The organism is Chryseobacterium piscicola (genome assembly GCF_900156685.1).
Taxonomy (GTDB): Bacteria; Bacteroidota; Bacteroidia; order Flavobacteriales; family Weeksellaceae; genus Chryseobacterium; species Chryseobacterium piscicola.
Genome location: NZ_FTOJ01000008.1, coordinates 57,672 through 115,342, shown reverse-complemented (window position 1 = coordinate 115,342; position 57,671 = coordinate 57,672). Strand labels below are relative to the sequence as shown.

Below are 57,671 nucleotides of genomic sequence, written 5' to 3'. Positions count from 1 at the left end.
CACCTTTAATTAAACCATGATCCAGAAGCATTTCTAGTTCATGCAAAAAGCTGAATGTTCTTGCAGAAGAAATCTCTTCTTTGAATTCTGAAATATTTTTAAGAGTAGCATTTTGAGTTCCTAAAACTTTAGTTCCAAAATCTACCATTGTTGTCACTTCATAAGTATCTGAAGGAATAATTGTAATTTCTGAACCTGTAGCAGGATCGCTGTAGCTTAAAACTTCTTTCACTACCAAATATTCTCTGGCCGTTTTTTGCTCTACGATACCTACACTTTCGATAGCTTCAACGAAAAACTTTGAAGAACCGTCTAAAATTGGAGGTTCTGAAGCATCCATTTCCAGATAAGCATTATCAATATCGCAGCCCACTAAGGCAGCCAAAAGATGTTCGCAAGTGTTTATTTTCACACCCAACTTTTCAAGAGTTGTACCTCTTTCCGTTGCAACAACGTAGTTTACATCCGCTTCCACTTGAGGATGACCCTCCAGATCTGTTCTTACAAATACAAAACCTGTATTTTCTTTAGCAGGTTTAATGGTCAGTTTTACTTCTCTGCCGGTATGAAGGCCAATTCCGGAAAGAGTAACTTCTTCCAGAAGTGTTTTTTGCATATCACTCATTAGTAAGATCTTTTGAGGTATTCTCAAGATTATTAATTCTTTTTGCCAATTCTGGCAATTTTCTAAAATGTACGTAACTTCTTAAATAGTCGTTGTAGGCAATTGCTGGGGAACCGTAAATGGTTTCTTTATCATTTACACTAGAGTTTACACCACTTTGTGCTTGAATCTTTACCTGACTTCCGATTTTTATATGTCCTACAATGCCTACTTGGCCACCAATTTGATTCCAGTCACCAATTGTGGTAGAACCAGCAATCCCAGTTTGTGAAGCTATCACATTATTCTGGCCAATTTTCACATTGTGTGCAATTTGAATAAGATTGTCTATTTTGGTTCCTTTGCCAATAGTTGTAGAACCAATGGTTGCACGATCTATACTACAGTTGGAGCCAATTTCTACATCATCTTCAATAATTACATTTCCCAGCTGAGGTATTTTTTTAAATCCTTCTGCAGTAGGCTGAAAACCAAAACCATCACCCCCAATTACAGTATTAGAATGAATGATGCAATTATCACCAATGATACAGTAATCATAGATTCTTGCGCCACTATCTATTTTACAGTTTTTCCCTATTTTCACACCTTTACCGATGTAAACCTGAGGGTAAACCTGGGTTCCATCTCCTATTTTTGCTTTTTCAGAAATATAGGTAAATGCACCCACGTAAACATTTTCACCTAAAACAGCGGTTTCATGTATCGATGAGCCATCTTCTACGCCTTCTTTTCTTCCTCTCATTTCTTGATATAAATTCATCAAAACCTGAAAAGAAAGATAGGCATCTTTCACAACAATAAGAGTGGGTTTGTATGATTGATTGGTTATCAACTGTTCTGAAACGATGATAACCGAGCAGTTTGAACTGTCGAGATAAGTAGAAAAACGATCCTGGGCAATGAATGACAAATGCCCGGATTCTCCGTTCTCTATAGGCGAAACACCTGTAATAAGGGCGTTCTCATCACCAATGACTTTTCCGTCGATAAAACTTGCAATCTGCGAAGCTGTAAATTCCATATTCTGCAAAGATAAGAATTTCTGTAATTCGCAAACATAATTTGAAATTTTGATATTAAATTTTAATGATATTTCTGAATTTCACCCCAAAATCTCTCTTGGAAAAGTAAGGATAAATCTTTCTGTCTTTGTATTAAGCATGCCCGATAGCAACTGATCTTGAGATTGATCCAAACGAATTTTTTGCCCATTTTTCTGTAAAAGATATATTGGCTGTTTTTCTATATCGTAAGGTAAAAGTTTTCTTTTAATCTCGTGAACTAGAAGATGGCCGTTGTCTATTCCAAAAAAATCATTGGCGTATTGTATTTTATCATCAACAAATTGTTTGTCAAATGATTGCGAAGAAATAATTGTTTTAGGAAGGTTTCTTTCAATTACACATTTGCAAAAATAGCTCAACACGAAATCATCAGAATCTCGCCAAAGCTTCATTGCCTGAATAATATCATTATCGTCTAATTGTGTAAATCTAAAAACATCTTCATCCGTAGCGCCATCATTTTCGCGATAAAGAAAATATCTTAAATTTTCTGTTGCTGGAAGATCTTCACCCTGAGAAACTAGAAATTTAGCTCTTTCAAGAATTTTCACCAATAGAAATTCTGCTAACGCTGAAGTTTTGTGATAATATACCTGCCAATACATAAACATTCTTGCCGTAAGAAAATTTTCTATGGAATAAATTCCTTTTGCATCGATAACCAACTCGCCTTCTTCACAAACATTCATCATTGAAACAATTCTTTCGGCATTGATGTTCCCTTCGGAAACTCCGGTAAAAAAGCTGTCTCTCTTAAGATAATCCAAACGGTCAACATCCAGTTGTGAGCTGATGAGCTGATTAAAAAACTTTCTTTGGTATTTTCCCTGAAACATTTCCAGAGCAAGTGTAAGTTCACCATTAAACTCATCATTTAAACGATTCATCAATAATAAAGAAAGATTTTCGTGATGCCAATCATCCATCAGCATATTTTCTAAAGCATGCGAAAACGGGCCATGACCTATATCGTGCATCAAAATAGCCAGCATTGCCGCTTTTTCTTCTTCAACAGAAATAGAAATTCCTTTCTGCTTTAGAGTTTCCAAAGCGGTAAACATCAGATGCATTGCCCCTAAAGCATGATGAAATCTTGTGTGTGTCGCTCCGGGGAAAATTAAATTCAAAAGTCCGGTCTGCCCAATCCGTCTCAAACGCTGAAAATAAGGATGTTCTATGACATCAAAAAGAATTTCGTGTGGAATTTTTATAAATCCGTGAACGGGATCGTTGATGATTTTGAGCTTGTTGATGTTCATTTAGAAAGATGATTAATACTACAAAATTAGATAAATTTAGTTTAACACATTTTTAATTTTAATTGGGAAAAACTTCTGAAAATGTAAATCTACTTTTGAGGAATTAAAACTATTAATTGTAATGAAAAGATTTTTACTTCTTCTTGTACTTGTTTTCGCAGGAACTCAACAAAATTTTGCTCAGGAAAAACTTTCTGAAACTCAAAAACTAGAGGCTTTGGCTAAAGTCTGGGGATTTTTGAAATACTATCATCCAAATGTCTCTAAAGGTACATTTGACTGGGATCAACAGTTGATCGATAAGATAAACCAATCTGAAAAAGTAGAAAACAGAATTCAATTCAATACATTGATTTCGGAATGGATCGACAGCCTCGGAAAAGTCGACCGCTGCAAAAAATGCAGTAAGAAAGATGACAGAAAATATTTTCTCAAAAATTTTGATCTTAGCTGGACGGACGACAGAGTGGTTTTTGACCAAAAAGTTATAGAAAAATTAAATTTCATTGAACAAAACCGTAACCAGACCAGCGATTTTTATTACACTGCAAAAAGAGACAGCGATGGCTATTTCGGCGTGCAAAATGAAAAGATGATCACTGAAAAGTTTCCTGAAAAACAGGTGAGACTTCTGGAACTATTCCGTTACTGGAATACGGTTGAGTATTTCTTTCCCTACAAATATCAGACAGATCAAAAATGGAATGATGTTTTAAAAGAAATGATTGCTAAGTTTACCGAAGTAAAAGACCGGAAAGAATACCTTTTGACCATGGCAGAACTTGCTGCAAAAACAAATGATAACCATGTGCACTTCATGGCCGTCCGAAGACACATCTATTACGGAGATTACCAAATCCCTGCGGCAACAAAATATGTAGAAAAACAGTTGATCGTCACAGATCTTTATTTCACAAAAACGCCTTACACAAGTGGTCTCCAAAAATTTGACATCATTAAAAAAATCGATGGAAAAACACCTGAAGAAATTCAAAAATTTTATTCGAAATATGTACCTGCCTCTAACGAATGGACTTTTCTTGGAAAAATAACCGACAATTATTTATATTCATTTAAAGACAAAATAAATTTAGAAATTATCCGAAACAATCAACCTATAAAATTGGTTGTAGATGCTTTAGAATTTAAAAATATAGACTATCCTAAAAGTGAAGAAAAAGAAAAATGGAAACTGCTGGACAATAATACAGGATACGTAAACATTGGAGCATTGAAAGTGGAAGATGTAAAAAAAATGTTTGAAAAATTGGGTAATACCGAAGCTCTTATTTTTGATATGAGAAACTATCCCAATAAAACGACTGGAGAAATTGCTAAATATCTCCTTCCTTCAAAAAGCGATTATTATATTTGGATGTCTCATGACATCACCTATCCCGGGAAGTTCTATGAAAAAACGGCAAGTGTGGGACAAAACAATTCAGATTTTTATAAAGGAAAAGTGATTGCGCTGGTGAATGATGTGACGCAAAGTCAGGCAGAAACATTAACCATGATGCTGAAACAACATCCAAATACCAAAGTTATTGGCAGCAACACCGCAGGAGCCAACGGAAATATTGTACGTTTGAACATCAACAACATTCATACAGCGTATTCAGGTCTTGGAGCATTTTATCCTGACGGAAGAGAAACCCAACGAATAGGAATTCTTCCTGACATTATTGTAAAACCGACAGTTAACGGCATTCAAAATGATAAAGATGAAGTTTTGGAACGGGCTTTACAATATATTAAAACCGGAAAATAAACTAAAAAACACATTTTTCCGTTGTACCTATTTTATAACAATTTGTGATAACTTTATGCAATTCTTAAGGATGTTTTGGCGTAATTTTGGAACTAGTACCACAGTTCAAAAACATTGAACTCTCAATTATAAACTTTGAATTTTATATATGTCTGATAAAATATTATGGATCGATGATGAAATAGATCTTCTAAAACCTCATATCGTATTTTTAGAAAAGAAAGGCTATCATGTGACGCCTGTAAACAATGTAAATGAGGCTTTGGAGCTGATGGATTCTGAAAAGTTTGCTTTGACATTGATTGACGAAAACATGCCAGGAATTTCTGGCCTGGAAGCCATACCAATGATTAAGGAAAAAGACAGCAGCCTTAAAATAGTGATGGTAACCAAAAGTGAGGAAGAACACATCATGGAAGAAGCTATTGGATCTCAGATTGCTGATTATATTTTGAAACCCGTAAACCCGAATCAAATTTTGCTTTCCTTGAAAAAAAATCTTCAAGAGGATAATTTGGTTGAGCAAAAGACAATTCTGCAATATCAACAAGAATTCAGAAGCTTATCTCTGGAATTGTCTTACCTTAAAACCTACCAAGATTGGGCAGATTACTACAAGAAAATTGTGAATTGGGAATTGAAATTTGATAAAGTAGCAGACAATGAATTTGCGGATCTTTTGCAATCTCAAAAAGAAGAAGCCAATATTCAGTTTGCGAAATTTATAGAAAGAAATTACGAAGATTGGCTTACCGAGAGCGATAAACCTATGATGAGCCATACTTTATTTAAAGACAAAGTGAAGCCAGAAGTTGAGAAAGATAAAGTTCTTCTTCTGATGGTAGATAACTTAAGGTATGACCAATGGAAGGTGATAGAGCCGCTTTTTACTAAATTTTACAACAAAGTTTCAGAGGATTATTATTACAGCATTTTACCTACAGCAACTCAATATGCTAGAAATTCTTTTTTTGCAGGCTTAATGCCTTCTGAAATCGAAAAAAGATTTCCAGAAAAATGGTTTAATGATAATGAAGATGGTAACAAAAACGAATTTGAAAGAGATTTTCTTGAAGATCAGATGAAAAGACTTGGTTTGAGTTCTAAATCTATGAAATATCTGAAGATTCTAAATGCCGATTTTGAGAAAAAAATCTATGACGATTTTAATCAGCATAAAAACAATGATCTTTTGGTTATCGTTTACAACTTTATCGACATTCTTTCTCATGCCAAAACAGACAATCATATTGTAGATCAATTAATTAGAGATGACAAAACTTTTAGATCATTAACTTATAACTGGTTTGAAAACTCTTCCCTAATAAAAATTATAAAACTAGCTGCAGAAAGCGGATTCAAATTGGTGATTACTACTGACCATGGAACTGTTTATGTAAAAAAACCAAGCCGTGTAGTGGGCGACAGAGAAACGTCTACCAACATAAGATATAAAACCGGAAAAAGCTTAACTTATGAAGCCAGCGATGTTTGGGCTGTTACAAATCCAGAAAAATTATTCTTACCGAAAGGAAATTTAAGTTCAAAATATATTTTCGCAAAAAATAACATTTTCTTGGCCTATCCTAAGAATTACAATCATTTTGTGAACTATTATAAAGAAACATATCAGCATGGTGGGATTTCTTTGGAAGAATGCATTATTCCAATTAGTATCCTGGAACCTAAGTAGGTGATGACTTCTGGCGTATAAACTCACTCCAATTTTTTTTGAGTTCGATGTTGGAAAGTTAAATAATTTTTAAAATATTGAGTTCGGGGCGGAAAAAATTAGATTTTCTGTCCCGAACTTTTTCTTTTAATTACAAAAACATAAAAATCGTTTTCCTTTCGTATTTTTGGGCAAAATAAAAATTTTGAGATTAATTACATACAATGTTAACGGAATCAGGGCTGCATTTACCAAAGACTTTTTAGGATGGCTGAAAACTGCAGATCCGGACATCATTTGCATCCAAGAAAGTAAAGCAGGGAATGACCAAATTGATATTGAAAGCCTAGAGCAGATTGGCTATAAAAGTTCTTGGCATTCGGCTCAAAAAAAAGGATACAGCGGCGTGGGAATTGCTTCTAAAATGCAACCAAAACATATTGAGTATGGTTGTGGAATAGAAAGCTATGATAATGAAGGAAGAGTAATAAGAGCAGATTTTGAAGGTTTTTCTGTAATTTCAGTGTACGTTCCGTCGGCTTCAAATATTGAAAGGCTTGAATTTAAAATGCAATTTTGCCACGATTTTTTGATCTACATTAAAGAACTTAGGAAAACAATTCCTAATCTTATTATTTCTGGGGATTTTAATATTTGTCATCAGGCTATTGATATTCATAATCCTGTGGGTTTAAAAAACACATCAGGTTTTCTACCAATGGAAAGAGAGTGGATGACTGATTTCATTAATGAATGTGAATTGATTGATAGTTTCAGGCACTTTAATAGTGAACCAGACCAGTACACATGGTGGAGCTACAGGCAAAACTCCAGAGCCAATAACAAAGGCTGGAGATTAGATTATAATTTCGCTTCTTATACTATGAAAGAAAAACTATCGAGAGCGGTTATTTTAAAAGAAGCGGTACATTCCGATCACTGCCCGGCGATGCTGGAATTTGAAATATAAGTAAAATAAAAAAGCCAACTTCACAGTTGGCTTTTGCTATAATCATTCGATTACTTCGTATTCGATAGGGATTTTGCCACTTGCAAGATCTCCAATTTCGTCAAACGCTGCTTTAGACATATCTAATGCTCTTGAAGAATGGTAGGGACCTCTGTCGTTTATTTTTACCACTACTTCTTTTCCATTGTTCAGATTGGTTACTTTTACCATGGTTCCGAATGGAAGCGTTCTGTTTGCCGCAGTCAATTTGTCATTATCAAATATCTCTCCGCTGGCTGTTTTTTTACCATTAAACTTATCGTGGTAAAACGATGCATAACTTGTTTTCTTGGCATCTGAAGTATTTTCTGTAAAAGAATAATTACCAAATGCAGAAATCATCATTATGATTACAAGAGTAAATCTTTTCATCATGTTGAAATTTTTTGGGTTATTGACTTGGCAAAAATATATTCAAAATTATTGTTGACCTATTTTTACTCTTAACGGATGTTAAATAAAACCAAATAAAAAGTTAAAACACCTCGAAAATCAGCATTATAGCAAGTTTAAACAACGTTTGTTAAAAAGAGTTAAAAAGAATAACGAAAGGTTAAATTAATTAACAAAACATTGCATAACTTCTAAGTATTTTAATTAAAAATGGATTATTAATCAGCATTTTAAGCATTTTAGACATAAAAAAAACCAACACTGAAAAAGCATTGGTTTGTATAATAAAAACTAATTTAATTTTAAATTAAATCTCCGTAAAGATCAAACTCTTCAGCTGAAGTGATTTTTACTTGTGCAAAATCTCCAATAGAGATATAAGTATTTTCTGCAGATACCAAAACAGTATTATCAACATCCGGAGAGTCATACTCTGTTCTTCCAACGAAATAATTCCCTTCTTTTCTATCAAAAACACATTTGAAGGTCATTCCTATTTTCTCTTGATTTTTCTCCCATGAAATTTGCGATTGTAGTTCCATTATTTCTTCTACTCTTGCTTCTTTCACTTCTTGAGGCACATCATCTTCCAAAACATACGCACCGGTATTTTCTTCGTGAGAATAGGTAAAACATCCCAGACGATCGAATCTCTGCTCACGTACCCAATCTTTCAATTCCTGAAATATTTCTTCGGTTTCACCTGGGTAACCAACAATTAAAGTAGTTCTAATTGCCATATCCGGCACTTTTTCTCTGAATTTATCTAAAAGCGTATTTGTTTTTTCATGGCTTGTCCCTCTCTTCATTGATTTTAGAAGATCTGAATTGATATGCTGCAAAGGAATATCAATATAATTGCAAACCTTAGGTTCTTCTCTAATAATATCAAGAACGTCTTCAGGGAAACCACTTGGGAAAGCATAATGAAGTCTTATCCACTCAATCCCTTCTACTTTTACGAGTTCTTTTAAGAGTTCGCCCAAAGCTCTTTTTTTGTAAATATCTAAACCATAATACGTTAAATCTTGAGCAATAAGAATTAATTCTTTCGTTCCTTTTTTGGCAAGTTTTGAAGCTTCTAAAACTAATTTTTCTATAGTAGTAGAAACGTGACCGCCTCTCATTAGCGGAATCGCACAGAACGAACAAGGTCTGTCACAACCTTCTGAAATTTTTAGATAAGCGTAGTGTTTTGGAGTAGTCGTCATTCTTTCGCCCACCAATTCATGCTTGTAATCTGCACCTAAATGCTTCAGCAAAATCGGCAGATCTCTGGTACCGAAATATTGGTCTACATCCGGAATTTCTCTTATTAAATCTGGTTTGTATCTTTCTGAAAGACATCCTGTAACAAAAACTTTCTCTACCTCTCCTCTATTTTTCGCATCTACATATTCTAGAATTGTATTGATAGATTCTTCTTTGGCATTATCAATAAAACCACATGTATTGATTACCACGATGTCACCACGGTCTTCGTGCACCACTTCTTTCCCATTAGCCTGTAGCTGGCTCATAAGAACTTCAGAATCATACACATTCTTGGAACACCCGAGAGTTACGATATTGATTTTTTTCTTGCCTGTTGATTTTGTACGCATCTTTCTATTTTTCAGGGTGCAAAGATACAAAATAATAAAAAGGCTGGCTAAAAAAAACAAAACCACCTTTAAAAAGATGGTTTTGGGTATTTTGCTGAAATAAACTATTAATAATTTTTTTCACTAAATAATGGTGCATTTTTATCTTTTTCTGAAAGTACAGCTTCCTCTGAACTTATTTTCCAGTCGATACGCAATTCTGGGTCATCAAATTTCACGGCTCCTTCAGATTCTTTATTGTAGAAATTATCACACTTATAAGCGAAAACTGCGGTCTCACTCAAAACAGAAAAACCGTGACCGAAACCTCTCGGAACATATAATTGCAGCTTATTTTCTGCGGTAAGCTCAATCCCGAACCATTTTCCGAAAGTTGGAGAATCTTCTCTAAGGTCTACTGCCACGTCCCACACTTTTCCTTCCAGACAAGAAACCAGTTTTGCCTGTGCGTGTTCTCCTTTTTGTAAATGCAAACCTCGCAAAACTCCATAAGTTGATTTTGAAATATTGTCTTGTACAAAATGTCCGTTCATCCCCGTGAGTTCTTGAAATTTAGCTTCATTATATTTTTCAAAGAAATAACCTCTGTCATCTTCGAAAATGGTAGGCTCTATAATGTAGCAATCTTTGAGCGGAGTTTCTTTTATCTTCATTGCGTTAATTTTAATGGCTATTTAATGTAAAAACAACCTTTATGGTTTTAAAAAGGATTAAAAAATCTAGTTTTAAATTATAATTTTTGATGTAATACAGATCGTATTCTAGTTTTTTAAGATTTTCTTTTGGTGTAGCTTTTGGCAAATGTACTTGTGCCCAACCGCTGATACCTGGTTTTACGAGATGTCTCAGATCAAAATAAGCATTGTCTTTTACAGATTCTACCACAAATTTTTCTCTTTCAGGTCGTGGTCCAATTAAGCTCATGGAACCATTGAGTACATTAAAAATCTGTGGAAGTTCGTCTATTTTAGTTTTTCTGAGAAATTTTCCTACTTTCAGAAGTCGATGATCGTTTTTTGTAGTGAAAGTACCGTCATGAAGTTTTGTCATTGTTCTCAATTTAAAAATCTTGAACGGAACAGAGTTTTTGCCCACCCTCATCTGAGAAAAGAATACATTTCCAGGAGATGTTACAAAAATAAGCAAAGCCCCAAAAGCTATTAGTGGTAATGTTAGAGGCAATAAAAGCAAACTGACAACGATATCAAAAATGCGTTTAAAAAAAATATCTTCCTCATCAAGACCAATGCTGAAGACATTATCTGCAAGATATTCGTTTGATGAAAATTTCACCAAAGGAATTCTTTTGCTTACAACTTCATAAAAATTTTGTGCATCGTATATTTTTACTCCTTTTATTTTCAAATCGATGATTTCGTTGGTCACCTTTTCGGAGATATGATTAACGTTGGTGGTGTCAATAATCACATTTTTTATTTTTAGTTTAACGATATAATCTGAAATATTTCTAGTCTCCACATTGGTATCAAAAAAAATCACCTTATTAGCCTTCAGAAAATCGGTTTCTTTGAGGATTTTGTAAGAAATATCGCTGACATTTACAATAAGATATCTTTTAGGAAAGTTGGTTAACTTAGAAACTTTCATTTTTTAGCTATAAAAGAATACAATTCTCTATATTTATTATACATTACCTCTACATTAAATAGGTCTTCAAATATTTTTCTTGACTGTTTTGCAAATTTGTCATAAATATTTTGATTACTTAGCATAAAAGTAATGGTTTTTTGAATTTCTTGCAAGTCATTATTAAAAACCAATGCTCCGTTGCCATCTATAAGTTCAGAATTTCCGCCAACATTGGATGCAATTATTGGTTTTGAAAAACACAAAGCCTCAATAAGAGACATCGGAAGACCCTCATAATTAGAAAACAAGACTGCAATATCAGCATTTTTATAATATTTGGAGGCATCTTTTTTTTCTCCCAAAAGAATTACATTTTTAGGTCTATTTTTTTCTTCAGTTTTATTTCCAATCCATACAAAAAGTATGTTTTCTTCAATCATTCTTTCTGCAAGAGCACAAAAAACATCAAATCTTTTTGGTGGAGCGAGTCTTGATATGCTTAAAACTATTTTGGTATTTTGGTCTTTTTTTAAATCAGAAAACAAATCATCTTTTGAAACAAAATTGTTTTTAGCAAAATCTTTTATGCCGTTTTGAATCACGTGAACGTTTTTTGTAATGCCTTCTAACTTTAGATTTTCAACATCATAATTGCTGACTCCAACGATGGCTTTGCATCTCGATTTCAAAATTTTCTCTAATGGCAAAAACTTGCGGTAACGAAGTCTGATAGAATCAAAACCATGAATGGTGTAGATAATTTTGGCTGCAGGGAAAACCAATCTTCCTAAAATTCCTATTTTGGAAGAATGGAGATGAATTACATCTGGTTTTATCTTATTTCTGAGTAAAAACAGCTCTCTTAATACCAAAATATCATCAAAACCTACGGAATGTTTTAATTTTTTGATCTTTATCTGATGTATTTCGGGATTTAAAACTTCCCACATTTCTCCATGCTCGGAAGACGCTACAAAAACCTCATCGCCGTCTTGCAAGGATCTTTCTGCAAGATTGATAACGACAGATTGCGCACCGCCCAGTTCTGCAAGCGTAATGACGTGCAAAATTCTCATTCCGGCAGTATTTTTACATGATGAAGGCTTTTCACATTGGTTTCAAAATCTTTTTTCTGATTCAGATTTTCAATTATTATACCCGAAAACTCAATCTCAATACTATGTTTATTGGGTGTAAACCAATAGGGAGATTGATTTTGTTTCCATTTGGCATTTTTTATTTTGATGATGCCTTGTGCATCATAAGGTTGATTATCGGTATTGAGGGAAGTTAGCAAACCATGTCTGGAAGCTTCATCTGTATGATTTTCTATCGTAATATCTGTAGTTTTCACGTCTGATGCACTTTGCCTGTTGAACGCATTGAGATTAATAGAAATTCCTGCTGCAAGGTTGTGGTAGGTATAAATATTTTTAAGATAAATATTTTTAAGAATATCTTTTTCCCAGCTTGGTTCGATATCAATTCCACATTGAGGATCGTGGCCGTAAGTATTAGAAATCAGGATATTTTTCAGAACCACATTTTTGGCTGAAGTTACAGAAATACCGTTTCGCCTCACTTTATTCACCCAACCACCATCTACCACTATATTTTCTGAAAAAATACCGTCTTCTGACCCAATGAAAATACCGTCTCCAAAAGTATCTGAAATTTTAGCATTGGTGATGGTTACATTTTTAGAATTTAGGATGGCAATTCCTGAAGACCATTGCCCGGTTTGAGTTTTTGATTTAGAATATCTGCTTCCAACAATCACAGCATTAATGATTTCAACATTTTGTGCGTTGTAGATTTTCACTACATCAGAAAATCTTCCGTTGGCAGATCCTGTAAACTGAATGGATGAGTTTTTTCTAAAAATAATCTTTTTATCTGAACCTATTTTTAAACCTTTAGAGTTGATAAAAAGTTTAAAATCCGGAAGAATAACTATTTTATTTTTATCAATTATTTTCTGTACAGCTGCTGTATGATCTGTTGAATTTCTGAATTTTTTGTCTGTAGGAAATAGGTTGGCCGTTTTTCCGAGATTAAAGTTTGATGGTTTTAAGTACTGATTTACAAGTGAAGCCGGAACATTTTGGACTGAAAACTCCTGAGCATTAAAATTTAAACTCATCAAAAAAAATCCTACAACAAGAATCAAAATAGATTTAATTTTAATTTTCATGATTTATAAACTGACTAAAATGTTGTTTCGGAAGTTTGCATTGATTTCTTTTTTGAGTAAGCACTGTCTCTTTGCCGAAAATATAAAAAATTAAATATACAAAACTTGCGATGAAGTAACGAAGACAAAATTTCAGGTAAGTGAGAGACAAAAAATTCTTTTTGAGAAGATAAAAAACACCCGGAAAACCTTGAAAATACTTTTTATAATATTGGCTTCCTATTTCTCTATAGAAAAGAAGCGGTTCTCCTAAAGTTCGGAAAACATAGCGCCCTTTCGTACGCATCCAAAGCTCCGCATCTTCTACTCTAACAGCATTTTCATCATAAAGATTTTCTCTGAACCAAGAGGTTTTTGCAATAATAGTAGGATGTATAAATGGCATCATTTCTCCAAAAAAATCCAGTGAAACATCATATCGTTTTCCTACCACAAAACTGTTCTCATCTATCGAGTAAGCATTTGTTCCCAAAACGTCTATTTCAGGTTTTAATTGTAAAACGGCAAGCTGCCTTTCTAGTTTTTGTGGATGCATAATATCGTCACTATCCATTCTCATCAAATACTCTGTCTTCACATTTTGGGCAATACTGTTTAGGCGCACAGACAATTTAAGATTTTTGCCGTCGGAAAATATTTTCACTCTTTCATCTGAAGAAAATTTCTCACAAATCGCAATAGAAGAATCTACCGAACCGTCATCTACAAGCCAGAGTTCAAAATCTTGGAAAGTCTGCGAAAGTACAGATCGTATTGCTTCTTCCAGATATTTTTCTGCATTATAGATTGGGATTGCGATGGTAACCTTTGCCATTAGCTCACACTGTTATAGATTGAAAAGAATACAAAAATAAAGATAAGAAAAGCCAAAGTTCCCATGCTGTATTTTGCTGTTTTGTTGATACTGAAAAGTGGAGCAAGCAAAAACGGAATGACAATCCACGACATCATACCCCATCTGTCTGAAAACGGAATCTGAAACATCAGAAAAAACACCACACTCATTGCCATATAGTATTTCAGTAAAATCTGATAGCTTTCGTTCCCATACTTTAAAATTTTAGCATTAATAAAAGAAAAAATACCTAAAAATATTGTGTTGAAAATTGCAAACTGCGTTTTGAAACCCACTGCATAATCTTCATTATTAGAATTATTAATGTAATATTCTGCTTTTTGACTGTCTATGAGAAAGAAAAAATTCAGAAAAAAGCCCAACGAAAGTATACTACCTCCAAGAGCTGAAATCATCAATACCAAGAAATAAAGTATATAATAATAGGTTATTTTAATTTTTTTAAAGAAAACTATCAGACCAAATAGCAATAGAATAACTGCTGTTGTGATGTGAAAACCGATTCCCAATACTAAAGGAATAATCCAATTTTTATATTTGGAAGGATTTTTAAAATACAGACTTATTGCGAGAAGAAAAAAAGCAAGTGAAACACCTTGCCTCACAATATTGATACCCAAATTTTCGAAAAAATAAAAGCTTATAAAACTAAAGGAAATAAGAAAAACATTGAATTTTATTTTTTTTGATAATATGAGAACTGATGAAAATATCAATCCGTTAAACAAAAAACTTAGAACTAAAAGAAAAATGTGGTAATTATCTGTAACCCGACCTACTAAAACAAGAAGAAAATCATAGAAAAACTGAAAACCAAAATCAACTTTGTTGTAATATTCAAATTGATATTTTACCATAGTGGTATCTGTACCCACTTCCTCATTTCTAAGACCAAAAAGCAAGCTGATTGCTATAAACAAAACAACTGATAAAGCTGTGGATATAGCGTTGTAATGCTTTTTTTTGATGTCTACATACATGGAGAAAATAATCGCCATTACAGCAAAAATCACATAAACGGCGTAAAATTTTAGTTTAAACTCCTCCATCCAACTTTAGCTCAAAGCATTCTAAATAACCATTATGATTTGCTAAACCACGATTTTATTTTACCAAAAAAAGTATCATCTACATCATGATTATAGCCATATCCTTTCTGGTTTCCGTAACCAAAATTTTCTGCGGTAACGTCATTCAGTACGATGTTTACTTTGTTCAGTTTCTTTTCAGATACGGTATGATCGGCGTATTCTATATAGCTTCTTTCTGTTTTGCCAGAACGCATGATGTAAAGACTTACGTCTGCTAATTTTGCGATGATGTAGGTATCTGTTACCGGCATCAGCGGTGCAGAATCTATTAAAATATAATCGTAGAGTTCTTTTGCCTTCTCAATCAAAATCTTGTATCTGCCATTATCTAAAAGCTCAACAGGATTTGGCGGTATAATTCCGGAGTAAATAAAATCACAATGCTCATTCATCTGGCTTGGGTGGATGATTTGCTGGATGTCGTCAACCGCGCCGTACAAAAACTCGGTAAGGCCTTTGGCAGATTTCATTTCAGGTCTGTATCTCTGCAATTGCGGATTTCTGATGTCTGAACCAATTAACAATATTTTCCTCCCTTTTTTAGCAAAACTTAAAGCCAGATTGATTGATACCAATGTTTTACCTTCTCCTTTCACACTAGAAGTGATCAAAATAACATGGTTTTTCTTTTCTAAAGGCAATTGTAGATTGATATTGGTAGCCAAAATCCTGAAAGATTCTGCCAATGGAGAAACATCATTTTGCTGAATCAAATTGTCTTTCTGCGATTTCAGATGCGGAATCTCTGCTATTACCGGAAGCGAAGTAAGTTTTTCTATACTTTTTTTATCTGATATTCTGGTATTGAAGAAAAGACGTAAGAAAATAATTAAAAAAGGAATTCCCAATCCTAAAAAAATGGCTGAGCCCAAAGCTATCATTTTCTTTGGAGCAACAGGCTTCTTCTTTTTATAGGCAACATCCAAAACTCTGGCTTTATTAGAAGACATGGCAAGCATGATTGCTGTTTCTTCTCGTTTTTTAAGTAAAACAAGATACAATTCTTCTTTTATCTGCTGTTGTCTTTCAATGTTTCTGAAAATACGCTCCTGTGCCGGAACTTTTCTCATTCCAGAATTGCTTTTGCTTTCTAGAGAAGAAATACTTTTGATAACCGACTGAATGTTTGCTCGGTTTTTATCTAAACTTTCTTTGATGGCAATTTTCTGTTTTCTAATCTCTTCATTCAGCGTTTTTACCAATGGATGCTCTGAAGTAGAGTTTTCTAAAAGGCGGTTACGCTGAGTTACCAATTGGTTATAAGATGCAATATTACTAGAAGATTCACCATCTTTCTCCCCACTCAGTTCATTAGTTGGAAGAATTTCGTTGAAGCCTTTACTATTAATATACCCAGAATACATGTTATTGATTTCCAACTGAGTATAAAGCTCAAGTCTTTTCTTTTCAGCCTCGGCATTGGTTTGCAATTCAATACCCGCTTGTGTAGGAATATCTACAAGGTCATTTGCGGTTTTAAAATCCTGCTTTTGTTTTTCTACATCACCCAATTCTCTAGAAATAAGTTTTACACGATCATCAATAAATTCTTTGGTTTTTTCGGATTCTAAATTCTTTTCGTCTATAGCTTCTAGGTTATATTGTGTAACCAAAGTATTGAGGAGGTCTTTCGCTTTTGATACATTAGGATATTGTACTGAAAGATCAATTACTGTAGCATCTTTATTGCTTAGTTTTATCTTAAGAAGTTCTTGCAGCTCATCAATCAAACTTATTTTATCAGTGTAAGTAAAATAAAGATGACTGACATTGTATTTCTTAGTCAAAATGGGATTAAAGGTTTTATTTTTCAGAAACATAATATTGGCAAACGGAAGACTTACCGTTTTGTTGAACTGCGTTTTTACAGGTGCCGAAAATTCTTCTGAAGTAAGTATAATTTCATTTCCTTTGATGCTGATATCAATTCGTTCTTTTGGAAGATCATTGAGAGGCTTTTCGTTGATCACCTGTATTTTAATTGGAGACTCTTCTTTATAAAGTTCCTTTTTGTAAAAGTCACCTTCTGCATAAATAGGGCATTGCAGAGGTAATTCATCTACCAGTTGACTTAGCAGTTTCTTGGAAGCTAAAACTTCCATTTCATTTTCTACGGTATTAGAGTTGAATCCCGTTAATCCAGCTAGACCTTCCATACCAGGAATAGCATCCGCAGGATTACCCGATTTTTTGGCATCTTTAATTAAAATTTTCGTGACAACTTCATACACCGGAGCAGTAGTTTTAATGTAAACTAAAGCCAGCAAAATCATTAGAAAAATACTGACAGCAAACCAATACCATTTTCTTTGGTAAGGTTTTATAATTTCCTGTAGAGAGTCTTCGTTTTTAAATTCAGTCATCAAATCTTACCCCTTTTTATTTTCGGTCAACGAATATAGAGATTTTAAAAATAAAAAACCAATTGCCTAGACAATTGGTAAAAGTTTAGATGATTTTTCAATTTATATATAACGAAATCTCTAATTTTTATTTTAACTTTTAAAGCTAGCTCTATTCAAATTGTTATAAAAGTCAATAATGCTATATTTGCTGAATTCAACAAGTAAATCATACCTAAAATGAATAGAATTCTTCACGTGGTCGGCAGAATGAATAGAGCTGGAGCAGAAACCATGATTATGAATATTTACAGAAATATCGACAGGGAAAAAGTACAGTTTGATTTTCTATATTTTACAGAAGAAAAGACGGCTTTTGATAACGAAATTGAAAAACTGGGAGGCAAAATATATCGACTGAAAAACTCAAATGGAATCTCTAACATTTTTCGTTTGAAAAAATTACTGAAAAAACATCCCGAAATAAATGGCATTCATTGTCATACACTTTTAAGTAGCTCGTTTTATCTATTATCTGCGTACACTGCAAATCTTACACTCAGAATCATACACAGCCATAATACAAAAAGTCGCAGTGAAAGCAATATCGTCTATAATATTTATGAAAAACTGGCTAAAATAGCAATTAACAGGTATGCAACACATTTTTTGAGTTGTGGTAATCTCGCTTCAAAATATTTATATCCTTACAAGAAAGAGTCTGAGATCACAATGATTCCCAATGCAATTGAAGTTGAGAAGTTTTACAATGCAAGTCAGTTTCAGGGAGATTATTTGAGGAAACTTTATTCTATCTCTAGAGAATCAATTATTTTATTGCAGGTGGGCAGATTTTTGCCTGTAAAGAATCACTCTTTTTCAGTAGATCTGGCAAAACAACTGCTTTTACACAAAATACCTTTTAAAATGTTTTTTGCAGGTACTGGCGAACTCGAACAAGAAATTGAAAAAAAAGCAATAAAAGAAGGTCTTGAAAAAAATATTATATTTTTAGGAGATAGAACAGATATTGAATATTTAATGGCTGGTGCAGATATAATGCTAATGCCCTCATTATTTGAAGGTTTTCCGTTGGTATTAGTAGAAGCGCAATCTGCAGGATTACATTCTATTGTTTCCGAAAATGTTTCAAAAGAAGTAGATCTTGAAGTTGGCCTATTAAGTTTTGAAAAATTAAATATTCCTGATTGGCTAGTTAATATCCAAAATTATAAGGATTTGAAAAAATTAAATAACGAAGAAAGATTAGAAAAGATAAAAAATAAAGGATTTGATATAATGAAGTCTATTGAAAAAATTTTAAAAATTTACGAATCATAAAATCTTTCTATTTTGTAAACAATGTTTTCCGAAAAATCATCAACATTAGAAAAAAACATACAGCGTAAGTAACAAAAAAAGCAAAAGTACTGCCTTGCAATCCCATTAAATTTATAAGTATACAACTTAAAACTACATACAAAACAGCGGCAAAAATCTCCATAAAAATAAATGCTTTTGTCATCACTTTCGAAATCATCAAATAGGAAAAGACCATCGAGATTACTTTAAAGAAATCTCCTGTGAGTTGCCAAAAAAACAACTCTTCCATCGGATAAAACTCTTCACTGTAAAGAATATCAATAATCAGGTATCTGGTAAAATAAATCACAGTACACATTGTCAAAAATAGTGGAGCTAAGAATTTTAATCCGTCAATAATTTCTTTTCTGATAGCAAAACGATCTGTAATTGCCGAGAGTTTAGGCAAAAAATAGGTTCCCAATGTAATTTGTATCATTAAAAGATAACCATCTGATATTCTAATTAAACCCTGCCAAATCCCCGCACTATCAAGATTCATCTCCTTTGTGATGTAATTTCTAATGATAATTTGTGATATGGGCATTGCGGAAGAGCTTACAATTGCCATTACCGAGAAATGACTTAAATTTTTAAGCGTTTTAAAATCTGGTTTTAGAAATGAAAAACTGATGTTTCTGAGTGCTTTTTTCCAGACCAAAAGCAGCGCCACAAAAAAAACCGCAAACTGAGTAACTACCAAAGCGTACAAAGCACCAAAAATTTGATAATAATAAATCAACACAATGGTAATTGCTAGCGTAAAAACACTGCTTAGTGCATTGATTATTGTGAACTTTTTGATATACCCAAGACCATTGAGAAAAGCAAGAAGTATAGTATTTAGTGAATAAAAAATAATCCCTATACCCAAAAGGTAAATAACAAATTTGTATTTAACATCGTGAAAAATAGTCTTACTCCAATGCTCAGCGAAAACAATGAGTACAAGTGATATAATGAATGAGCAAACTACAGAAACAAAAATAGAAGTATCGTACAAAATCTTAGATTTTCTCCTGTCATTTTTGTATTCTGCGGTGTATTTTACAATTCCCGAAGTTACAGATCCGTTGGCAAGACTCAGCATTACAGCCATAAAATTGGTAAGAGATCCCACCAAAGCAATACCTGCCGGACCCGCAAATGCTGAAATCACTTTCGCCGAAATAAATCCTGCAGAAATCTTCACAAAAGCACTGATGCCGGAGAAAATGGTGGTGCTTACAAGTTTCATGAAGTGGTATTTCTATCGATTTTTAAAAGTACAAATAATGTTTTCCAAATTATTTTAAGATCATTCTTTAGAGAAAGATTTTTGTAATAATCGAGATTCATTTTTACCTTATCTGGGAAAAGTACTTCATCATTATATTGCAAAGGATGGTCTTGGTTTGCCAAAATCTCGTCTTCATTTCGGTATTTAATCCCAGCTTCGCTGATGAGACCTGGCTTTAGATTTAAGATAAGACGTTGTTCTCCTTCTAAAACATCATAATAACCCTTGATATCTGGTCTTGCACCAATAATTGACATATCGCCTTTCAAAATATTAAAAATCTGAGGTAGCTCATCTAATTTTGTTTTTCTAAGCCATCTGCCAAATTGAGATTTATTCAACGTTTTAGAATGGTAGGTTTTAAATTTATAAATCGTGAAAGTTGTACCGAATCTCCCCACCCTATCCTGAGTGAAAACCCCCGGAAAACCAGTATCTACCGATGCAAGAACAAAAAGAACGATAAAAATTGGAAGAAAAATAATAACAGCTACAGAAGCAATTCCGTAATCTATTACCAATTTCCAGATGGGGTATTTTTTCACAAAAAGACAATCTTTGTAGCAAAGATAATAAAATACCTAATAGGCATCGGCAATCACAAAAACAATAAAAAAAACAAGTAGATGATACAAATCTGCAAAATAAATCTTACCCAGTTTTTGTTTACCGAGAAAATTTCAATACTTTAGCCTTATGAAAGCAAACGCACAACATTATTATTACTTCTCTGAAATAGTTTTCGGATAAGGATTTTTGTGCTTCAACATAACAGAACCTCGTCCGCAAGACGGGGTTTTTCATTTTAAATAAATTTAGAGATAATGAAAATTAGTATAATTGGTGTAGGATTAATTGGCGGATCAATTGCTTTAAAATTAAAACAAAAAAAAGTTGCAGATTTTATTTATGGAACAGATCAAAACATTGAAAATCTTGATGATGCATTAAATTTAAAAATCATTAATGAAAAAACTGATTTAGAAACCGGAATTAGAAATTCAGATTTGGTAATTATTGCCATTCCTGTAGATTCTTCGAGAAAAATTTTGCCTCAGGTTTTAGATTTAATTTCAGACCATCAAACTGTAATGGATGTAGGTTCTACAAAATCCGGAATTGTAGATTCAGTAAAAAACCATCCTAAAAGATCAAGATTTGTAGCCTTTCACCCCATGTGGGGAACCGAAAACAATGGCCCAAAATCTGCAATTGCAGAAAGCTTTGCAGGAAAAGCCGGAGTAATCTGCAATAAAGAAGATTCTGCTACAGATGCTTTGGAATTGGTAGAAAATGTGGTAAAAAGTCTAGACATGCATTTAATTTACATGAATGCAGAAGATCATGACATTCATACCGCCTATATTTCACATATTTCACATATTACTTCTTATGCCTTAGCGAACACGGTTTTAGAGAAAGAAAAAGAAGAAGACACTATTTTCCAATTGGCAAGCTCCGGTTTTTCGAGCACCGTTCGTTTGGCAAAATCTCATCCTGAAATGTGGGTTCCTATTTTTAAACAAAACAAAAATAACGTACTCGATGTTTTGAATGAACATATTTCTCAGCTCAGAAAATTTAAATCTGCTTTAGAAAAAGACAATTTTGAATATTTGGAAGAATTAATTGTAAATGCAAATAAAATTCGTGGAATTCTAGATAAATAAATCTAAACCTTCAAGATCTTTGAAATCTTGAAGGTTTTATAATTTTAAAAATTTAACATTCCGGAACATTCACAGCAATTGCTAAACCTCCTTCTGAAGTTTCTTTGAACCTATCATTCATTGAAAGCGCAGTTTCCCACATCGTCTGAATCACCTCATCTAAGCTCACTTTTGCTTTCGCAGGATCACTTTCTAAAGCTATATTCGCTGCAGTAATTGCCTTTATTGCACCCATCGTGTTTCTTTCGATACAAGGAATCTGCACCAATCCTTTTATTGGGTCGCAAGTTAAACCTAAATGATGTTCCATTGCGATTTCCGCTGCCATTAAAACCTGACCTACGCTGCCGCCGAGAATTTCCGTCAAACCAGCTGCGGCCATTGCAGAAGAAACTCCGATTTCGGCTTGGCATCCACCCATTGCTGCAGAGATGGTAGCATTCTTCTTAAATAATGTTCCGATTTCGCCGGCTACTAGTATGAATCTTTCGATATCATCATCTGTTTTAGCTTCTGTAAAGGCTTGTGAGTACATCAAAACTGCAGGAATCACACCACTCGCTCCATTGGTGGGTGCCGTAATAATTCTTCCGAAACTTGCATTTTCTTCATTTACAGCCAAAGCAAAGCAAGAAATCCATTTGTTGATATTAGTGAAATTTTCTTCTGCATCAACTACTTGCTGAAACCATTCGTCGATATTGGTGTAAACTTTATCGCCCAACAATTTTCTATTGATTCCGGCGGCACGGCGGGTAACATTTAAACCTCCTGGGAGAATCCCTTCTTTATTAACACCTTTGTAAACACATTCTTTAATGTTTTTCCAGATATTTAATGCCTCTGCACGGGTTTCTTCTTGCGTACGCCAGCTTTCTTCGTTGATTAAAATTAAATCTGAAATTTTATTTAAACCTAGATTCTCACAATACTTTACAATATCAGAACCATGATGACAAGGATACAGCGTACGAACACACTGTTTTTCAATAGAGTTTTTCTCTTGACTCATGATAAAGCCACCGCCTACGGAGTAAAAATCTTGCATCAGGTCGGTTCCGTCTTCAAAAATAGCTTTAAAAATCATTCCGTTCGGATGATAAGCGAGAGATTCAGACTTGTTTAAAACCAAGTGATGCCCATAAACAAAAGGAATTTTCTTTTCTCCGCCCAAATTTATTACTTGAGATTCTTTAATTCCGTTTACGATATCATCAATTTTTGTGGTATCAATTGTTTTAAAATCTTCTCCATTCAGCCCCAGCATTCCTGCAATATCAGTTCCATGACCGATGCCTGTTTTTGCCAGCGAACCAAAAAATTCAAGAAAAACCTCTTTCACTTCCGCGATTGATTTTTCACGATTCAAAATCCTTATAAATGCAGAAGCCGCATTCCAAGGCCCCATTGTATGAGAGCTTGAAGGTCCTATACCAACCTTAATGATCTCAAAAACAGATATTGACTCCATATATATATTCCATTTTCATTAAAAGCAAATATACACGTAAAATTTTTTAGATAAGTAACAATTATTATCATCAAAAAAACAGCAATTAAAACAACCATTTTTTCAGTTCACATACCAAAGAAAAATTATCATTTTAAACTCTCACCATGCTGCGAAAGATCAAGACCCATTTCTTCTGAATCTTCTTTTACTCTTAATGAAATAACAGCGTCGGTAATTTTATAAAGCATCAATGACCCAAAGAACGCAAATATAGAAACCAAAAGCAAAGCAATCATGTGGTGGGCAAAAACCTCAATGCCGCCATGTAGTAGGCTTGCATTTTCTCCATGAGCAAAAATGGCAGTGAGAACCATCCCCATAATTCCGCCCACGCCATGACAAGCGAAAACATCCAGAGTATCGTCTATTTTCTTTAAAGCTTTCCAATTGACCATGAAATTGGATACGATTGCAGAAATAAATCCTATAAATATACTTTCTTGAATAGAGACAAACCCACACCCCGGAGTTATGGCAACCAAGCCCACAACAGCACCAATACAAGCTCCTAAAGCCGAAACCGGACGAGAATTTAATCTATCAAAAAAGATATACGTCATCATTGCGGATGCTGAAGCAAGTGTGGTAGTTCCGAAAGCAACTGCAGCAGTAGCATTGGCTGATAATGCAGAGCCCGCATTAAAACCAAACCACCCAAACCAAAGCATTCCCGTTCCCAAAATCACATAAGGTATATTGGAAGCCTCATGATGAGGGTTTTTACGATTTCCCAAAACCAATGCTCCTGCCAATGCAGCAAAACCTGCGCTCATGTGAACAACAGTTCCGCCAGCAAAATCTTTTATCCCAAAATATTTATTTAAAAGCCCGTCTGGATGCCAAACCATGTGGCATAGTGGTGTATATATCAACAGACTAAACAAAACCATAAAGAGTAAATAAGAAATAAAACGCACTCTTTCCGCAAAAGATCCTGTAATTAAAGCTGGGGTAATGACGGCAAATTTCATTTGAAACAATGCAAAAAGAACAAATGGGATTGTAGATGCCAAAGCCTTGTGTGGGTATATACTTACATTATTGAAAAACATATAGGTAAACGGGTTTCCAATAATTCCGTAATGTACACCATCAATTTCAAAGCCGATAGGATCGCCAAATGAAAGTGAGAAACCAACCAATACCCAAAGCATGGAGACAACCCCCAAAGCGATAAAACTTTGCAACATGGTGGAAATAACATTCTTTTTACCTACCATTCCGCCATAGAAAAAAGAAAGCCCAGGAGTCATGAGCAATACCAAACCTGCAGCCGCAAGAATCCAAGCTACATCTGCACCTACAACTGCAGACTCATCAAGAAAATCACCCGTGTTGGGAGCTATGACGTCTGGTTGCCAAAACAAACCTCCAATTGCTACTATTGAAATAATTAGGAATGAAACTATCCATTTTACACCAATTTTCATATTTATTTTAATTTAACCCCTTACAAAAATATGTATAATTTAATTAAAAAAGCATTAAATTAAACAAGACCCCCTAATATTTTATATATAAATTCAAATAAAAATAATATTTAAGAGTTGAGACACTTCTTTATGCTTGGTTACTGGAAATAAGTGCGTACCACCTTTTATGATATAATCTGGTTTTGAATTTCTGAGAGGAAAAACGATGTCGCGGTCTCCTAAAATCTGGATAACATTGCTTTCATGATCAAACTTCCATTCAGAGATGCGTTGTAGAGACCACTTGAGGTAATACGGATCTGTAAATCTAAAATACTGAGTTACTTTTGGATTTTTGGGATCAAAAAACTTTCGGAAAACAGCATACGTTTCAAGCGTTTTGATATTAAACATTCTTATAGGCAAATATCTTGGGATTTTCGTGAATTGACCTATCTTAATAAGTTTGGATTTTTCTTTATCTGATTTTATACTTCCCAAAATCACAGTTTTCAAAGCAGGTTTTACCCTATTAATCTCTTGAACCATAATTCCACCAAAAGAATATCCTAAAAGATAAAACGACTCTGTATCATCTATCTTTTCTGCCATTCTGATTACATAATCATTAAATTTCTCATTAGGCTTAGGTACAAGCCAATCAATAAAAATAACTTCATGCTGTTTGGGAAAAACCAACCTCTCCAACACCTTATAATCTGCACCGAGGCCGCTTACTATATATATTTTCATGCTTAGCTTTGTATTTTTTAATTAAAACTTCATTATCAAATCTTTATTTCAGTTTTACCATTTCTACTGATTGCGATTTAATAAAGCTAAAATAAAAAAAGGACTGCTAAATCTAAGCAGTCCTTTTTTTATTTATAAGAAATTTAACCTTTATCTAGGTCTTTCATTATCAACTTTAGCCGTTGAAATCTTGAATTGAATCTCCATCTCGTCTTTGATGAAATGATCTTTCAAAGAAGTTTGATAAAAAATCTTGAAATCTTTTCTATTTAACGCAAATCTTGAAGACTCTATTTCAACAGTAAATTGAGTAACGTGAGCGTTTGCGGGGAAAGAAATTGTTTTTCTAATTCCTTTGATGGTAATATCTCCCACGATTGTAGAATTGTACTCTTCGTTCGCTAATGGAATAATTTTCTTCAAATGAAATTTAGCAGTTGGAAATTTTTTGACTTCAAAAAAGTTAGTTCCTTTCAGCTCGTTAGTTAATTTCACCTGGTCTGCACCCGAAAGATCTGCCACTACAAGACTTCTCATATCGATGATAAACTCTCCGTCAACCAATACAGTTTGATCAAAATTAAACTTCCCACTTTTGAGTTTTAAGCTTCCATAGTGAGAGGTTGGAGCAGTTTTCACTACTTTGTGTCCCCACCATTTAATCTCAGAAGTGATTACTTTTGAAATTTTATCTCCTTTTTTCTGAGCAAAAACAAACGACATGCTCGCACACATCATAGCAAACAATAATAATCTTTTCATTCTTTTTTATTTACAATTCAACAAAAATAAAAAAAAGCGCAGAACTTCTGCACTTTTCTCAATATTTTTTTAGATAAAATTATTTTGCACTCACTTTTACTGTCATATCGATTTCGTCTTTAATGAATGCATCTTTCATTCCTGATTGATAAACTACATCAAACTTTTGTCTGTCGAATGAGAATTTTTTTGATTCTATTGTAACGATCCCGTTGGAATTACTGATTTTTGCTGGGAAAGAAATAGCATTAGTTTTTCCTTTTACGGTAAGTTTCCCCACAACTAGAGAACTGTACACTGCATCATTATTTTTTGTTACAGAAGTAATCTTAAAAATAGCTGTAGGAAATTTTTCAACCTCGAAGAAGTCTCCTTTTTTCAAATGTCCGTTCAATTTTGCCTGCCCTTCTCCAGAAAGATCGGTAGCATTAATTGTATTCATATCCAAGACAAAATTTCCACCAACAACTTGATTTCCTTTCATCACAATATCTCCAGATTTCACTTTAATTGTTCCATCATGAGAACTTGCTTCAGATTTTGCGATTTTGTAACCCCACCAATGAACATCTGAAGAAACTACTTTTTTTGATTGACCAAATGCAAGACCACTTGCCAAAACTGCAACTAGGAATATTTTTTTCATTTTTAAATTTTAACTATTTATTTTAATGTTGCAAATGTAAAAAAGAGCATCCAATATCACTATTATTACACTTTAAGAATTTCAATCTATCAGTATGAGTATTATCATAAAAAAACTCCGGCGGTATGCCGAAGTTTCTATTTTAATCTTGATGATAAGCGGTATAAAGTGCAATACCATTGATGCTCGTACTGTTTGATTTCACGAGATAAATCGGGATGTTTCGGAGCATATATTCCATTTTATCACTGATTTTAAATTTTTCGTAAAACTTATCTTTATCAATATACTTACTTACAACCTGCGAGATATCCCCAGCAATAATTAAACCTCCCGTAGCTTTCAATTTTAAGGTTAAACTATTGGCTTCTCTTGCCAGAAACTCTAAGAAGGTATCTAAAGCAATTTTGCAAATCATCACATCTTCTTCTGTAGCTGCTTTGTACAGAACTTCTACGAAATTCCCTTCATTCAACCTTTCAGAAAGCCCATCTGGCTCAGGATGCCTTTTTACATCTCTTAAAAATCTGTAAATATTAAATAATCCTGCTTTAGACAAAACATTTTCCCAACTTACGATTCCGTAAAGATTATTTAGAAACTGATAAAATTCTACTTCAATTGTTGTACGTGGAGAAAACTCTGAGTGACCTCCTTCTGTAGCAAAAGGCCTTAGATATTTACCATCAAAAAAATATCCTGCTTCACCCAAACCATTTCCTGGAGCGATGATGGCAACGTTTCCGTTTTCCAGATGACCTCCAGAACGGATGTCTTGCAACTCAGAATCTTCAAGAAGACCAATCCCATAGGCTGCTGCTTCCTGATCATTCAGCATATTGACTTCTTTAAAACCAAATTCATTTTTGAAATCTTCTACATCAAGATTCCAACCCAATCTTTCAGGATTACTTTTCCCGTTCAATACAGGCCCCGGAACAGAAATTCCGAAACGATCTACTTGAGAAAGAGAATTTTCATCAAAAAACAATTTTACAATCTCATTCAGCGTAGGAAAATCTTTTGTAGTATATTTTTTCTGAATTTTCATTTCTAAACCTTCCCCTCCCGAAACATAGTAAGCAAGTACCGTTTCATCCTCACGAAGATTGGCTCCCAATATGGTCACATTCTCATTTCTGGTATTTTTTACTCCCGGCAAATAAAGCGGAAATTTCGGATTCAAGTTCATAATCACAAATTTTAGTAAATATAATAATTGTTTTGATATTTCAAATGAGATAAGAGAAAACCTTTTCGAAAATAGGAAAAGGTTTGTCTCTTAATTGTTTATATCTGGTTTTTTTTAGCTTCCAAGAGGGATATTGTAAGAAAATCCTGCTCCAATACTTCCCACATTGTAATCTTGCGAAGGAAGATTTCCTATACTTCCAGTAAATACTTTCTGATATTGTAAGAAAAAATTCCAGTCTCTGTTATGGTAACCTAGTTCTGGTTTTAGATAAAAACCACCATCTGGTCTTTCCGCACCTATAGATCCAGCTACATTTTTGTCTCCAACAAGGAAACCGTAACCTAAATCTGCACCAAAGTAAAACCCTGTTTGCTTAGGATAAATTCTGAAAAGAGCTGCTACAGGTACTACTCCAACATCATTGTTGTTATAGCCATTATTTTCTTTTCCGAAATAATGAGTATATCCTGTTGCGATACCCAAGCCAAATCCTGGTGTAATTAAATTCTGATAAGCTACATCTACACCTACTGCTGCAGAAGTGTTATCTGAAGGAACCGCAATACCAGCTGTAGCCCCTACTTTGATCATATTATTCATTGCCTTATCCTGAGCAGATACCAATCCGGCAGTTAATACTGTTGCTGCGATTAGTGTTTGTTTCAACGTTTTCATAATAATGAATTTTTTAAATTTTACTGGTGGGAAACTGTAAAAACTATGCCAAAAAATGTTTTTATACTTTTAAATACTGCTTTATTTGTTTTGAGAGAGGAAGATCATTTTCATTATTCATTTTAAATTACATCTATAAACCAACAGATTGCCACAAAAAAAAGACTGCCAAATGCAGTCTCAATATTTTTTGAAAAAATTTTAACTATGCCCTATCGGCTCAGGAGCTGGTTGTGGTTTTGATGTCTTTTTTTGATCTATCTTATCAGAAACTTTTTTAATGATAAATTCTACAACAATGGGAACTATCAGCGCAAGGGCTGCTTTTAAAATTCTAGATTTCATAATATTTATTTTCAAAATTGAATTACAATTTCTACGCCATAATTCTTTTATTTGTCACCAAATTTCGTAATGATATTTTACAACTTACAATAGCTTATCTTTGCAGCAAATATCTTTTTTATGTCATTTGAATCTCTGGGATTATCACACAACATTATTAAATCTGTAAACAAATTAGGTTACCTGAAGCCATTTCCTATTCAGGAGCAGGCTGTACCAATTATTTTACAAGGAAAAGATTTGATGGGAATTGCCCAGACAGGTTCTGGAAAAACAGCATGTTTTGTGATGCCAATTTTAGAAAAACTACAAAATGAAGAGATAAAAAAAGACCGTAATATACAAGTTTTACTATTGGTTCCCACGCGTGAGCTTGCCATTCAGATTGATGAAGTTTTCAGAGCTTTTACAGAAAATCTTAAACGTGAAGTACGAACAATGGCAGTTTATGGCGGAGTTTCTATCAATCCACAGATGAAGGGAATGTTTGGTGTAGAAGTTCTCATTGCCACACCTGGACGTCTTTTGGATCTAATTGAGCATAATGCTTTGAGCATTTCAAACATTCAGCATTTAGTAATCGACGAAGCCGACAAAATGTTTCAGCTTGGTTTTGGCGAAGAAATGGATAAACTTTTTGCCTTAATGCCTGCTGCGAAGCAAACAACTCTGTTTTCAGCGACTTTAAACGATAAAGTGTCTGAAATGAAAGAACGCCTTTCCATCAATCCCGTAATGATAGAAATTAAAAAGGAGGAAGTTGAAATAGAAAATATTGAGCAATTGGCTTTTCATGTTTCACCCGAAAACAAAGGCCCTTTCCTTCGTTATTTAATTAAAGAAAAAAAGGTTGAAAAAGCTTTGATATTTGTTTCATCCACAAGATCTGCCGATAATCTTGTTGAAAAACTGAAAAAAAATAAAATTAAAGCGGTAGCCATACACAGCCAGAAATCTCAGGGTGCACGAAGAAATAACCTGGAAGAATTTAAAGTTGACGGTGCTCAAATTTTGGTTGCTACAGATTTGATCGGTCGTGGAATTCACATCGAATCTTTGCCTTGCGTCATCAATTACGAATTGCCGCGCTCGCCTTTAGACTACATTCACCGAATCGGTAGAACAGGTCGTGCTGGCGAAAAAGGAACTGCTATCAACATTTTAACGGATGATGAATTGCAGCACTTCAGAGTTATTCAGAAAAAAATGGGCAAAAAAGTAACATTACAAAGAACCGAAGACATCAACTTACACGGATACTAAAAACTATCTGATGTTTTCTTCCGGCAAGACATGGTAATTTTCGTGTGCTTTTCTGATGCTTTTTGCGATTCGCTGTTTTAGTTTTCTGGGTGCTAGAACAGTGAGAAACTCTCCCATGCCCAAAATCATCCTTTCCAACTCAAAATTCAGCTGTACACATATTTTAAAGGTTGTTCCTGTTTCGTCTTCCCTCACCAATTCCTGAGAATGATGAAAAGGTTTGGTTTTCACATAAGGTGCATGTTTAGAATCTACGATAAATAATACATTTTGGGGACGCTGCGTTTCTGAAACAGTCGCTCCGATTACTTCGCCAAAATAACGGTCCGCATCAAAATCCTTATCAATATATTCTACACCATCCTCAATTTCAATTTCTTCCATTCGGTCTAAAGCAAAATTATAAATTGCATTATTGTGCCAGCAAATCAAAAACCATCGGTTATTATATTCCTTTAGCAATTGCGGATGAACCAAGAGGAGATTTTGTTCTCTTGCTTTGAAACTTTTATAGCAAATCTTCAAAACCTTCTTATTCAAAATACTTTCATAAAGAATATCGATGTGCTCCAATCCTTTCAGTTGCTCATTTTTATCTAAATGAATAATAGATTTTTGACTGGTAGAATGAATAGAATTTTCTAATTTCTGAATAACTCCATTCATATCTTTAAACATTGAAAAATCTTTGAACTGCTTTAAAATCTGCACTGCATTATTCATTGCCTTCAAATCATTTTCATTGACAGAAATTTGATGAATACTGTACTCCTGATCACTGTAACGGTAATATTTCCTTTCGTAAACCTCAATTGGTGCTTCATAACCCAATTTTTCACTCCGCATGTTCTGCAAATCAAGCTGAATCGTCCTTTTACTCACAAAAGATTCTTTACCTTCAAACTCAAACAAAGCTTCAGAACATTCGTTCATCAAATCTTCCAAAGTGTATTTTGTATACTTATTCTTCAGACATTTGTCTAAAGTTTTGTAGCGGATCAAAGCATTTTTGTTGGATGACATAAAGTGAGATTAAGAATGAGATTAATATTAACTGGGTAAAAACCCCTCCTTTCGAGAAATAACGAAAATTCTTAGAATTTTTGACGAGGTAGTTAATCTAGTTGTTATCCCTAGAAAGCTGTACTGCAAATTTACTTCCTCTTCAAAGCCTGCCCCTCAAAAGAAATCCCATCCCAACCATATTCAATAAAATTTCTGATATTCTGATGATCTGTTGCTTCAGGATTTTTCAAAACATCTTCTCTGTAAAATTCTCCGAAAAGGTTTAATGTTTCTTCTTTCGACAAATCATTCAATTTGGCAAAACTGAAAACTTTACATGAACCATTATTTTGGTTGGCTTCATTTACGGAATTTCCGTTTTTAAATTTCGTTGGGGTAAAATCGTAATGTTCATCAATAAAACTGATTACATTTTTAAACTGAATTTCTTCCGCTGATTTTTCTAATTGTTCAAATAACATATTTTTTATTTTTATTAAAATTGAAAAGACTTACAAATCAATTAAAGCTTTTGACTATAAAAATGGAATTAAAATCATTTATCCAATTCCTAAAAGAGAGTGATTTCCATTACATTTTAAAAGAATTCCCCTTTCCTTTACGGCTGGATTAAAGAAAATTCTATCTAAAATTTTATTCCCGAAAGCATTTCTGCTCTTATTCGCATATTGAGTTGCAACTTTCAAAAAGCAAAAGCACCTTGTAAAAATTTTGTGCCTTTTGTGGTTAAATAATTCCAAAAATAATCAAAATAATTTCATGTACGCAAAAAGATTGCGCAATTAGCCAATTACTTTGCAGTATCAAATAACAAACACATGAACACATTCAGTACAATCAACGGAAACGATTTAATCGAATTAGGTTTTAAGCCATCAAAATGGTTTAATGAAGCATTACAATACATTAATGAAAATCAACTCAACGAAAACAACATGAAAATATATCTTGAACAATTCAGATCACCCGATCCGATTCCTTTGCACACAGAGCCAAAAAATTTCGTCATCAACATCCGTCCGGAAAATGAAAATGAAATCAACAATGTGGAAAAAGTAATCAACACCATGAAAGTTTTGATGAAAACACCAACCTTAATCAACGGAGCCATTATGCCCGACGCCTGCCCTACAGGACCTGAAGGACAAATTCCTGTTGGCGGAGTTGTGGTGGCAAAAAATGCCATTCATCCAGGATTTCATAGCGCAGATATCTGCTGTTCCGTCATGTTGACAGATTTTGGCAAAGCAGATCCTAAAGATGTTTTAGACGCTGCGCATTCAATCACCCATTTCGGATATGGAGGAAGACCAAGAGGCGAACAAATGGAAATGTCTCAGGAACTGATGAATGCTTTCAGAGAAAATAACTTCTTAAATGATGAGAAATTAATCAGCATTGCCCGTTCTCACATGGGAACTCAGGGAGATGGAAATCATTTCCTGTTTGTTGGAATTTCCAAAAATACAGGCAACACAATGATGGTCACTCATCACGGATCCAGAGCTCCGGGAGCGGCTTTGTACGATAAAGGAATGAAAATCGCCAACCGTTTCAGACAGGAAATTTCACCAGAAACTTTAAAGGAAAACGCATGGATTCCTTACGAAACCGAAGAAGGAAAATCCTACTGGGAAGCCTTGCAGTTGATAAGAACATGGACGAAAGAAAACCACACGTCAATCCACGATGCCGTTTTACATAAAATGAACTTGGAAAAAGAAGACAGATATTGGAACGAACATAACTTTGTTTTCAAAGACGGAGATTTATTTTACCACGCAAAAGGAGCAACTCCGTTGGACGATAAATTCATGCCCGATATTACGGGACCAAGATTAATCCCACTGAATATGTCTGAACCTGTTTTGATTGTTCAGGGGAAAACCAATGAGAGAAACTTAGGTTTTGCACCTCATGGAGCCGGAAGAAATTTCAGCAGAACGCAGCATAAAAAATCTTTAGCTCATAAAACCATTGAAGAAGTTTTTGCAGAAGAAACTCAGGGATTAGACATCCGTTTTTTCTCGAATGAAATTGATATTTCTGAACTTCCAACCGCTTATAAAATTGCCAAAAATGTAAGAGCCCAAATCGAAGAATATGGATTGTGCGAAGTGCTGGATGAAGTGATGCCTTACGGATGTATCATGGCGGGTGATGTGGGAAAGAATGCTCCTTGGAAGAAAAAGAAGAAGTTTAGAAAATAATGAGGAGATTACGGGCTGCCGTAATCTTTTTTTATGAATTTAACTACATTTTCAAACTAAACGTATCCTAATCTAAAAATTTAGACACATTAAATAAATACAGTATTCATAAAAAGCTAATTTAGCATTAATGAAAAACCATTTATATTGGAAGAATTCACAAGCAATTGTTGTATCAATAAATAAAAATCAAGATATACCAGAATTACAGAATAATCTAATTAAAATCAAGAATGCGTAGTTAATTATGATTTTCTCTTCCAAAAACCCTATTCTCCATTACCAAGACAATATTCATGCATTCGTGGCAAATGCTTTATAAGTCGATCTTCATGGAAATTAAAAACAAAAAAAAGAGCTTCAAAACTGAAGCTCTTTTGTATGATTAATCCAAAGATTATTTTACGATTTTAATATCGATAGCTGAGAAGCCTTTTGGGGATCTCTCTTTTTCGTAAGAAACTTTATTTCCTTTCTTTAAAAGCTCAACTGAATTGTTGGAGTGGAAGAAAACATTTTCTTTAGAACGGTCTTCGGTAATAAAACCATAACCCTTTTCACTAAAAAACGTCACGATTCCTGTCTTTCTTAGTTCCTCCTCTTCAATAGGTGCTGCACCCAATTGGATATCATCAAGGCTAATTTCGATTTTCTCTCTGTTTTCTGGTGGTAAAGAAGTAAGCTGACCGTTTTCGTCAACATACATCAGCATATCATCGAAACTTTTACCTTTATCGTTATTGTCCTTTCGGTCTTCACGACGAAGTGCTTTTTCTTTTAATTTTTGCTGTTTTTTCTTAAAGTTTTCTTTTTTTGAAAAAGAATCTGCCATATATTTTAATAAAATTAATTGTTATTCTGAATAAAAAACCCTGCATTAAGGGCATTAGCTGAAAAGTCCGACTGTAGGCTTTCAAATTATTTTTAAAGATAAAAATAATACCTAATGAAAGCTAAAGATTTTTGATTTTTTTTCAGTCCTGTTTTTAGATTAACTCTAAAATGTCTTAAAAAATCTATTATCTTTTTGCAAGTAGTGTACAAAGATACAAAAAATTATCCGTTAAATAATAAATTGCTGAAATTCAATTAAATTTGAAATCATATTGCTAAAAAAAATCCCCCGAAAACTCGGAGGATTTGTATGATTAAGATTTAATCTTATGCTTCGTTCAAAGGCTTGTGTTCTCCTGGCTGGTCTTTACCTTCAGGATTTACGTTTCCTTCATTTCTCGGTTTAGGAGCTGGTCTTTCTGGTCTTGGCAACAAAACTTTTCTAGAAAGTTTCATTTTTTTACGGTCATCATAACCCATAAATTTCACCTCAACTTGGTCGCCTTCGTTGTAAGGAACTTTATCAAGACGAGCCCACTCTATTTCTGAGATGTGAAGTAAACCTTCAGTACCTTTAGCAATCGCTACAAACGCACCAAAGTCCATCACTTTCACTACTCTACCTTGGTAAACTTCACCGATAGTTGGTACGAAAGTAATTTCGTTGATTCTTGCAATCGCTTCATTGATTTTCTCTCTACTAACCCCAGAAATTTCGATTCTACCGATTTCGCCAACTTCTTCAATTGCGATAACTGTATCCGTGTCTTTCTGCATCTGCTGAATGATTTTTCCACCAGGTCCGATAACCGCACCGATGAAATCTTTAGAAATTTCTAGCATTACCATTTTCGGAGCGTGAGGTTTCACGTCTTCTCTTGGAGCAGAAATCGTTTCATTCAATTTATCAAGAATATGCAATCTTCCGTCTCTAGCTTGTAGAAGCGCTTTTTCCATAATATCCATAGACAATCCCTGGATTTTGATATCCATCTGGCAAGCGGTGATTCCGTCTGCAGTTCCGGTTACTTTGAAGTCCATATCTCCCAAGTGATCTTCGTCCCCTAAGATGTCAGAAAGCACTGTGAATTTTCCTGATTTCACGTCCGTTACCAACCCCATTGCGATACCAGAAACTGGTTTTTTGATTTGAACACCCGCATCCATCAATGCTAAAGTTCCTGCACAAACAGTTGCCATAGAAGATGAACCGTTGGATTCTAAGATATCAGAAACGATACGGATGGTGTAAGGATTTTCTTCTGGGATCATATTTGCCAAAGCTCTCTGAGCTAAGTTTCCGTGACCCACTTCTCTTCTTGAAGTCCCTCTCAAAGGTCTTGCTTCACCTGTTGAGAATGGAGGGAAGTTATAGTGTAGGAAGAATCTCTCGTCATAGTTTACCATTACGCTGTCTACCATATTCGCATCTTTCACTGAACCAAGAGTTACAGCAGTTAAAGATTGAGTTTCACCTCTTGTGAAAATTGCAGAACCGTGCGCTCCTGGTAAATAATCAATTTCGCTCCAGATTGGGCGAATGGTTTCTGGGTTACGACCATCAAGACGAATTTTTTCGTTCAAGATCATTTGACGCATCGCTTCTTTTTCTACGTCGTGGTAATATACTTTTACGAAAGGTGTTACTCTTTCCAATTCTTCAGCATTATCAACATATTGAGCTAAAAACTCTTCGCGTACCGCTTTGAATTTTTCTCCTCTTTCTTCTTTGCTAGAAGGTGATTTTGCTACTTCATATACTTTATCGTAAGTTTCTTTCCAAACTTTTTCGCGGATGGCTTCGTCGTGATTCTCGTGGCTGTATTCTCTTTTTGGTAAAGATTTGCCTACTTTTTCAGCTAATCTTTCCTGAGCTTCCACTTGTTTTTTGATTTCTTGGTGAGCGAACTGAATTGCTTCAAGCATTTCAGCTTCAGAAATTTCTTTCATTTCACCTTCCACCATTACGATAGAATCTTTAGTTGCGCCCACCATAATATCCAGGTCAGCCAATTTAAGATCTGCATAATTAGGGTTTACCGCTAATTTACCATCAATTCTTACAACTCTTACTTCAGACATTGGTCCGTTGAAAGGAATATCTGTAATCGCAATTGCTGCTGAAGCTGCAAGACCTGCAAGATCATCAGGAATAGATTGTCCGTCGTAAGAAATTAATGAGATCATCACTTGAACTTCTGCGTGGAAATCTTCTGGGAATAATGGTCTTAGAACTCTGTCTACCAAACGCATTGTCAGGATTTCCTGATCCGATGGTCTGGCTTCTCTTCTGAAAAAGTTTCCAGGGATTTTTCCACCTGCGTAGAATTTTTCTCTGTAATCTACTGTCAATGGTAAGAAATCTACACCATCTTTTGCTTCTTTGCTGGCTACAACAGTTGCTAAAAGCATAGTTCCGCCAATTTTTACTACTACAGATCCATCAGCCTGTTTTGCCAATTTTCCTGTTTCAATTGTGATTTCTCTGCCGTCTGCAAGAATAATCGTTTCTGTAATTGCTTGAGGTATACTCATAAATTGTTTTGTGTTGCACTCCGTATTGAGTGCTTTAATTAATTATATTTCGTCTAAAAATGTGGTGCAAATTTAAGGTATTATTTCTTATAATATCCAATTCTAAAGATTTAAGCAAGAATTTATCAGTTTTAAACTTTTAGATTTCAAATATTTGCATTACTTTTTATTTTTCTTTTTTGTAATAGTGTATCCTAGTTTCCATTCAAGATAATCTGCTATATGGAAATTTGAAGCTCTAATTCCGAAGGATGCAAACAGGCGGTCTGTAATCTGATATTGCAGTCCTATTTTCTGGAATATGATATCGTTATCATACTTTCGGGTAGATTTAAAAGGATAAACTCCCACCCCTAAATTTACATAAAGTTTCCCTATCAGCAATCTGTAAGATGGTACGATGCTCACCAATAATCTTTCGTGCGAAAACCGTTTTTTTTCGTACAAGGTACTATCAATCACATAACCTTGATGATTGTATTCTCCGTCATAATTTACGCCTACGCCCAACCCGTAAGCCGATTTATTTGAATATTGATGCAAGTATAAAAGATCTGCTCCGTAGACATTGTATTCAAACCCTTCATAAAGTTTAATATCATTGCGGTTTTCACCCTGATAAAAAGTATCTTTTCTCCCTCCAAAAACTGAAAATTCAAGTGTATTGTATTTTTCGGTAGGATGATAGATTGTATCTGATTTTATAGGCTTAATTCTTTCCGGATAGTAAATCAAACTTATTTGGCCAGCAGCCATATTCAAACCTTTATTGGGAACTTTCGTAGAACCATTGGAAAGATGATTTAATTTCAAATTTAAACCTAAATCAAAATTTTCATTGAGTTCATAAAACAGACCTGTACTTAAACTTATATACATATTGGTTTTAGCGCCAATAGAAATATTGTAAAACTGTTTATCATAATCATGAACATTTGAATTAAATGATATTCCGAAGTTTATTCCGTACATCCATTTCAATCTATCCCATTGGTTTAATTTAGCATTATAAATTCCATAAAAACCATACGGACTGCCCATATCTTTACCTTTTAAAAAATCTAAGGCAAATACCCCTATTCCGATTTGGGGATAATTAAAATACTCATGCCAATTTCTGCTACCGTTAGTTTGCTTCAAAAACTGAAAATTGTATCCTGAATAAGCTTTATGCCTGTAGAAATTGAGCGATTCGTTGGTAGGAATCACTCCTCCGTACTCTCCTGCGGCTGAGAATGCCCATTGATGAGGCTTCAAGCTATCTTTTTTTTGTGAAAACAGAAGAGGATTTAATAACAACAGTAGTAATAAAATATAAAATCTTTGAAACACGGGTATTTTATTTTAGAAAGTGGCAAATTTAACGATTAGGTTTTAAATAAAATATAAATTTACAGTAGTTTTAATTTTAAATCAATAAAAAAAGCAACCTCTTACGAAGTTGCTTCTTTATTTTTTGGAAATCGGATAGATTATTTTCTTAGACCAAGTTCAGCAATAATTGCTCTATATCTTGAAATATCTTTTTTCTTAAGATAATCTAATAAGCTTTTTCTTTTACCTACCAATTTCACCAAAGATCTTTCAGTATTGAAATCATGACGATTTACCTTCAAATGCTGAGATAAATGGTTGATTCTGAAAGTAAACAAAGCTACCTGCCCTTCAGCGCTTCCTGTGTCTTGTGCAGATTTTCCATGTTTTGCGAAAATTTCTGACTTTTTTTCTGTTGTTAAGTACATTCCAATATTGTTTAATGATTATTATGTAACGGGTGCAAAAGTACGACATTTTTTTGAATAAGAAAAAGCAAAACCACTTTTTGATTTCAAATAACAAAAAAAAACGATTAAAATTATAAAAAAACATATCTTATCTCACTAAAAGACAGTATTTTTGTAGTCATCAATGAGAAAAGAATTATTATTTAGCATTATCCTTATTTTTGGTTTTACCATCAACACCATTTCAGCTCAAAAACGCAGTGATGTTCAAAGCATTCTGTATTTCAATCCCGAGGTAGAGCCCGATGTTGAAGAAGTAAAAGAACCTACAAATCTCGCCTTTTTCAGTGCTGTTTCAGACAATTTGAGTTTACATAGAAAAAGTAAAATGCTGAAAACAGAAACTCAACTATCTTTTGAAACCACAGACCAGCAAACAATTTCAGATTATGCAATCAACAATGATGCAGATTTTGTGACCGTTTCTAAAGTTAAATATTTCAAAGTAGGTCTTGGGAAATATGTTTTTTCTAATCAGGTCATAGTAAGTATGAAGCTGTTTGATAAAAGCGGAAATCTAATCACAGAGTCCTCTTACGACACTTACAAAAAAAATATGCGAATGCTGGGTTCTGCAGAAAATTCTATAAAAATAGGAACTGCCGGAGCTTTGAAAACAATTCTGAAAAATCTAAGAAAAATAAAATTAGTCTCAGAAAACGACATGTAGAGTTTAAGAAATCCTTAAATTTAGGTATCACTGTGCTTTTCTTTAAAATTTGATTTATTTTTGCATAGCTAAAAATATTTCATCTTGAATCATTCTGACGAATTTAACTTCAACCCTGCCGATATCGCCGAAAGACTCAGCGAATTACCCGCTGACGAAAGACTGTTGGCATTTCTAAAAGTTCCGAAAGAATACAAGGCTGATGTTTTTTCACATCTTGATCCCGATTTTCAGGAAGAAACCATCCGAAGCATCACTAGTGCCGAGGTTTCTGAAATCCTGAACGCAATGACGCCCGATGACAGAACTTCATTGTTTGAAGATTTCCCTGATGAACTCATCAAATACTCTATCAATCATCTCAATCCTCAAGAAAGAAGAATTGCTTTGAAACTTCTTGGTTATGATTCTGATTCTATTGCCCGTCTTATGACACCTTACTACATTCAAATACGAAAAGAATGGACGATAAAAAGATGTCTTCAGCAAATAAAAAAAGTAGGTAGCAAAGTAGAAACAATGAATTATCTCTACGTTGTCGACGAAAGAAACCGTTTGATCGACGATATTGCTTTAGGAAGTTTACTTTTAGAGGAAGAAGAAACTTTAATTTCAGAAATAACTGACAATCATTTTGTTGCAATTACAACCACCACTACTAAAGAAGATGCAGTTCAATATTTTGAAAAATACGACCGCGCGGCACTTCCTATTGTTACCGAAGCCGGCGTTTTGGTAGGAATTGTGACCATTGATGACATTCTTGATCAGATTGAATCTCAGAATACCGAAGATATCCAGAAATTCGGGGGTGTGGAGGCACTTGATGATCCGTATATTCAGACGCATTGGTTTGAAATGATTAAAAAACGCGGTCTTTGGCTTATAGTACTTTTCTTTTTACAGCTTATTACCGCGTCTGTAATGGGTTTTTATGAAAATGAAATTGAAAAAGCGGTTGTTCTAGCCTTATTTATTCCTTTGATTATTTCAAGTGGCGGAAATTCTGGTTCGCAGGCGGCAACTTTGATTATCCGCGCCATGGCATTACAAGAAATCACAATAAAAGACTGGTGGATTGTGATGAAAAAAGAACTTCTTACCGGATTTATTTTGGGAACTTTTCTTGGAATTATTGGTTTTTTCAGAATTATGATCTGGCATAAACTCGGCTGGTTTGATTATGGCGACTATTGGTTTTTCATAGGCATCAGCGCAGGAATTTCTTTATCGATGATTGTACTTTGGGGAACAATTTCAGGTTCGATGGTTCCGTTTATCTTAAAAAAATTCAATCTTGATCCAGCAACTTCTTCCGCTCCTTTTGTTGCAACTCTGGTAGATGTCACCGGATTAATTATTTATTTTACCATTGCTGCCATGTTTTTAACCGGAAAACTTTTGTAATTTAGGCATTATCTAAAATAGCTCAATGAAGGTAATTTCTCTTGTTCCCTCTATTACTGAGGCTCTATTTGATTTTGGTTTAACGGAAAATGAAGTCGTTGGAAGAACCAAATTCTGCATTCATCCTAAAGAAAAAGTGAAAGATGTAGAAATCATTGGCGGAACAAAAAATCTTAATCTTGAAAAAATTAAAAGTCTACAACCTGATCTAATCATTGCCAACAAAGAGGAAAATGTGAAAGAACAAGTAGAAGAATTAATGAAAGATTTTGAAGTTCTCGTTACGAATGTTGAAACTATCGAAGACAATTATTATTTGCTCAAAACTCTTGGAAACATCTTCCATCGAGAAGAAAAAGCTCAGCAGTATAATTTAAAAATCTATGATGTTCTTCTAAATTCAAAAATAAATTCTCCGGTAAAAGCGGCCTATCTGATTTGGAAAAACCCTTATATGACGGTTGGTTCAGACACTTTCATTGATAAAGTTTTAAATGAAATCGGGTTTGAAAATGCTTTTAAAAACCAAAAACGTTATCCTGAAATTAAAGTTGAAGATTTGGCTACTGCCGATGTAATTATGCTTTCATCAGAACCTTTTCCATTTAAAGAAAAACATATTTTGGAGTTGAAAGAGTTTTATCCTGACAAGAAAATCATGATTGTAGATGGAGAAGCGTTTTCATGGTATGGAACGCATATTGCGAAGTGTGAGGATTATTTTAAAGAGTTGGTTTCGAAATTTAATTAGATTGAATTTTTGATTTTTTAGAAAATTTCCAAATATTATTCCGCAGTTTCGGGGCTTTCTTTTAATCATAGGGATACACCCTTCGCAGATGATTTATCCCTTTCAGGGCTTTTTTAATCCACAAAAAAAATAATTCCTTTAAAACAATTCCAACACACTGCATTTAGATTTTTATAAAAGCCTAATATTCTGAAAAAAAATAAAGCGGACCAAAGTCCGCTCCTATTGATAAAAAACCCAGATCTAAATCTGAGTTTATATTTTAAATTAAAATAAGATCAAATTACAAAATCTTTGAAACTTCATTGCAAAGCCATTCCAAAAGCTCTCGGTCTGCGTCTGTGAAAGGATCTACTGTGTGAGAATCAATATCAATTTGCCCTACGTTTTGTCCGTCTTTGAAGATGGGAACTACAATTTCTGCTTTGGTATCAATGGAGCAACTCAGATAATTGCTTTCTTCATTCACATCCGGAACTACGAAAGTTTCGTTTGAAACCGCTACCTGACCGCAAATTCCTTTTCCATAAGGAATGATGGTATGATCTGTTTCAGCTCCAACATAAGGTCCTAATTTCAATTCGTCTTTGTCTCCGTTTTTGAAGTAAAAACCAGTCCAATTGAAATAGGATATCTCCTGATCCAAAAGGTGACAAACTTTTTCAAGTTTCTCATTTGTATTATGTTTCGGACTTTCAAGTATAGAAGAAAGTCTTTTTTTTAATTCTGACATTTTATAAAATTTTTTATGAAAATTGTTTTAATGAAAGTTCTTTTTTGTAGCCAAACATACTTCTTTCTTTGATCATTTCTGCCACTCCTTCTGGGACCTGATTTTCCCAGCCTTCAATGTTGCAGGTAATTTTTCTCAAAATTTCTCTTGAGTAAATTTCCAGAAACTCCGGGTTGTAATTTTCAATATCTACAATCCTATTGTTTGTTTTGAAATATTTATATAGTTCTTTCAGATTATCACCTACTTTAAGGGTTGTAGAATTTAGGAGTTCTTGTGTTTCAGGATCTTTATACGGATAAAGATATACGCGCATTCCGTTTCTGAAGAATTTACCGAAAGCCTCCAATATTCCTCCTGAGAGATTTTTGTAATACTTCTCGTCAAACACCATCAACATATTGTTTACACCCATCGCTACACCAATATCGCCCGTAGTGTAGGTGGAGAAATAATCGATAAGTCTGTAATATTCTGAGAAATTGGAAATAATAACTGTATAACCTAATTTGCCTAAAACATCTACTCTATCTAAAAAGTCTCTTTCGTCAATATCTCCATCTGCACGCAGATTTGAGATGGTAATTTCAATAAAAATCTCTGTTTGCTCTTCTGTACATTGAGAATCTTTCATAAACATTTCTATACCACTTTTGAGCATATCAATATTTACTTTGGTAACGGGTCTGAAACTACCTCTTACCGCAAAAATATTTTTTTTGTACAAAAGATCTGCAGGAAGCATATTATTACCTTGAGAATTGAACACTACAGCATCTGTCATTCCATTTTTCACGAGCTGAAGAGACATGAGACGATTGTCTACATAATCAAAAACCGGACCACTGAAATCGATCATATCAATTTCTAGATTATCTTTCGCAATATCGTCGTAGAGAGATTCTATTAAATTTCTAGGGTTGTCAGAATATTTATAAGCTCCATAAATCAAATTAACGCCAAGATTCCCTAGCGTTTCCTGCTGCAAGGTAGCATCATTTTCTTTAAATTTCACATGAATAACAATCTCATTATACTGAGCATCAACCTCACTTTGAAATCGAATCCCTACCCATCCATGACCTCTTAAAGTTTTATCAAAATTAATTGTTGTAACGGTATTAGCATAAGAAAAATATTTTCTATTGGGATGGTTTTCTCTAGAGATACGTTCTTCAATAAGTGCTACCTCATATCTAAGCATTTTGCGAAGACGATTTTGGGTAACATATCTGTTTTTAACTTCTTTACCATAAATTGCATCACTGAAATCTTTATCGTAAGCCGACATGGCTTTAGCGATGGTAGATGACGCTCCTCCTGCTCTGAAAAAATGACGAACAGTCTCCTGCCCTGCTCCAATTTCTGCGAAAGTACCGTAAATAGTAGGATCTAGATTAATTGTCAATGCTTTTTGCTTGGGCGTAAGTTTCTGATACATTAGGAAGTGTAATTTTTTCGTAAATTTACCAAAATTAAACCAACCTCAAAAGAAAATGAAGTTGAAATTTTTAGGCACCGGAACCTCACAAGGAGTTCCCGTTATAGGATGTATTTGTGATGTTTGCATATCTACAGATCCAAAAGATACAAGGTTCAGATCTTCCGTAATGATTACTTCGGAAAAAGGTAAAAAAATACTGATAGATTGTGGACCAGATTTTCGTCAGCAAATGCTTACGAACAACGAAAAACATATAGATATCACACTTATCACCCACGAACACAATGACCATGTGATTGGGCTTGATGATATGCGTCCATTGATTTTTAAAACAGGAAGAAACATGCCTATTTATTGCCTTGAACGCGTGGGCAATGAAGTAAAAAACAGATTCCCATACGCTTTTGCTGATGTAAGGTATCCCGGAGCTCCCGCTTTTGATTTACATTCTATCACTAATAAAAAGTTTATATTTGAAGATACCGAAATCAATCCAATTGCAGTGAATCATCATACACTTCCTATTTTAGGTTTTAAATTTAAAAAGCTAGCCTACATTACAGATGCAAGTTCTATTGAAGACAAAGATAAACTGAAAGATTTGGATGTCTTAATTGTGAATTGTATTCGTAAATTTGAACCACATCCAGCTCATTTTATTTTATCAGATGTAATAGAGTTGCAAAAAGAGCTAAAACCAAAAAAAATGTACCTCACCCATATTAGTCATCATTTCGGGCTCTATAACACTGAAGAAGAACAACTTCCCAAAGGAATGCATTTTGCTTATGATGGACTTGAAATAAATTTTTAAACTTTTATTCAAAAATATTTTTGAGTTTTAATAAAACTTTCTATATTTGCACACCGATTTACAGCACACTGTAACATCAATGCCCAGTTGGCGGAATTGGTAGACGCGCTAGACTCAAACTCTAGTATCGAAAGATGTACCAGTTCGATTCTGGTACTGGGTACAAAACCGGAAAGAGGTGATAATTCACTTTCTTTCCGGTTTTTTTTGCTCCTAACTCATTTTAAGAATGAGTGGATCAATATCAAACTTGGAGACTAGGCAAAAAGCTTAGACAACCTAAACAAGAAAAATGCTTTATCTCGCACACCCCTTAATTGTAATCTGAAGTTTTTGATTTTGGCATTGAAAGATTGTTCATTCTACTTTATTATTTTTTTGAATTCACGATTACTTTGCAATTCGGCGGAAGCATTCGAGCTGCGTGCATCAAAATAATTGAGGATCTCCTTGTAATGATTCATTATGGTTTTTCTGAGTGTGAGAAAGCTTTAAAACCTGATTCTTCGAGTTCTTTAAACCAATTCCCTAACTTGAGCATCACCACAGATTTTTGAATGTTTTGATTGTAAATTTTGCTTAAACCGTCAGATAAATGGTATGCTTTTTCTAAATCAGGATAGTGGGAAAACAATATTTCAGCTAACTTATTTTGCTACACAGTCCATTTTTCTCTGTTTTTATAAAGTAAATTCCTGCTTCTTGCCAAAAGTTGCTTTCAGGTATCGCAATTTTCAAAAATTTCAATTTCGAGATTTTTTTCTCTTCTTTTGCTTTCGTGAGCAGATTGTTTTCTTGTTCAATAGCTTTCCAGCGGTGGCTTATCCTTAATTCCTACAACGCTTCTATGGCTCATTTATGAACGTGAAACCTGTCTGTAACCTATGTGGCATTGGGAAAACATCTTTTGGCAATGAGTTTCATAGAACCTGCCATATCCCGTTATTTGTATTTTCAAATAATATTATTATTCGCAAACCCAATATCAATTTAAATTCCAGCAATTAAATCTAGTTCGCCACGAAGCAACAACAAATCTTTTTAGCTAAAGACTTTTCGCAAATTACAGACGAGCTAATTTTCCATTTTCTAGAAAAAAAAAAAAAAAAAAAAAAAAAAAAAAAAAAAAAAAAAAAAAAAAAAAATTAAAAAAAAAAAAAAAAAAAAAAAAAAAAAAAAAAAAAAAAAAAAAAAATTTTTTTAAATAAAAACTTTTAGAAAATTAAAAAAAAGCTTTTTTTTTTTTTTTAAAAAAAAAAAAAAAAAAAAGAATCAACATTAAACTAAACAACAGAAACATTTATTTAATTTAAAAATAAACAACTAAAAATCAAAAGATTAAATCTAAAAAAACAAAAAGTCTACAAAAAAAGTAGACTAATAAAGATATATGTTTTATATTTGCACCCGTAATCAAGTTTGGAAATGATAATGAAGACAAAATTCAGATACAATTCAATGAAGATAAACCACATCAATGATATGATGATGCAATGCTGTATGCCTTTTTACGAGAATTTTAGTGGATGACCTTACTTTTTTATATAAAATATTTTTAAAGGCTTTACCACATTGTAGAGCCTTTTTTATTTGTAAAAACCAATAAACAAAAGATTATGAAAACATCTGTTTTTAAAAAAAATTGGATAATTCCTGTTGCATTTGCCAACATTTATATCATCTGGGGAATCACATTTCTCGCAATATCATTCGGATTAACCGGATTCCCTCCATTCATTCTTTCTGGATTAAGATTTTTAGCTGCCGGAATTTTATTAATAGCCTATTTAATTGTGAAGGGTGAAAAAGCAAATTCATTAAAAAACTGGTGGAAAAATGCCATCACCGGAATTCTTATTCTAACAGGAGGAACCGGGCTTGTAGCATGGGGCGAACAATATGTAACCGCTTCAGAAGCAGCTATTACTATTGCAACAGGACCTTTCTGGTTTATAGCAATTGATAAAAAAAACTGGAGCTATTACTTTTCTGATAAATATATACCTATCGGACTGATATTGGGATTTGCCGGACTGATCTTATTCTTAAACGGAAGCGTGAACTCGCACACCGAAAACGTAAGCTCTTCGCTTCGGGTTACTGCATTTATTGTATTGGCTTTAAGTTCTATTGCTTGGGTATTGGGTTCTTTATACTCTAAAAAAAATCCTGCAGATCATTCTACATTTATGAATATTTCACAACAGTTGATTGTGGCTGGATTAGCATCATTTACAGTTGCATTTTTCAGAAGTGAATGGAATGTTTTTTCTGTAGCTGCAGTTCCAATTTCGGCTTGGTTGGGCTTATTATTTTTAATTTTCTTCGGATCTATTATCGCCTATATTTCTTATATCTGGCTGTTATCTGTAAAACCTGCAGCTATTGTAAGTACACATACCTACATTAACCCAATCGTTACCGTTATGGCAGGCTTCATCATTGCTAATCAAACAATTAACGGAAATCAATTGTACGGACTTGTGATCATATTATTCGGTGTTTTATTAACAAATGTAACCAAATACTTTAAGCTTTCTAAAAGATCAAAAGCAAAGATTAGAAGAGCCTTCAGACACTTTAATAGAATCAGCAGACCCTATCAACCCATGTAATTTTAAATAAAAAAAAATGATAGAAATTAAAAATATATCAAAAACTTTTCATCAGAAAAAACAGTCTTTCAAAGCTTTGGATAATGTGAATCTGAATATTGAAAAAGGCGATATTGTAGGAATCATAGGATTTTCGGGAGCCGGAAAAAGCACTTTGATTAGAACCGTCAATCTTCTAGAAAAACCAGATAACGGGCAAATAATTATTAACGGAACCGATTTTACAAGGTTAAAACCAAAACAACTAGCGAAAGAGCGTAAAAAAATCGGAATGATTTTCCAGCATTTTAATCTTCTTTCCTCAAGAACGGTTTTTGAAAACATTGCGCTTCCAATGGAACTGGAGAATTTAAGCAAAGGAAAAATCGTTGATAAAGTAAACGAACTTTTGAAAATAGTGGGATTAGAAGACAAAGCTAATGACTATCCAAAAAGTTTATCTGGTGGGCAAAAACAAAGGGTTGCAATTGCGAGAGCCTTAGCCAACGACCCTTATCTTCTACTCTGTGACGAAGCAACGAGCGCACTCGATCCTGCAACAACGCAATCTATTCTGCAGTTGCTGAGAGACATCAACCATCGTTTGGGAATCACGATTTTATTAATTACCCACGAAATGGAAGCCATCAAAGCGATCTGCAACCATGTTGCCGTTATAGACAAAGGACAATTAGTAACAAAAGGAAATTTGAGCGAAATCATTTCAAACAAAGACCATCCTATCATCAAACAATTTTTAAACTCAGGTGTTATGACTATACCACAAGAACTAAGTAAAAAACTACAGAAAGAGCCGCAAGCCGGACTTTTTCCCTTGGTTGAAATAGAATTAAACGAAAAAATAAGCGTTGAAGAATTGCTTTCAATCATTTATAATCAATATAAAATTCCATATAAACTTCTGAAGGCTGATGTAGAATATCTTGGTGATTCCAACTTTGGAAAGCTTCTTCTCCACCTGAAAGGCGAAGCGGAAGAAAACCAAAAAGCAATCTATTATTTTAATCAAAACAACATTCAAAATACTTTAAAAGGATATGCTTAGTGACTCAATAATTTCGCTTCTTACTAAAGGAACTTGGGAAACCCTTTACATGACTTTTGCATCAGGTTTTTTAGGTTTCGTGCTCGGTCTTCCGGTGGGAATTCTGCTTTTTGTAACCCGAAAAGGACAATTCTTGGAAAACATCATCTACAACAGAATATTGTCGGTCTTGGTAAATATTTTCAGATCAATTCCTTTTATAATTTTGATTGTCTGGATGATTCCTTTTACAAGAGCTTTGGTAGGAACTTCTATAGGTATGAATGCTGCACTGGTTCCTTTAAGCATTGGTGCAGCACCATTTATTGCAAGATTAGTTGAAAACAGTCTTTTGGAAATCCCGAACGGTTTGATTGAAACTGCAAGAGCGTTAGGAGCAACGCCTTTTCAGATTATTAAAAAAGTTTTACTGCCAGAAGCTTTGCCTTCATTGGTCAATAATGCGACGATTACTTTGATCACATTGGTCGGATATTCCGCAATGGGTGGCGCTGTTGGAGCCGGTGGATTAGGACAGATTGGTTATCAGTACGGATACATCGGTTATGATGCATTGATTATGAACCTTGTACTTGGCTTGTTGGTAACTTTAGTGTTCATCATTCAGTTTTCGGGCGACCTATTGGCGAAAAGGTTTGATCATCGTTGAGTTGGAGGGTTGGAGGATTCCAGATAATTTCGGATAAATTTCCAAACTGAAAATCAAAAAAAATAATAAAAAATAATTTACAATGAAAAAAATAAAAATTTTAAGTTTAGCAGCAGGACTGCTTTTATTCGGAGCATGTAATTCACCAAAAAAAGATGATCCCAATTTCATTAAAGTAGGAATCACATCTGGGCCAGAACAACAAATTGCAGAAACTGCCCAAAAAGTAGCCAAAGAAAAATACAATCTTGAAGTAGAACTAGTCTCATTCAACGACTATGTGGTTCCCAACGAAGCTTTGAATAATGGCGACATAGACGCTAATGCCTTTCAGCATGTACCCTATCTTGATGAACAATCGAAACAGCGTGGCTATAAATTAGCCGTGATTGGAAACACTTTTGTCTACCCTATTGTAGCGTACTCAAAAAAAATAAAAAACATTGGCGAATTGCAAAACGGAAGTACAATTGTAATTCCCAATGACCCAACTAATGGCGGTCGTTCTCTACTTCTGTTACAAAAAAATGGTTTATTAAAACTAAAAAAAGAAATCGGATTATTACCCAAAGTGACTGATATTGCCGAAAATCCGAAGCAGCTTAAAATTCTAGAGATTGAAGCACCTCAACTCCCAAGAGTTCTGGATGATAAAGAAGTGGTAATCGCTATTATTAATAACAATTTTGCTGCTCAGGCTGGTTTGGATGCAGATAAAAACGGAATTTTTAAAGAAGATAAAGATTCGCCTTATATGAATGTAGTTGTTTCAAGAGAAGACAATAAAAACACCGAAAAAGTGAAGAATTTTTTGAAAGCCTATCAGTCTAAAGAAGTGGAACAGAAAGCTAAAGAAATCTTCAAAGGTGGTGCTGTAAAGGGATGGAATTAAAAATAACAGTTGATGGTAAAAATAGATTGAAGAGAAACTATTTAGATTTCACGTGAGTCATGTTACGCTTGAAAACTAAAAAAAACCGCTTTCCCCAAGAAAGCGGTTTTATATTTTTAAAAATTCCTTAGAATAATTCTTTTCTGATGATGTTCTGGCTTCTTTCTGGTCCTACAGAAACTAAGTAAACATTGATTCCTAAATACTTTTCTATAAACTCAATGTATTTCTGAGCCGTGTCTGGAAGTTCGTCATAACTTCTCACTTTCGTCAAATCTTCTTTCCAACCCGGTAGATCTTGGTAGATTGGTTCGTAGTTGTATAATTTTTCTGTAGAAGAAGTGAAATAATCGATGATTTTTCCGTCTTCAGTTTTGTAATGGGTTACGATTTTCAGGTTTTCAATTCCTGTAAGAACGTCTAATTTAGTAATTACCAAATTGTTGATTCCATTAATCATACAAGCGTGCTTCAAAGAAACTAGGTCTAACCAACCTGTTCTTCTTGGTCTTCCTGTAGTTGCTCCGAACTCACCACCGATCTGTCTGATGCTTTCTCCTAGCTCATTGTCCAATTCAGAAGGGAAAGGTCCGTTTCCAACTCTTGTACAATATGCTTTTGCTACACCTATTAAGTTTTGAAGTGAAGTTGGCGGAACTCCTGCTCCTGTACAAACTCCTCCAGTTGACGGAGAAGATGAAGTAACGTAAGGATACGTTCCGAAGTCGATATCAAGCATCAAAGCCTGAGCTCCTTCAAACAATACGTTTTTACCGTCTCTGATGGCTTCGTTTAATTCTAGTTCTGTATCTACGATTCTGTCTTGAAGCTGTTTTCCGATTTCTAAATATTCGTTGTAGATTTCTTCAACGTTTAAAGTTGGTTTGTCGTAATATTTTTCGAAAAGAGAATTCTTAATTTTTAAGTTTTTCTCGATTTTGTCTCTTAAAATCTCAGGATTCAGAAGATCAATCATTCTAATTCCCACTCTTGCGATTTTATCTTCGTAGCAAGGTCCGATTCCTTTTTTGGTGGTTCCGATCTGCGTTCCTCCGTGCTCTTCCTCACGGTAAGTATCCAAAAGAATGTGGTAAGGCATGATGACATGCGCTCTTCTGCTGATGAAAATGTGATCAGTTCTCATGTTTTTACTTTCGATCTGATTCACCTCCTTAATGAAAGATTTAGGATTTACCACTACTCCATTGGCAATGATACACTTCCCTTTGCACTGAAGAACTCCTGATGGAAGAAGGTGCAAAACAAATTTTTCGTCGCCCACATAAACCGTGTGACCAGCATTGTCTCCCCCTTGGAAACGAACAACGTAATCAGATTTTGCCGATAAAACATCTGTTATTTTTCCTTTACCTTCATCTCCATACTGAAGACCTACAACTACGTAAGTTGACATATTTTACTTTTATTTTAGATTCATGCAAAATTACTTTTAAAAAATTGGGTGGGCAAATTTGAGGGGGATTTTATTTTTTGGGTGGGTGGAAATCATGGGGTTGAAATATTTTCATTGCAAGCTTTTATTTTTATATTTGAATTAATTAATTTTAAAAATGGAAATACTTTTATATTCTATACTACCCACAACTTTAGGCACACTAATCACATTATATATTACTGAGAAAATTAAAGGAAATGTAAAAAGTACATTTGACGAAAAACTTGAAGCCTTAAAAAAACAACATTCATTTGAAATTGCAAATTTTCAAGCAGAAATAAATTCCTTAAAATCTAAAGAGAATTTTAAATTCACTAAGTTACATGAAAAGCGATTTTCAGTTCTTGAAGAAAGTTATAAATTACTTAATAAAACTGTAAGTAAAATTAATCAGTATATTTCTCCTGCAAAGTTTATCCCTGAAAACATTACTGCTACAGAGAATGAAGATAATCACCAAAAAGAATTTCTCGAAGCTCATTATAATTTTACAAATCATTTTGTTGACAATAGAATATATTTCAATCAAGAATTAGAAGCTTTAATAGAAAATTATATATCTGAAATAGGAGAAATTTACAATGATTATTTTCAAAATCATTTTTTGAGAAAAATGGATACTCAACCTGATCGTGAAATAAGAATGAAAGCATTTTCCGCTTACAAAAAAGTGCCTGAAAAATTACTTCCAATAAAAAAAGAAATTGAAAAAAATGTTAGAAATCTATTAGAAAAGTAAACAACAATATTATAAAGAAAGAGAATACTTTAGTAATTTTAAAAAATGTTTTAATAAAGGGAGAAACATTTGGTTTCATAAAAAACTTCAATCGCAAAAACTTTTTAAACAATCTTCACAAAAAACACTTAAAATAAAATGCAAGAAAACTCAAAAGATGAATATTTAAAAATAGCCAGAGAATACGTCCTAAACAATGAAGGAGATCATGTTGAAGTCAGTTACACAGAAGATTATGATGATCTTTTCGTTTTCGGTTACCAAGCAAAGGATAAAAAAGTAATGTTAATCGGTCAAGGTCCAATACTTCTTGTAAAAAAAGATGGAAGAATATTTGAGTTTGGAAGTGCTACAGGTCACAAACAAGCTTTACTTGAAGTAATCAAAAAATTAAATAAGGAAAGATTAATAAGAATTTTTCAAGAAGATTATAATATTCAAAACAATAATTATGATTTAATAATCAATGACATTCACGAAGATGAAGAATATGAAGATTATAAAGAACTTGACGAGTTAACAACTGTTTTGCTAAGAAACAAAATCTATTATCTTTTACGTGATGAAAACAATGAAGTGAAAAGGCACTATTACACAAAAGAAAAACTTAAAGAAGTTTTACAACAAACACCTGCGAATTTAGGTCACAACTTTGATGAATATTTAGAAGATGTTCTTATTGATCTCATCAATACTAATATTTATTTAAGATGGACACTTTCAGAAATTAAGTAAATATCATTCCACAGAAACCTTTCAACAGCTTAGATTCCTGCGGAATGACAAACATTATTGATATTTCTTACTTTATCAAAACTCACAACTTGCTATAAATTGACAAAAAATTCATACTGTGGAAACCACCCCGTCAAAAATTTCTTTGAAATTTTCGCCATCCCTCGATTGGAGGGGAATTTTTGATGGGTAAATATTTTCATCAATTTCTTTTGTGAAACAAGTTTTTATAAACCTGAGCGACCTCACAAAAAACTTTCATCAAAATTCCGTAACTTTGCCGACTACTAAAAATTTTATGGAAAGTATACAAGTTCACGACAAAACTTTTGTTCCTTATTTAGAGGATGCCGAAATTCAGGAGATCGTAAAAGCTACAGCTCTGAAAATTTATGAAGATTACAAGGACGAAGTTCCTGTTTTCATTGGTGTTTTAAACGGAGTAATCATGTTTTTTTCAGACCTTTTAAAACATTATCCGGGACCTTGCGAAATCGCATTTATCCAAATGAGTTCTTACGCAGGAACAGAATCTACCGGGATTGTTTACCAGAAAATGGAACTTACGAAAGACGTAAAAGACCGTCACATTATCTTGGTAGAAGATATTGTGGATACTGGAAATACAGTTGAAAGTTTATTTAAATATTTCAATGAAACGCAGCGTCCAAAGTCGGTAAAAATTGCATCATTCCTATTAAAACCCGAAGTTTATAAGAAAGATTTTAAATTGGATTATATAGGAAAAGAAATTCCAAACAAATTTGTTTTGGGTTACGGCCTAGACTATGATGAGTTGGGAAGAAACCTTCCGAATTTATACCAATTGGAAGAAGGAACCATCAACCATTAACGATTGCTACAAGCTTTTAGCTTTTGGCTATTAGCTTTTAAAATATATCTAAATAAAAAGTAAATATTAACTAAAAAAGCTAAAGGCTTAAAGCATATTGCCTAAAACCTAAAGCAGAAAAACAATTATGATAAACATTGTTTTGTTCGGTCCTCCAGGAAGTGGAAAAGGAACTCAAGCTCAAAATCTGATCGAAAAATTTAATTTAAAGCAAATCTCAACAGGTGACCTTTTCAGATACAATATGAAAAATGATACCGAACTGGGAAAATTGGCTAAATCGTACATCGATAAAGGAGAATTGGTTCCGGATCAGGTAACAACAGATATGCTGATTGAGGAGATCAGAAAACCAAGCGATACTGCAGGATTTATCTTCGACGGTTATCCTAGAACCGCAGTGCAGACAGAAGCTTTAGAAGTAATTGTAAAGAAAGAACTTAATGACAGCATTGATATTTGTCTCTCATTAATCGTTGAGGATTCTATTTTGGTAGAAAGATTGCTAAAAAGAGGAGAAATAAGTGGAAGATCTGATGATAGCAATGTAGAAATCATCGAAAACAGAATCAAAGAATATTACACAAAAACTGCAGAAGTTGCAGAATTATATAAGCAGCAAGGTAAGTACGTTGAGATCAACGGTGTAGGAGAAATCAATGAGATTTCGGAAAAGCTTTTTGCTGAAGTAGAAAAAATTAGTTTATAGTTAATGGTTGATGGTTGATAGAAAAGTACAATACCATTAACCAACAACCGACAACTGAAAACTAACAACTAAAAGAATTATGTCAAATTTTGTAGATTACGTAAAGATCCATTGTAAAAGTGGTCATGGTGGTGGAGGATCTGCCCATCTTCGCCGTGAAAAATATATCCCTAAAGGTGGTCCTGATGGTGGAGACGGAGGTCGAGGCGGTCACGTGATTATGAAAGGAAATGCCCACGAATGGACTTTACTTCCGCTTCGTTATACCCGTCACGTAAAAGCCGAAAGAGGTCAAAACGGAGCAAAAAACCAATTAACGGGTGCTTTTGGAGAAGACGTTTACATCAACGTTCCAATTGGTACAATTGCTAAGAATGAAGAAGGAGAAATTGTAGGAGAAATCCTAGAAGACGGGCAAGAAATCATCTTAATGGAAGGTGGTAAAGGCGGTAGAGGAAATGAATTTTTCAAGTCATCTACCAACCAAACCCCTCGTTTTGCGCAACCCGGAATGGAAGGTCAGGAAGGATATATTGTTTTCGAGCTTAAAATCTTGGCTGATGTTGGCTTAGTAGGTTTCCCAAATGCCGGAAAATCTACTCTCTTGGCTTCAGTTTCGGCTGCTAAACCTAAAATTGCCAACTATGCATTTACCACATTAACGCCCAATTTAGGAATCGTAGAATACAGAAATTACAAATCTTTTGTAATGGCAGATATTCCCGGAATTATTGAAGGCGCCGCGGAAGGTAAAGGTTTAGGACACCGTTTCTTGAGACATATTGAAAGAAATTCAATCTTATTATTTCTAATTCCTGCAGATTCTGAACAGCACTTTCAGGAGTTTAAAATTCTTGAAAATGAATTGAAAGAATACAATCCTGAACTTTTAGATAAAGATTTCATTATTTCTATCTCTAAAGCCGATCTTTTGGATGATGAATTGAAAAAAGAGATTGCTGCAGAATTCCCTGAAAACAAAAAACCCCTATTCTTCTCAGGAGTTACCGGCGAAGGTTTGATGGAACTGAAAGACGCCATCTGGAAACAACTTCACGGATAAAAAATATTAATTGTGCTGCGAAACTTTTTGCAGCACAATTTCTTTATAAATTCTGCGTTACATTTAAAATTAAACTAAAAAAATGACAAAGAATTTTTTTTTGACCCTTTCGGTCACAATTTCGGGATTTATGAGTGCTCAAACTGTAGACTCAGGTTCGGATTCCCAATTTAAATTTGGTGTAAAAGCTGGTTACAATCTGTCGACGATGAAGTTTTTTGATGACAAACTCGATTCAAAATCTTATTTCTACGTTGGTTTGGTAGGTGAGCAACCCGTTTCTTCAAAAGTGGGTATCCAAGCTGAGGTTTTGTACACCCAGCTAGGCGGAAAGCAGGATTTCCCGTTGATGCAGATTAATAACAGCGATGTGCAGATCAGCAGTATTCAGTTTGATTATCAATTGACACAAATTCAAATTCCGGTTTCTGTAAAGTATTATTTTATACCTGATCTTTCTGCTTCTGTGGGCATGAATGCAGCCTTCAATGTTTCTGAAAAAGTAAAAACCCAAATGGAAGTCAACAGAGAGACATCCAGAAATTATGAAGGAATCAAGAGTCTAAACCTCTTCCCTTTCCTCGGTGCACAATACCAAATCAGCAATAGGTTTTTTGTAGACGCTAAATACAATTTCAATTTTATAGAGATACAGAAAGGAGGCCTGCCTACAAAAGTCGGTTTTTTACAGGCTGGTGTGGGTTACAGATTTAACTAAAAAAACAAGAGAAACTCACATGGTTTCTCTTGTTTATTGGAATACTTATTGAGAGAATAGATTCAAATTAAAACAATGAAATATTTATTTAGCCTTATTGCAATCGTAGTTTTATTCTGTTGCCAGACCCAGAAAATGGAATCAAAATATTCAACCATAGAATACGAAGCAGGAGCTTGTTTTGGATCTTGTCCTATTTTTAAAATCACAATCCATCCAGACAAAACTGCTGTTTTTGAAGCTGAGCACTTTAATTTTTCTAAAGGATTTAATAAAAGCGATTTTAATAAGCCAAGAGAAGGAACTTTTAGAGGAAACATCAAAGAAAAAGACTACAAAAAACTCATTGCATTGATTGATGGTTTAGATATTAAAACAATGAACGACAAATACGGCCGCAGAAACATCACCGATATGGCGACTTCTTATGTAAGAATAAAATTTGCTGACGGATCATCAAAAGAAGTGGAAGATTATGGTAAAAACGGAAGCCCGAAATTGGTAGAAGTTTACAAATTTTTTGAGGATCTGAGAACCAATCAAGACTGGAAAAAAGTGGATTAGTGAGTTTAAAATAATTTAACTTATCTTTGCAGTATATTTCGCGGCATTCTCAGCCAAATAGTAAATAATTTTACTTAAAAACTCTGTTAAAAAACTTTAGCAGATCTGCTAAAAAATGATGAAGTATACTGCTTCGACCGCATTATTTTAATACGCAATAAATATTTTGTTATTCACAGACTTAAAACTCATTAAGCCCATCTTGGATGCGCTTCAAAATGAAGGGTACGAAAAACCAACACCCATCCAGGAACAAGCAATTCCTTCAATTTTAGAACACAGAGACGTTCTAGGTACCGCACAGACGGGGACAGGAAAAACAGCAGCTTTTGCCATCCCTATTCTACAAAATCTTACAGAAAGAAAAGGCCCTAAAAGCAATCACATAAAAGCACTAATCCTTACACCAACAAGAGAACTCGCTATTCAGATTGAGGAAAGCTTCAATGCATACGGAAGAAATTTACCATTAAAGAAATTGGTGATTTTTGGCGGTGTAAAACAAGGAAGCCAAGAAAATGCCTTGAGAAAAGGGGTAGACATCTTAGTAGCTACACCGGGGAGATTATTAGATTTTATCGCACAGGGAATTATTTCTCTTAAAAATCTTGAAATCTTCGTTTTGGATGAAGCCGACAGAATGCTGGACATGGGTTTTGTACACGATGTGAAAAGAATCATTAAACTTTTACCTCAAAGAAGACAGACATTATTTTTCTCTGCAACCATGCCTACAGAAATTCAGAAACTGGCAGATTCTATTCTGAATACACCAATAAAGGTTTCTGTAACACCTATTTCTTCCACTGCCGAAACCATTAAGCAATCTGTTTATTTTGTAGATAAAGATAAAAAACTAGATTTACTTTCTCATATTCTTCAGAACAACATCAAAGAATCTGTTTTAGTATTTTCCAGAACTAAACACGGAGCGGATAAAATTTCGAGAAAATTACAGTCTGCAAACATTACTGCAGAAGCAATTCACGGCAATAAATCACAAAATGCGAGACAAAATGCTTTAAGTAATTTTAAGACAGGAAAAACTCGTGTTTTGGTGGCAACAGATATTGCAGC

General features: G+C 34.0%; 55 protein-coding genes and 1 tRNA gene (2 of these 56 cut by a window edge). 24 read left to right on the top strand and 32 right to left on the bottom strand.

Annotation, left to right across the window (positions count from 1 at the left end):
- From BW939_RS12410 to BW939_RS12400, 3 genes are all read right to left on the bottom strand, one after another.
- A protein-coding gene (locus BW939_RS12410) for a bifunctional UDP-3-O-[3-hydroxymyristoyl] N-acetylglucosamine deacetylase/3-hydroxyacyl-ACP dehydratase (RefSeq protein ID WP_076452330.1) crosses the window boundary here: on the bottom strand, positions 1 to 625 show its 5' end (the start). It extends 773 nt beyond the left edge of the window; 625 of the gene's 1,398 nt are visible here — the first part of the coding sequence; its start codon is at positions 623 to 625; the stop codon falls past the left edge of the window.
- Positions 618 to 1,649 (bottom strand): UDP-3-O-(3-hydroxymyristoyl)glucosamine N-acyltransferase, encoded by a 1,032-nt coding sequence (gene lpxD / locus BW939_RS12405; RefSeq protein WP_076452329.1) that lies wholly within the window; start codon positions 1,647 to 1,649, stop codon positions 618 to 620. Before lpxD ends, BW939_RS12410 begins: the two co-directional genes overlap by 8 nt.
- Before the next feature lie 81 nt (positions 1,650 to 1,730).
- Positions 1,731 to 2,951, bottom strand: coding sequence for an HD domain-containing protein (locus BW939_RS12400; RefSeq protein ID WP_076452328.1), 1,221 nt, complete (start codon positions 2,949 to 2,951; stop codon positions 1,731 to 1,733).
- A 121-nt stretch (positions 2,952 to 3,072) separates the two neighbouring features.
- On the opposite strand from BW939_RS12400, the gene BW939_RS12395 reads away from it, so the two are divergent.
- From BW939_RS12395 to BW939_RS12385, 3 genes are all read left to right on the top strand, one after another.
- Positions 3,073 to 4,722: a S41 family peptidase gene (locus tag BW939_RS12395; protein ID WP_076452327.1), complete on the top strand. Its 1,650-nt coding sequence runs from the start codon at positions 3,073 to 3,075 to the stop codon at positions 4,720 to 4,722.
- 148 nt (positions 4,723 to 4,870) lie between these two features.
- Positions 4,871 to 6,415: a T9SS response regulator signal transducer PorX gene (porX, locus tag BW939_RS12390; protein ID WP_076452326.1), complete on the top strand. Its 1,545-nt coding sequence runs from the start codon at positions 4,871 to 4,873 to the stop codon at positions 6,413 to 6,415.
- A gap of 184 nt (positions 6,416 to 6,599) precedes the next feature.
- Positions 6,600 to 7,364 (top strand): exodeoxyribonuclease III, encoded by a 765-nt coding sequence (locus tag BW939_RS12385; RefSeq protein WP_076452402.1) that lies wholly within the window; start codon positions 6,600 to 6,602, stop codon positions 7,362 to 7,364.
- A 42-nt stretch (positions 7,365 to 7,406) separates the two neighbouring features.
- Here the strand turns inward: BW939_RS12385 and BW939_RS12380 are convergent, their stop codons facing one another.
- The 9 genes from BW939_RS12380 to BW939_RS12340 form a co-directional block, all read right to left on the bottom strand.
- On the bottom strand, positions 7,407 to 7,778 hold the full coding sequence (locus BW939_RS12380; protein WP_076452325.1) for a septal ring lytic transglycosylase RlpA family protein: 372 nt from the start codon (positions 7,776 to 7,778) through the stop codon (positions 7,407 to 7,409).
- A 320-nt stretch (positions 7,779 to 8,098) separates the two neighbouring features.
- The gene (rimO, locus tag BW939_RS12375; protein WP_076452324.1) at positions 8,099 to 9,400 is read right to left on the bottom strand and encodes a 30S ribosomal protein S12 methylthiotransferase RimO; all 1,302 of its coding nucleotides are present in this window, start codon (positions 9,398 to 9,400) and stop codon (positions 8,099 to 8,101) included.
- Between the two features lie 107 nt (positions 9,401 to 9,507).
- Positions 9,508 to 10,053 (bottom strand): dTDP-4-dehydrorhamnose 3,5-epimerase, encoded by a 546-nt coding sequence (gene rfbC, locus BW939_RS12370; protein WP_076452323.1) that lies wholly within the window; start codon positions 10,051 to 10,053, stop codon positions 9,508 to 9,510.
- Positions 10,054 to 10,063: 10 nt separating this feature from the next.
- Positions 10,064 to 11,008 carry a sugar transferase gene (locus BW939_RS12365; RefSeq protein WP_076452322.1) on the bottom strand — a complete coding sequence of 315 codons (945 nt, stop codon included), beginning with the start codon at positions 11,006 to 11,008 and terminating at the stop codon, positions 10,064 to 10,066.
- Entirely contained in the window at positions 11,005 to 12,066 is a 1,062-nt protein-coding gene (locus tag BW939_RS12360) for a glycosyltransferase (protein WP_076452321.1), read from the bottom strand. The genes BW939_RS12365 and BW939_RS12360 overlap by 4 nt, the downstream gene beginning before the upstream one ends.
- Entirely contained in the window at positions 12,063 to 13,184 is a 1,122-nt protein-coding gene (locus BW939_RS12355; protein WP_076452320.1) for a right-handed parallel beta-helix repeat-containing protein, read from the bottom strand. Before BW939_RS12355 ends, BW939_RS12360 begins: the two co-directional genes overlap by 4 nt.
- Positions 13,174 to 13,998: a glycosyltransferase family 2 protein gene (locus tag BW939_RS12350; protein ID WP_076452319.1), complete on the bottom strand. Its 825-nt coding sequence runs from the start codon at positions 13,996 to 13,998 to the stop codon at positions 13,174 to 13,176. The genes BW939_RS12355 and BW939_RS12350 overlap by 11 nt, the downstream gene beginning before the upstream one ends.
- On the bottom strand, positions 13,998 to 15,089 hold the full coding sequence (locus tag BW939_RS12345) for an EpsG family protein (protein WP_076452318.1): 1,092 nt from the start codon (positions 15,087 to 15,089) through the stop codon (positions 13,998 to 14,000). The genes BW939_RS12350 and BW939_RS12345 overlap by 1 nt, the downstream gene beginning before the upstream one ends.
- A 32-nt stretch (positions 15,090 to 15,121) precedes the next feature.
- Positions 15,122 to 17,494 carry a GumC family protein gene (locus BW939_RS12340; RefSeq protein ID WP_076452317.1) on the bottom strand — a complete coding sequence of 791 codons (2,373 nt, stop codon included), beginning with the start codon at positions 17,492 to 17,494 and terminating at the stop codon, positions 15,122 to 15,124.
- A gap of 219 nt (positions 17,495 to 17,713) precedes the next feature.
- Between BW939_RS12340 and BW939_RS12335 the strand changes: the two genes are divergently transcribed.
- Entirely contained in the window at positions 17,714 to 18,814 is a 1,101-nt protein-coding gene (locus tag BW939_RS12335) for a glycosyltransferase (RefSeq protein ID WP_076452316.1), read from the top strand.
- A 7-nt stretch (positions 18,815 to 18,821) separates the two neighbouring features.
- Here the strand turns inward: BW939_RS12335 and BW939_RS12330 are convergent, their stop codons facing one another.
- Positions 18,822 to 20,072 carry an O-antigen translocase gene (locus BW939_RS12330; RefSeq protein ID WP_076452315.1) on the bottom strand — a complete coding sequence of 417 codons (1,251 nt, stop codon included), beginning with the start codon at positions 20,070 to 20,072 and terminating at the stop codon, positions 18,822 to 18,824.
- Complete coding sequence (locus BW939_RS12325) at positions 20,069 to 20,659, bottom strand: sugar transferase (protein WP_228417221.1); 591 nt, start codon at positions 20,657 to 20,659, stop codon at positions 20,069 to 20,071. Before BW939_RS12325 ends, BW939_RS12330 begins: the two co-directional genes overlap by 4 nt.
- 279 nt (positions 20,660 to 20,938) lie before the next feature.
- Here BW939_RS12325 and BW939_RS12320 point away from each other — a divergent pair, with 279 nt between their 5' ends.
- Positions 20,939 to 21,784, top strand: coding sequence for a prephenate dehydrogenase (locus BW939_RS12320; RefSeq protein ID WP_076452314.1), 846 nt, complete (start codon positions 20,939 to 20,941; stop codon positions 21,782 to 21,784).
- 52 nt (positions 21,785 to 21,836) lie between these two features.
- Here the strand turns inward: BW939_RS12320 and BW939_RS12315 are convergent, their stop codons facing one another.
- The 8 genes from BW939_RS12315 to BW939_RS15955 all read right to left on the bottom strand — a co-directional run bounded on the left by BW939_RS12315 (position 21,837) and on the right by BW939_RS15955 (position 29,085).
- Positions 21,837 to 23,255 carry an L-serine ammonia-lyase gene (locus tag BW939_RS12315; protein WP_076452313.1) on the bottom strand — a complete coding sequence of 473 codons (1,419 nt, stop codon included), beginning with the start codon at positions 23,253 to 23,255 and terminating at the stop codon, positions 21,837 to 21,839.
- 128 nt (positions 23,256 to 23,383) lie between these two features.
- Positions 23,384 to 24,727, bottom strand: coding sequence for an ammonium transporter (locus BW939_RS12310; protein ID WP_076452312.1), 1,344 nt, complete (start codon positions 24,725 to 24,727; stop codon positions 23,384 to 23,386).
- 93 nt (positions 24,728 to 24,820) lie between these two features.
- The gene (locus BW939_RS12305; RefSeq protein ID WP_076452311.1) at positions 24,821 to 25,462 is read right to left on the bottom strand and encodes a hypothetical protein; all 642 of its coding nucleotides are present in this window, start codon (positions 25,460 to 25,462) and stop codon (positions 24,821 to 24,823) included.
- Between the two features lie 150 nt (positions 25,463 to 25,612).
- Positions 25,613 to 26,224, bottom strand: a complete 612-nt coding sequence (locus BW939_RS12300) for a YceI family protein (RefSeq protein ID WP_076452310.1) — start codon at positions 26,222 to 26,224, stop codon at positions 25,613 to 25,615.
- A 79-nt stretch (positions 26,225 to 26,303) separates the two neighbouring features.
- A complete protein-coding gene (locus tag BW939_RS12295) occupies positions 26,304 to 26,870 on the bottom strand; it encodes a YceI family protein (RefSeq protein WP_076452309.1) in 567 nt (188 codons plus the stop codon).
- Positions 26,871 to 27,012: 142 nt separating this feature from the next.
- Positions 27,013 to 28,062: a glucokinase gene (locus BW939_RS12290; RefSeq protein ID WP_076452308.1), complete on the bottom strand. Its 1,050-nt coding sequence runs from the start codon at positions 28,060 to 28,062 to the stop codon at positions 27,013 to 27,015.
- Positions 28,063 to 28,176: 114 nt separating this feature from the next.
- Positions 28,177 to 28,740, bottom strand: coding sequence for a hypothetical protein (locus BW939_RS12285; RefSeq protein ID WP_076452307.1), 564 nt, complete (start codon positions 28,738 to 28,740; stop codon positions 28,177 to 28,179).
- A 201-nt stretch (positions 28,741 to 28,941) separates the two neighbouring features.
- A complete protein-coding gene (locus BW939_RS15955) occupies positions 28,942 to 29,085 on the bottom strand; it encodes a hypothetical protein (RefSeq protein WP_165787335.1) in 144 nt (47 codons plus the stop codon).
- 120 nt (positions 29,086 to 29,205) lie between these two features.
- Here BW939_RS15955 and BW939_RS12280 point away from each other — a divergent pair, with 120 nt between their 5' ends.
- Positions 29,206 to 30,348 (top strand): DEAD/DEAH box helicase, encoded by a 1,143-nt coding sequence (locus tag BW939_RS12280; RefSeq protein WP_076452306.1) that lies wholly within the window; start codon positions 29,206 to 29,208, stop codon positions 30,346 to 30,348.
- 3 nt (positions 30,349 to 30,351) lie between these two features.
- Here the strand turns inward: BW939_RS12280 and BW939_RS12275 are convergent, their stop codons facing one another.
- A complete protein-coding gene (locus BW939_RS12275; RefSeq protein WP_076452305.1) occupies positions 30,352 to 31,371 on the bottom strand; it encodes a helix-turn-helix transcriptional regulator in 1,020 nt (339 codons plus the stop codon).
- 131 nt (positions 31,372 to 31,502) lie between these two features.
- Positions 31,503 to 31,835, bottom strand: coding sequence for a HopJ type III effector protein (locus BW939_RS12270; RefSeq protein ID WP_076452304.1), 333 nt, complete (start codon positions 31,833 to 31,835; stop codon positions 31,503 to 31,505).
- Between the two features lie 357 nt (positions 31,836 to 32,192).
- Between BW939_RS12270 and BW939_RS12265 the strand changes: the two genes are divergently transcribed.
- Positions 32,193 to 33,584, top strand: coding sequence for an RtcB family protein (locus BW939_RS12265; protein ID WP_076452303.1), 1,392 nt, complete (start codon positions 32,193 to 32,195; stop codon positions 33,582 to 33,584).
- A 397-nt stretch (positions 33,585 to 33,981) separates the two neighbouring features.
- Here BW939_RS12265 and BW939_RS12260 read toward each other — a convergent pair whose 3' ends face one another.
- From BW939_RS12260 to rpsO, 4 genes are all read right to left on the bottom strand, one after another.
- Entirely contained in the window at positions 33,982 to 34,416 is a 435-nt protein-coding gene (locus tag BW939_RS12260; RefSeq protein WP_076452302.1) for a cold-shock protein, read from the bottom strand.
- Between the two features lie 329 nt (positions 34,417 to 34,745).
- A complete protein-coding gene (locus BW939_RS12255; protein ID WP_076452301.1) occupies positions 34,746 to 36,953 on the bottom strand; it encodes a polyribonucleotide nucleotidyltransferase in 2,208 nt (735 codons plus the stop codon).
- Between the two features lie 159 nt (positions 36,954 to 37,112).
- Positions 37,113 to 38,210, bottom strand: a complete 1,098-nt coding sequence (locus tag BW939_RS12250; protein WP_076452300.1) for an acyloxyacyl hydrolase — start codon at positions 38,208 to 38,210, stop codon at positions 37,113 to 37,115.
- A gap of 215 nt (positions 38,211 to 38,425) precedes the next feature.
- Entirely contained in the window at positions 38,426 to 38,695 is a 270-nt protein-coding gene (rpsO, locus tag BW939_RS12245; protein WP_076452299.1) for a 30S ribosomal protein S15, read from the bottom strand.
- A gap of 166 nt (positions 38,696 to 38,861) precedes the next feature.
- Here rpsO and BW939_RS12240 point away from each other — a divergent pair, with 166 nt between their 5' ends.
- The 3 genes from BW939_RS12240 to BW939_RS12230 all read left to right on the top strand — a co-directional run bounded on the left by BW939_RS12240 (position 38,862) and on the right by BW939_RS12230 (position 41,565).
- Entirely contained in the window at positions 38,862 to 39,407 is a 546-nt protein-coding gene (locus tag BW939_RS12240) for a pyruvate decarboxylase (protein WP_076452298.1), read from the top strand.
- A gap of 84 nt (positions 39,408 to 39,491) precedes the next feature.
- Entirely contained in the window at positions 39,492 to 40,814 is a 1,323-nt protein-coding gene (gene mgtE, locus BW939_RS12235; RefSeq protein WP_076452297.1) for a magnesium transporter, read from the top strand.
- 25 nt (positions 40,815 to 40,839) lie between these two features.
- Positions 40,840 to 41,565 (top strand): ABC transporter substrate-binding protein, encoded by a 726-nt coding sequence (locus tag BW939_RS12230; RefSeq protein WP_076452296.1) that lies wholly within the window; start codon positions 40,840 to 40,842, stop codon positions 41,563 to 41,565.
- 283 nt (positions 41,566 to 41,848) lie between these two features.
- On the opposite strand, the gene BW939_RS12225 is transcribed toward BW939_RS12230, so the two are convergent.
- Complete coding sequence (locus tag BW939_RS12225) at positions 41,849 to 42,298, bottom strand: GAF domain-containing protein (protein ID WP_076452295.1); 450 nt, start codon at positions 42,296 to 42,298, stop codon at positions 41,849 to 41,851.
- Between the two features lie 13 nt (positions 42,299 to 42,311).
- The gene (locus tag BW939_RS12220; RefSeq protein WP_076452294.1) at positions 42,312 to 43,739 is read right to left on the bottom strand and encodes a nicotinate-nucleotide adenylyltransferase; all 1,428 of its coding nucleotides are present in this window, start codon (positions 43,737 to 43,739) and stop codon (positions 42,312 to 42,314) included.
- Between the two features lie 55 nt (positions 43,740 to 43,794).
- Between BW939_RS12220 and BW939_RS12215 the strand changes: the two genes are divergently transcribed.
- A complete protein-coding gene (locus BW939_RS12215; RefSeq protein ID WP_076452293.1) occupies positions 43,795 to 44,556 on the top strand; it encodes an MBL fold metallo-hydrolase in 762 nt (253 codons plus the stop codon).
- Positions 44,557 to 44,637: 81 nt separating this feature from the next.
- Positions 44,638 to 44,719 (top strand) — tRNA-Leu (locus BW939_RS12210).
- Positions 44,720 to 45,019: 300 nt separating this feature from the next.
- Here the strand turns inward: BW939_RS12210 and BW939_RS16190 are convergent.
- Positions 45,020 to 45,190 (bottom strand): transposase, encoded by a 171-nt coding sequence (locus BW939_RS16190; protein ID WP_159439270.1) that lies wholly within the window; start codon positions 45,188 to 45,190, stop codon positions 45,020 to 45,022.
- A 982-nt stretch (positions 45,191 to 46,172) separates the two neighbouring features.
- Between BW939_RS16190 and BW939_RS12195 the strand changes: the two genes are divergently transcribed.
- The 4 genes from BW939_RS12195 (at position 46,173) to metQ (ending at position 49,757) form a co-directional block, all read left to right on the top strand.
- On the top strand, positions 46,173 to 47,171 hold the full coding sequence (locus BW939_RS12195; protein ID WP_076452292.1) for an EamA family transporter: 999 nt from the start codon (positions 46,173 to 46,175) through the stop codon (positions 47,169 to 47,171).
- A gap of 16 nt (positions 47,172 to 47,187) precedes the next feature.
- Complete coding sequence (locus BW939_RS12190; protein ID WP_076452291.1) at positions 47,188 to 48,216, top strand: methionine ABC transporter ATP-binding protein; 1,029 nt, start codon at positions 47,188 to 47,190, stop codon at positions 48,214 to 48,216.
- Positions 48,209 to 48,865, top strand: a complete 657-nt coding sequence (gene metI / locus BW939_RS12185; RefSeq protein ID WP_076452290.1) for a methionine ABC transporter permease MetI — start codon at positions 48,209 to 48,211, stop codon at positions 48,863 to 48,865. Before BW939_RS12190 ends, metI begins: the two co-directional genes overlap by 8 nt.
- Positions 48,866 to 48,947: 82 nt before the next feature.
- The gene (metQ, locus tag BW939_RS12180) at positions 48,948 to 49,757 is read left to right on the top strand and encodes a methionine ABC transporter substrate-binding lipoprotein MetQ (RefSeq protein WP_076452289.1); all 810 of its coding nucleotides are present in this window, start codon (positions 48,948 to 48,950) and stop codon (positions 49,755 to 49,757) included.
- 127 nt (positions 49,758 to 49,884) lie between these two features.
- Here metQ and BW939_RS12175 read toward each other — a convergent pair whose 3' ends face one another.
- The gene (locus BW939_RS12175) at positions 49,885 to 51,171 is read right to left on the bottom strand and encodes an adenylosuccinate synthase (protein WP_076452288.1); all 1,287 of its coding nucleotides are present in this window, start codon (positions 51,169 to 51,171) and stop codon (positions 49,885 to 49,887) included.
- Positions 51,172 to 51,328: 157 nt separating this feature from the next.
- Here BW939_RS12175 and BW939_RS12170 point away from each other — a divergent pair, with 157 nt between their 5' ends.
- The 8 genes from BW939_RS12170 to BW939_RS12135 all read left to right on the top strand — a co-directional run.
- Positions 51,329 to 51,952: a hypothetical protein gene (locus tag BW939_RS12170; protein WP_076452287.1), complete on the top strand. Its 624-nt coding sequence runs from the start codon at positions 51,329 to 51,331 to the stop codon at positions 51,950 to 51,952.
- A gap of 138 nt (positions 51,953 to 52,090) precedes the next feature.
- On the top strand, positions 52,091 to 52,687 hold the full coding sequence (locus BW939_RS12165) for a hypothetical protein (protein ID WP_076452286.1): 597 nt from the start codon (positions 52,091 to 52,093) through the stop codon (positions 52,685 to 52,687).
- Positions 52,688 to 52,985: 298 nt separating this feature from the next.
- On the top strand, positions 52,986 to 53,540 hold the full coding sequence (hpt, locus tag BW939_RS12160) for a hypoxanthine phosphoribosyltransferase (protein WP_076452285.1): 555 nt from the start codon (positions 52,986 to 52,988) through the stop codon (positions 53,538 to 53,540).
- A gap of 127 nt (positions 53,541 to 53,667) precedes the next feature.
- Positions 53,668 to 54,249, top strand: coding sequence for an adenylate kinase (locus tag BW939_RS12155; protein WP_076452284.1), 582 nt, complete (start codon positions 53,668 to 53,670; stop codon positions 54,247 to 54,249).
- A 79-nt stretch (positions 54,250 to 54,328) separates the two neighbouring features.
- Positions 54,329 to 55,312 (top strand): GTPase ObgE, encoded by a 984-nt coding sequence (gene obgE, locus BW939_RS12150; RefSeq protein ID WP_076452283.1) that lies wholly within the window; start codon positions 54,329 to 54,331, stop codon positions 55,310 to 55,312.
- Positions 55,313 to 55,394: 82 nt separating this feature from the next.
- Entirely contained in the window at positions 55,395 to 56,030 is a 636-nt protein-coding gene (locus tag BW939_RS12145; RefSeq protein ID WP_076452282.1) for a porin family protein, read from the top strand.
- A gap of 75 nt (positions 56,031 to 56,105) precedes the next feature.
- Positions 56,106 to 56,594: a DUF6438 domain-containing protein gene (locus BW939_RS12140; RefSeq protein WP_076452281.1), complete on the top strand. Its 489-nt coding sequence runs from the start codon at positions 56,106 to 56,108 to the stop codon at positions 56,592 to 56,594.
- 166 nt (positions 56,595 to 56,760) lie between these two features.
- A protein-coding gene (locus BW939_RS12135; RefSeq protein ID WP_076452280.1) for a DEAD/DEAH box helicase crosses the window boundary here: on the top strand, positions 56,761 to 57,671 show its 5' portion. The gene runs 358 nt beyond the window's last position; 911 of the gene's 1,269 nt are visible here — the first part of the coding sequence; it begins with the start codon at positions 56,761 to 56,763; its stop codon lies beyond the right edge, outside the window.

Bases quoted from the DNA above. Each gene is read 5' to 3' on its own strand.
- BW939_RS12140 (WP_076452281.1), top strand. From the start codon at position 56,106: ATGAAATATTTATTTAGCCTTATTGCAATCGTAGTTTTATTCTGTTGC.
- BW939_RS12275 (WP_076452305.1), bottom strand. From the start codon at position 31,371: ATGTCATCCAACAAAAATGCTTTGATCCGCTACAAAACTTTAGACAAA.
- BW939_RS12295 (WP_076452309.1), bottom strand. From the start codon at position 26,870: ATGAAAAAAATATTCCTAGTTGCAGTTTTGGCAAGTGGTCTTGCATTT.
- rpsO (WP_076452299.1), bottom strand. From the start codon at position 38,695: ATGTACTTAACAACAGAAAAAAAGTCAGAAATTTTCGCAAAACATGGA.
- hpt (WP_076452285.1), top strand. From the start codon at position 52,986: ATGGAAAGTATACAAGTTCACGACAAAACTTTTGTTCCTTATTTAGAG.
- BW939_RS12145 (WP_076452282.1), top strand. From the start codon at position 55,395: ATGACAAAGAATTTTTTTTTGACCCTTTCGGTCACAATTTCGGGATTT.
- BW939_RS12220 (WP_076452294.1), bottom strand. From the start codon at position 43,739: ATGTATCAGAAACTTACGCCCAAGCAAAAAGCATTGACAATTAATCTA.
- obgE (WP_076452283.1), top strand. From the start codon at position 54,329: ATGTCAAATTTTGTAGATTACGTAAAGATCCATTGTAAAAGTGGTCAT.
- BW939_RS12395 (WP_076452327.1), top strand. From the start codon at position 3,073: ATGAAAAGATTTTTACTTCTTCTTGTACTTGTTTTCGCAGGAACTCAA.
- metQ (WP_076452289.1), top strand. From the start codon at position 48,948: ATGAAAAAAATAAAAATTTTAAGTTTAGCAGCAGGACTGCTTTTATTC.
- BW939_RS12170 (WP_076452287.1), top strand. From the start codon at position 51,329: ATGGAAATACTTTTATATTCTATACTACCCACAACTTTAGGCACACTA.
- rimO (WP_076452324.1), bottom strand. From the start codon at position 9,400: ATGCGTACAAAATCAACAGGCAAGAAAAAAATCAATATCGTAACTCTC.
- BW939_RS12350 (WP_076452319.1), bottom strand. From the start codon at position 13,998: ATGGCAAAGGTTACCATCGCAATCCCAATCTATAATGCAGAAAAATAT.
- BW939_RS12280 (WP_076452306.1), top strand. From the start codon at position 29,206: ATGTCATTTGAATCTCTGGGATTATCACACAACATTATTAAATCTGTA.
- BW939_RS12230 (WP_076452296.1), top strand. From the start codon at position 40,840: ATGAAGGTAATTTCTCTTGTTCCCTCTATTACTGAGGCTCTATTTGAT.
- BW939_RS15955 (WP_165787335.1), bottom strand. From the start codon at position 29,085: ATGAAATCTAGAATTTTAAAAGCAGCCCTTGCGCTGATAGTTCCCATT.
- metI (WP_076452290.1), top strand. From the start codon at position 48,209: ATGCTTAGTGACTCAATAATTTCGCTTCTTACTAAAGGAACTTGGGAA.
- BW939_RS12315 (WP_076452313.1), bottom strand. From the start codon at position 23,255: ATGGAGTCAATATCTGTTTTTGAGATCATTAAGGTTGGTATAGGACCT.
- BW939_RS12320 (WP_076452314.1), top strand. From the start codon at position 20,939: ATGAAAATTAGTATAATTGGTGTAGGATTAATTGGCGGATCAATTGCT.
- BW939_RS12225 (WP_076452295.1), bottom strand. From the start codon at position 42,298: ATGTCAGAATTAAAAAAAAGACTTTCTTCTATACTTGAAAGTCCGAAA.
- BW939_RS12285 (WP_076452307.1), bottom strand. From the start codon at position 28,740: ATGAAAACGTTGAAACAAACACTAATCGCAGCAACAGTATTAACTGCC.
- BW939_RS12270 (WP_076452304.1), bottom strand. From the start codon at position 31,835: ATGTTATTTGAACAATTAGAAAAATCAGCGGAAGAAATTCAGTTTAAA.
- BW939_RS12290 (WP_076452308.1), bottom strand. From the start codon at position 28,062: ATGAACTTGAATCCGAAATTTCCGCTTTATTTGCCGGGAGTAAAAAAT.
- BW939_RS12340 (WP_076452317.1), bottom strand. From the start codon at position 17,494: ATGACTGAATTTAAAAACGAAGACTCTCTACAGGAAATTATAAAACCT.
- BW939_RS12165 (WP_076452286.1), top strand. From the start codon at position 52,091: ATGCAAGAAAACTCAAAAGATGAATATTTAAAAATAGCCAGAGAATAC.
- rfbC (WP_076452323.1), bottom strand. From the start codon at position 10,053: ATGAAGATAAAAGAAACTCCGCTCAAAGATTGCTACATTATAGAGCCT.
- BW939_RS12240 (WP_076452298.1), top strand. From the start codon at position 38,862: ATGAGAAAAGAATTATTATTTAGCATTATCCTTATTTTTGGTTTTACC.
- BW939_RS12330 (WP_076452315.1), bottom strand. From the start codon at position 20,072: ATGAAACTTGTAAGCACCACCATTTTCTCCGGCATCAGTGCTTTTGTG.
- BW939_RS12300 (WP_076452310.1), bottom strand. From the start codon at position 26,224: ATGAAAAGATTATTATTGTTTGCTATGATGTGTGCGAGCATGTCGTTT.
- BW939_RS12360 (WP_076452321.1), bottom strand. From the start codon at position 12,066: ATGAGAATTTTGCACGTCATTACGCTTGCAGAACTGGGCGGTGCGCAA.
- BW939_RS12190 (WP_076452291.1), top strand. From the start codon at position 47,188: ATGATAGAAATTAAAAATATATCAAAAACTTTTCATCAGAAAAAACAG.
- BW939_RS12215 (WP_076452293.1), top strand. From the start codon at position 43,795: ATGAAGTTGAAATTTTTAGGCACCGGAACCTCACAAGGAGTTCCCGTT.
- BW939_RS12175 (WP_076452288.1), bottom strand. From the start codon at position 51,171: ATGTCAACTTACGTAGTTGTAGGTCTTCAGTATGGAGATGAAGGTAAA.
- BW939_RS12265 (WP_076452303.1), top strand. From the start codon at position 32,193: ATGAACACATTCAGTACAATCAACGGAAACGATTTAATCGAATTAGGT.
- BW939_RS12305 (WP_076452311.1), bottom strand. From the start codon at position 25,462: ATGAAAATATATATAGTAAGCGGCCTCGGTGCAGATTATAAGGTGTTG.
- BW939_RS12400 (WP_076452328.1), bottom strand. From the start codon at position 2,951: ATGAACATCAACAAGCTCAAAATCATCAACGATCCCGTTCACGGATTT.
- BW939_RS12355 (WP_076452320.1), bottom strand. From the start codon at position 13,184: ATGAAAATTAAAATTAAATCTATTTTGATTCTTGTTGTAGGATTTTTT.
- BW939_RS12380 (WP_076452325.1), bottom strand. From the start codon at position 7,778: ATGATGAAAAGATTTACTCTTGTAATCATAATGATGATTTCTGCATTT.
- porX (WP_076452326.1), top strand. From the start codon at position 4,871: ATGTCTGATAAAATATTATGGATCGATGATGAAATAGATCTTCTAAAA.
- BW939_RS12310 (WP_076452312.1), bottom strand. From the start codon at position 24,727: ATGAAAATTGGTGTAAAATGGATAGTTTCATTCCTAATTATTTCAATA.
- BW939_RS12195 (WP_076452292.1), top strand. From the start codon at position 46,173: ATGAAAACATCTGTTTTTAAAAAAAATTGGATAATTCCTGTTGCATTT.
- BW939_RS12335 (WP_076452316.1), top strand. From the start codon at position 17,714: ATGAATAGAATTCTTCACGTGGTCGGCAGAATGAATAGAGCTGGAGCA.
- lpxD (WP_076452329.1), bottom strand. From the start codon at position 1,649: ATGGAATTTACAGCTTCGCAGATTGCAAGTTTTATCGACGGAAAAGTC.
- BW939_RS12345 (WP_076452318.1), bottom strand. From the start codon at position 15,089: ATGGAGGAGTTTAAACTAAAATTTTACGCCGTTTATGTGATTTTTGCT.
- BW939_RS12255 (WP_076452301.1), bottom strand. From the start codon at position 36,953: ATGAGTATACCTCAAGCAATTACAGAAACGATTATTCTTGCAGACGGC.
- BW939_RS12155 (WP_076452284.1), top strand. From the start codon at position 53,668: ATGATAAACATTGTTTTGTTCGGTCCTCCAGGAAGTGGAAAAGGAACT.
- BW939_RS12260 (WP_076452302.1), bottom strand. From the start codon at position 34,416: ATGGCAGATTCTTTTTCAAAAAAAGAAAACTTTAAGAAAAAACAGCAA.
- BW939_RS12365 (WP_076452322.1), bottom strand. From the start codon at position 11,008: ATGAAAGTTTCTAAGTTAACCAACTTTCCTAAAAGATATCTTATTGTA.